This is a genomic window from Isoptericola sp. Y581 (assembly GCF_059445475.1).
In genome coordinates this window covers 115,344-172,678 of sequence record NZ_JCAIUK010000009.1, presented here as the reverse complement: position 1 = coordinate 172,678, position 57,335 = coordinate 115,344, and the positions used below count along the sequence as shown (strand labels likewise).

Here is a 57,335-nt window from a genome sequence, read left to right as displayed (position 1 = left end):
CGGGGTCCGTGGGCGAGCTGGCGACACAGCTCGCGGCGCGGCGCGGCGTCCGGGTGATCGGGACGGCGTCGCCGCGGAACCAGGACCGGGTCGCCGCCCTCGGCGCCACGCCGACGCCCTACGGCGAGGGCCTCGTGGAGCGGGTGCGCTCCCTCGCCCCCGACGGCGTGGACGCCGTCCTCGACACGACCGGCGCGGGCGTGCTGCCCGACTCGATCGAGCTGCGCGGCGGCACCGACCGGATCGTCACCATCGCGGACGACGGCGCGGCCGAGCTCGGCGTGGAGTTCAGCTCCCGGTCCGAGCGCGACGCCGGCGAGCTCGCCGAGGTCGTCGCGGCGCTCACCCGCGGGGAGCTCACCACGACGGTCGCCGCGGTGCTGCCACTCGCCGACGCGCCCCGCGCCCACGCGCTCGTCGAGAGCGGACACGCGGGCGGCAAAGTCGTGCTGGTGCCCTGACCTGGGCGGCGACGACCGGCCGATCTCACCCAGCGGTCTCATCCTCGCCCGCATCGCGGATGGTGCGTACGATCGAGGTCCAGCCATCCAGAGCGGCCGAGAGTCCTGGCTCGACGACGCCGCAGCAACCCGTTCTCCGACGGAAGCCTCCCGAGGACGAAGGTGCTCACGCCAGGATCGATGGAGTGACGCATGGTCGCAGAGGCATCTCTTCCGCCCACCCCGGCGCTGCCCGCACGCCCGACGATCTCGTTCGAGCTGATGCCGCCGCGTCGGCCCCACGCCGCCCCGAAGTTCTGGGAGACGGCGCGCCGGCTCGTGGCCACGCACCCGGACTTCGTCTCCGTGACGTACGGCGCGGGCGGGGGTGACCGGGCGACCGCCCGGCAGGTGGTGTCCACCCTGCTCGAGGGCACGCCCGTCCTGCCCGTCGCGCACCTGACATGCGTGGGCGCCTCCCGCGAGGACGTCTCCGCCGTCATCGACGACTTCCTCGCCGCCGGCACGCGGGCCTTCCTCGCCCTGCGCGGCGACCCCCCGAAGGACCAGCCGGACTGGCGCCCGCCCGCGGACGGCGTCGAGTCGTCGATCGATCTGGTGCACCTGCTGCGCGAGATCGAAGCCCGGCGGTGCGCCGCCGACCCGGGGGCCGCCCTGCGGGGCGCCGCCCGGCCGCTGACCATCGCCGTCGCGACGTTCGTCGACGGCAACGTGCAGGCCGGCACCACCCGGACCCAGGAGGTGCAGCGCCTGCTGGAGAAGCAGCAGGCGGGCGCCGGGTTCGCCATCACCCAGATCTTCTACGAGGCCGACTCGTACACCGACTTCGTCGCCGAGGCCCGCGCAGCCGGCGTGACGATCCCGATCCTCGCCGGGCAGCTGCCCACGACCGAGCCGCGCCGGCTCCGTCGCGTCGAGGAGCTCACCGGCGTCCGCGCGCCCCAGCACCTGCTGGACGCGCTCGACGCCCTACCGGACCCGGAGGCGCAGCACGCCTACGGCACCGCGCGCGCCGTCGAGCTCGCCCAGCACGTACTCGACGCCGGCGCACCCGGCATCCACGTGTACACGTTCAACAAGTACCGTCCCGCTCTGGACCTGCTCGAGGGTGTGCACCTCGGCGGACCGGCGTCGCCCGACGAGCCGTCGGACGACGCGGACCTGGCCAGAAGGCCGTGGGTACCGGGCATCCCGACACAGGCTCCCGCCGTCTGACCCCGTCGGCGGTCGAGCCCGTCGAGACCCGGCTCCGGGTTTCGACAGGCTCAACCAGCGACGTCAGACGATCCCGGAGCCCACCCGTGAGGAGTGCTCATGTCCACATCCCCGTCCACCCCCGCCTTCCCCGGCGGCACCGTCCTCGGCTACCCGCGCATCGGGCGCCGGCGTGAGCTCAAGCGCGCCGTCGAGTCGTTCTGGGCGCTGCCGGCCGACGAGCGCACCGACGCCGTCGACCTGGAGATCGCGGCCGGCGCGCTGCGCAACGACACCGTCCGCCGCCTCGCGGCACTCGGGCTGAACCCCGACGACGGGTCCGTGCCCGGCTCGTTCTCGTACTACGACCAGGTGCTCGACGTCGTCGCCCTCCTGGGCGCGGTGCCCGAGCGGTTCCGCGACCTGCTCGACCCGGATGACGGGTCCCTCGAGCTCGACGGCTACTTCACGGTGGCCCGCGGCCGCGGCGAGGACGCGCCGCTCGAGATGACCAAGTGGTTCGACACGAACTACCACTACCTGGTGCCCGAGATCAGCGAGACCACGCCGATCTCGTTCGCCGACCACCGGATCGTGCGCGAGTACGCCGAGGCCAAGGAGGCCGGCGTCACGACGCGCCCGGTGCTCGTGGGCCCGGTGACGTTCCTCGCGTTGTCGAAGAAGGCGGACGAGGCGGGCGCCGGGTTCCGCCCGCTCGACCGGCTCGACGACGTCGTCGCCGCGTACGCGGAGCTGCTGCGGGCGCTCGCCGCCGTCGGCGCCCCGTGGGTGCAGCTCGACGAGCCGGCGCTCGTCACCGACTCCGTCGACGCGACCTTCGAGGAGCTCTCCGACGCCGTGACCCGCGCGTACGCAGCGCTCGCCACAGACCTCTCGGTCGACGCCGACGACCCCGCCGCCGCGCGGCCCGCGATCCTCGTGTCCGCGCCGTTCGGCGGGCTGGGCGACGACGGGCTCGCGCTGCTCGCGGGCACCGACGTGGACGCGATCGCGATCGACCTCGTCAAGGGCGCCGTGCCCGCCGCGCCCGAGGGCGGGGTGCCCGGGCTCGCCGGCAAGACGCTCGTCGCGGGCGTCGTGGACGGCCACAACATCTGGCGCGCCGACCTGGCCGCCAAGCTCGACGTCGCCGAGTCGCTGCGCCCGCTGGGCGCCGGGGCCCTCGCCGTCGGCACGTCGACGTCGCTGCTGCACGTGCCGCACGACGTCGAGGACGAGGTCTTCGGCGCGGGCACCGGCACCGTGCTCGACCCCCGCCTGCGCGACTGGCTGGCGTTCGCCGACCAGAAGGTCGGCGAGGTCGCGATCCTGGCCCGCGGGCTCGCCGAGGGCCGGGACGCCGTGGCCGACCACCTGGCCGCGTCGTCCGCGGCCGCGGACTCCCGCGCGACCGCGGCGGGCGTCGTCGTGCCCGCGGTGCGCGACCGCGCCGCCGCGCTCACCGACGCCGACTTCGCCCGCGGCCCATACGCGGAGCGCGCGGCGGCGCAGGCCGCCCGGCTGAACCTGCCGGCGCTGCCGACCACCACCATCGGGTCGTTCCCGCAGACCCCCGAGATCCGCAAGGCCCGCGCCGCGTGGACCAAGGGCGAGCTGCCCGACGCGGACTACACGGTCGCGATGCGCGCGGAGATCGACCGCGTCGTGGCGCTGCAGACCGAGCTCGGCCTGGACGTGCTGGTGCACGGCGAGCCGGAGCGCAACGACATGGTGCAGTACTTCGCGGAGCACCTCGACGGGTTCGCGGTGACGGCGAACGGCTGGGTCCAGTCGTACGGCTCGCGCTGCGTGCGCCCGCCGATCCTGTGGGGGGATGTCGAGCGGCCCGCGCCGATCACCGTCGAGTGGTCGGCCTACACGGCGTCGCTCACGGACAAGCCGGTCAAGGGCATGCTCACGGGCCCGGTCACGATCCTCGCGTGGTCGTTCGTCCGCGACGACCAGCCGCTCGGCGACACCGCGAACCAGGTGGGCCTCGCGCTGCGCGACGAGATCGCCGACCTCCAGGCCGCGGGCATCGGCATCGTGCAGGTGGACGAGCCCGCGCTGCGCGAGCTGCTGCCGCTACGCCGCGCCGACCACGAGGCGTACCTGCGCTGGTCGGTCGGGTCGTTCAAGCTCGCGACGTCAGGCGTCCAGGCGGCGACGCAGATCCACACGCACCTGTGCTACTCGGAGTTCGGCGAGGTCATCGGCGCGATCGACGGCCTCGACGCCGACGTGACGTCCGTCGAGGCGGCGCGCTCGCGGATGGAGATCGTGCCGGAGCTGCGCGACGCCGGGTACGCGCGCGGCATCGGGCCCGGGGTGTACGACATCCACTCCCCCCGCGTGCCGTCCACCGAGGAGATCACCGAGCTGCTCGAGCTGGCCGTGAAGTCGATCGACCCCGCCGTGGTGTGGGTCAACCCCGACTGCGGGCTCAAGACGCGTCGTTACGCGGAGGTCGAGCCGGCCCTGGCCCACCTCGTCGCCGCCGCCCACGAGGTCCGCGCCACCCTCTGACCCCCACGCCGGTTGAGCCTGTCGAAACCGCCTGTCGAAACCGCCTATCGAAACCGCCTGTCGAAACCGCCTGTCGAAACCCGTGCGGTGGTTTCGACAGGCTCAACCAACACCCGGTCCGGCGTCGAGGTGACGGAATTCGCGTCGACCCGGGCGACGGTCCGTGCCACCATGGACGGGCCGGTCGCGCCTCGGGCGCGAGCGGACCAAGATCTTCACGAGCGAGGAGCGAGCGATGCAGGGCGTCGCAGGGAGCGGGGTGGGCCACCAGGCCTGCTCGGGCAGTCCCGCCTGCCCCGTCGTCGCCACGCGCTGACACCAGTCGGCTGCCGGGCGGCGCGGGGCTTCGTCATGCCCACCGTCACCCGGCCACCTTCTTCGACGACGCCGTCTCGCGACGTCGTGCGCCGGTGACGCCCCCGCTCACCGAAAGCCGAACCGCATGAACCCCCTCACCGAGAAGCAGCTCCACGACAGCCTCGTCAACGCCACCCGCAGCGAACGGCAGCGCATGATCGTCCCCGATCTCGCCACGCTCGACTGGGAACGCCTCGACTACCTCGGCTGGCGCGACCGCAAGCAGCCGCTGTCCGCCTACGCCGTCACCTGGATCGACGACGAGCCCGTCGGTGTCCTGCTGCGGGCCGCCGAGCGCACCGGCCCGCGCCGCGCGGTCATGTGCGCGTGGTGCGAGGACGTCGTCGAGACGCGCGACGTGCAGCTCTACGTCGCCAAGCGCGGCGGAGCCGCCGGCCGCAAGGGCGACACGATCGGCACGCTGATCTGCTCCGACTTCCGGTGCTCGCGCAACGCCCGCCGTCGGCCCACTCTCGCCGAGGCCGGGTCCGACGACGACGGCGTGCGCGCCGCGATCGTCGAGCGCCGCGTCGAGAGCCTGCGCGCGCGCACCCGCCGGTTCCTCGACGAGGTGCGCAGCACCGTCTGACACACCCGCACCCACACCCACACCCACACCGCTGACGCCGAAAAGGCGGTTGACGCCGCTATCCGGCGCGATCTCGCGCCTGCACGGTGTCAACCGCCTGTTCGGCACTGGGTCAGCGGTAGAAGCCCTCGCGGAGGTTGATGCCGTGCTCGACCCACGCCTTGAGCGCGGCAAGCATGCCGGTCCAGCCCTCGCAGTTGCCGAAGGCGTGCTTCGCGCCGTCGGGCGTGACGGTCCACGACGACTCGGTGATCGTGACAAGGGTGCGGGCGTCGTCGTCGACGGGCTCGAACTCGAAGGTCACGGTGGTCGCCGTGCCCTCGGTCGTGGCCTCGCCGTCCCAGCGGATGACGAGGCGCCGCGCCGGGTCGGCCTCGACGACGGTCACGGGGAACCGGCCGGGGAAGTCGGCGAAGTCCCAGGACACGTCGGCCCCGGGCTCGAGGCGCCCGCGCGCGCCGCCCGTCGTGAAGTAGCGGGAGAGCTGGTCGGGGTCGGCGACGGCCTCGTAGACGTCCCGGGTCGGGCGCGAGACGCGGCCCGAGACCGTGAAGGTGAGCTCGGTGAGTGCCTGCTTCTCATTCATGTTGTAGTTTTATCACATGAATGACGCCGCGCCCAGGGTCACTGCCGACGACCTCGTGTTCAAGGCCCTGGCCTCGCCGGTCCGGCGCCGCATGCTCGACGCCCTCAAGGAGTCGTCCCTCACGACCGGCGACCTGTGCGCCCGCTTCCCCGAGCTCGACCGCACCACCGTGCTCCAGCACCTCCGGGTGCTCGAGCGCGCTGAGCTGGTGACCGGGCGCAAGCTCGGGCGCGAGCGGCACCTGGCCCTCGCCCCCCTGCCGATCAAGCGGATCCACGACCGGTGGATCGACGCCTACGCCCGCGCGGCCGTCGAGCTGCTCGACAGCCTCGACAGCCTCGACGACGTGCCGTCCTGACCGCCGGCAGCTGTCGACCGGCACGCCCGCACCACGGGCAACGACCCCGGGTAGGCGAGCATCCTCGGCAGCGGGCCGCACGCCCCCACCCCGCGCCGGGTGCGCTGCGACGGGTCGGTGCTGCCCGACTGCACGACCTCGTGGAGAAGTCCCACCGGGCCGGGATGGCGCAGGTGCGGCCCGGCGTGAACTACCTCGACTTCCACTTCGCCGCCATGGGCGTCGAGGCCTGGACCTCAGCGCGGTTCTCCGCCTGACCCGACCCCGGTGCAGGGCTGGTTCAGCGCTCGTGTGCGCCGATCATCGGCAGACCGAAGGCGAGCGCGACCACCAGGATGCCGCCGACGACGAGGTACGGGTCCAGGGGCGGGTTGCCGCCGGACGCGCCGGAACCGAACAGCACAAGACCGCCCAGGAAGAGCACGAACATGCCGAGGAAGCGGACGACGACGGCGCCGGTGGGCTCGGACTTGGTGCGCGGGTTGACCTGGTAGTCGCTCATGAGCAGAGCGTACGACGGCGCCGCGCGGCTCGGCCAACGAGGGGCTCTGAGCGCCGGCCGTGCCAGCACCGGCGGTGAACGCCGTGGCTCGAACCATGTCTCATGGCTCTATCAGACGTTTCCTTGGACGAGGTGAGAGAAGCCGAGACAGCTCAGGCCGACACCCTCTGATTCAATGCGGCGACTCACCCGCGCACCCGTACCGTCAGCTCCTTGCTGCGGGTCTCGCCCGCGTCGTTGGTGAGCACGGCGACGTACCGGTAGGTGCCGGGCTCACGGCCGGTGACGGCCGTGGTGGCGGACTGCGCAGCTCCCCCGGCGCCCGGGGTGAGCTCCTGCCGGTCGATCTCGACGCCGTCCTCGTACAGCACGTAGCCGCCTGCCTGGGTGCCCCACCACTTGTTCATGGTGACGGCGTAGTCGCCGTCGCCGACGGTCCCGTCGGAGGTGTCGTCGTGGGAGAGCACCGGCGTGCCGGGGTTCGCGTCCGTGACCCGCACGGTGTGCGGGCCGGCGCACGGGGTGGTGCCGGCCGCGTTGACCAGCTCGCACGTGTACACGTACTCGCCGTTCGGCTTGCCCGTCACCGGGACGGCGACGCGCTGGGCGTCGGTGCCGTCGTGGGTGAGCTTCTCGGTGTGGATCAGGTCGCCGTCCTCGTAGAGCTTGAGGCTGGTGGCGTTCTCACCCCACCACAGGTCCACGAGCATCCGGTAGTCGCCGTCGCGCAGGCCGGTGTCCCAGCCGTTGTCGTCGCTGATCCGGGCCGTGCCCGGGGCGCCGGCGGGCACGAGCACGCCCAGAGTGCCGACGGTCCCGTTCACCTCGACCTCGACGGTCGCGCGGCCGGGGGCGACGGCGGTGGCCTCGTGCGTCTCCGGGTCGAGGGCGAGCACGGCGCCCGACGGCGCGTCCTCGGCCGCGCCGACGAACACGCGCTCGCCGCCCCAGCGGGACGAGACGGGCCAGTCGACCGGCACCTCGCGGGTGTCGTCCTGCGTCAGCAGGGCGCTGACCTCGCCCGACGTGCCCACGGCGAGTTCCTCCGGGCCGGACACCGCCACACTCTCGGCGCGGGCGTTGACCTCCCAGGAGAACCACCCTTCCTCCCCTGTGCCACCGTCCGCAGCCGGGTCGAGGCCGATCATCGACCAGCCGGTGAACCCGCCGTCGGCCGGCGTGCTCGCGGGGCTCTTGCCGGAGTTGCCGTTGATGACGTACGGGATGCCGTCAGCCGTGGAGGCGTGGAACGCACCGACGTGCGACCCCACAGACGCGATCGGCTTGCCCGACGTCTCGCGGAAGTCCTCGAACCAGTCGCGCAGCGTCTCGGCCTCCACCCGGTCGGTGAGCTGGCTGGCCTTGGTGGGCAGCGGGTCGTCCAGCGGGTGGTGGAAGACGGTGACGACGCCGGTCACGGCGTCGTCGGTGGCCGCGCCGTCCAGCGCCTCGCGCAGCGCGCGGAGCTGGTCGAAGTCGCTGCCGAGCCGGCCGCTGGACGAGTCGAGCAGCACCAGTCGGGTGGTGCCACCCTCGCCGCGCGGGTCGGGCACGTCGAGCACGTGCGTGCGCTCGCCGAACTCGGCCTCGAAGTTCTCGATCGACCCGCCCATGACCTCGTGGTTGCCGGGCACGTAGTACCAGGGGAAGTCGGCGTCGGCGAGGCCCTGGTCGAGCACCTCGCGGGCCAGGTCGAAGTCCTCCGGCGACGCCTCGTCCACCAGGTCGCCGTTGATCACCAACAGGTCCGGGTGGTCCGCGACGATCTCGGCCAGCGCCTTCTTGGCGCCCTGCACGGCACCGGACTCCGGGTCGCGGGCGACGAACTGCGCGTCCGACAACACCGCGACCCGCAGCGGCGCGTCGTCGGTGGCGCCCTCCGCCACGACCGCCGGGTCCTCGACCCGCTCCGCGTGCGGCGCCTCGACGTCCGGCGGCACCTGGGCGCGGACGTCGGAGATGACGAGCTCGCCCGCATACTGCGCCGCGGCGCCGGTCTCCAGGGTGCGCACGCGCTGCAGCGTGAGCGGGTACGCGACCCCCTCGGGCACGGTGAACTCCACCTGGCGCCAGCCCTCCCACGACACCGTCGGGCCGTCGAGGTTGGTGACGACGCCGTCGCCCTGGCGCAGCTGCAGCCGCAGCCACGCGCCCTGCTCGTCGCCGTCCACCCACATCGTCACCGTGCGCGGCTGGCCCGGGATCGCGACGCCGCCGTCCGGCGCGACGGCGTACTGGCCGCGCGTGGCGGTGGACTGCGTGAAGTCGTACGTCATCCGCAGCCCGGCCGTGCCGTCGTGGCCCTCGGCCGGGGCGACGGACCCGCCGGGGGCACGGTCGTGGGCCGACGTCCAGCGGCCGGCGTCAGCGAGGTCGGCCACGACGACGTCCTGCAGCGTCACCGCGACGGCTACCTCGACCTTGAGGCCCCCGACCGTGAGCGTGAAGCTCGCCGCGCCGGCGTCCGCCAGGGCGCGCACCGTGAACGACCCGTCGTCAGCGGGCTCGAGCGCGGCGACGCCGTCGCCCCCGGAGACCTCGACGTCGCGCGCCTCGACCGGCGCGGACCAGCCGTCCGCGTCGTGCCCGACGACGGTGAGCGACGCGGTCGCGTCGGCGTCCGCCAGCGTGACGACCGGCTCCGGAACGGTCACCCGCACGGGCTCGCCGAGCACGGTGACGTCGGCGGCGCCGGTCGCGACGCCTCCGTCCGTCGGGGTCGCGGCGCGCACGGTGACGGTGCCAGGGTCGTGCCCCGTGACGACCCCGGCTCCGCCAGCGTGCGTGCCGGCGGGCTCGACGGACGCGACCGCCTCGTCGGTGGACGTCCACGCGTCGGGCGCAGTGTCGACGGCGGCGCGGGACTCGTCGTACCCGGCCGCGGTGAACGTGCGGTGCAGGCCGGGGAAGACGCGCAGCGCGTCGGAGGCGGGGGCGTCGCCGGTGGGCACCGCAGCGCGCACGTCGAAGGCGTGGACCCGGCCAGAGCCCTCGGCGGTGAAGAGCCCCAGGCCGTTGGCATCGAGGCGCTCGGCGCCGTCGGACGGACTGTTGAGCACGCTGGTCCCGGCGTCGCCGGGCAGGCGAGCGGCCATCGTGGTGGAGCCACCGCCGTCGAGGTTGATCGCGTCGTCGGAGCCGAGCTGGGAGAGGAACCGGCCCAGCTCCGGCAGCGACGCCCCGACGCTGTGCGCCTGGCGCCCGTCGACCACCACGAGGTACGCCGACGTGCCGTCCTCGCTGAGGCCCACCGCGGTGCGCGGGTGGAGGGCCAGGGCGAACTCGCTGGTGGACGACGTGACCTCCCCGTCCTCGAGCAGCCAGTCGTCGGGGTCGCCGCCGATGGCGGTGGTGATGTCGCCGAGGTCGTCGCGCAGGCCGTACTCGAGCGACACCTCGTCGCCCGGCGCGAGGGCGCCGAGCGCGTCCGCCGCGGCGCCCGGGCGCGCGACGACGGCGCGGACGTCGGCCGGCAGGCGGCCCGCGCCGGGCGCGCCGACCGCGACGACGGTGCCGGCCGTGCCGCCGGCACCGTCACCACCGGCCCGGACCTGCACCTCCAGGCCCTGCTCCCCCGCCCCGAGCGGGCGGGTGCGCGTGAAGTCGCCCCACGCGGAGTCGAAGACGGCGACGCCGCCCGCGGGCACGGCCGTGACGTTGAGGCCCGCGACCGGGAGCTCCTGTGTCCCGTCGGCGGCCGGGAGCGTGACGCTCCCCTGAAGGAAGAGCTCGGCCAGGCCGGCCGCCCCGGTGGAGTCGACCGTGAGGGCCTTCTCGCGCCCGGGCGTCGCGGACTTCAGCAGCGTGCCGTCCTGGACCGCGGCGCCGAGGGCCGCGCCGGAGTTGTTGATGTCGAAGAAGTCGCCGTTCACGGCCGCGATCGCGCCGCGGTCGGCGGCCAACTCGCTCACCGTGGCGTTGCCGGCGACGGCGTCCGGGCCGAGGTAGCCGAGCCGGGGGCCGCCGTCGGCGCCCAGCTGCGCGACGAGCACCTCGCCGCTGAGCCAACCCTCCGCCGAGACACGCGCGAACTCCGTGAGCTCCAGGCCCGGGGCGATCAGGCGCTCCGCGCGCTCGGTGACGATCGCGGCGCCGTCGTCGTCCAGGGGCAGGTCGGCAACGTCGTCGGTCAGCGTCGTGGCCGCCGTCGCGGCGGTGGTGGCCCTCGCGACGGGCAGGTCCGGGTCGGGAGTCGCGGCCGCAGCGGCGCCGGCCGGGACGGCGAGCGCCGCGCCGAGCAGGAGGCCGATCGCCGCAGGGGCAGAACGGCGTGTCGAGGTGCGTCGGGCAGGGGGCAGAGCTCGGCTCATCGGATCCTCCGCTGGTCGGCCGGGACGTGCGCCGTCGCAGCGTCCCGCGTCCAGGTTGCCATCAACTTTCACGATGTCAACCAGGAGGGAAACTTCTCGTCACGCAGGGGCGGCGCCTCCCGGTATCTCACGGCCGCGATGGCCATGCCGATCGACGCGGCGACCGTCCTGGCGCGACCCTTCATCAGTCCTCCAGCAGGAATCAGTCCTGAACCCGCTGCACCCGTGCACCAGCGCCATCGGCGAACGCGGCAACGCGCTCATCAGGAGGTCCAAGGCCGCCCGCCGATGGTGCGACGCCGAAGAGTCATACCCAGTCATGCGGCCGACTCACCGTCAGATCCGACTCGGAGTCCATGTTCCACTGCGGGCACCCCATCCGGCCGAAACGCAGGCTCGAGTGCATTTCCACGACGGCTTGACCCGCTGCCCGATATTCGTCCGCCTTGTGAGATGCGCTCGATCGGGGTAGGTCACGGGTCGCTCCTCGGGGCCGGCTGTCTTTGGTCGGTGTCCTGCGGGGCGGTGCGGAGGATTTCGATTCCGACGGCACGGCCGCCGTGCTTGCGTAGCCGTCCTATGAACGTCACGATCATGAATAGGCGGAACCGGTCGCCGTATTTCGCTGTCAGTACACGTTTGGCCACGCGTAGCTGCGAGGGCGGAAGTACCCTGGCGCGGCCAGCGTGCCAGTCTCCGGTGGGCTCGCCCTGGAAGGTAGATTGTGCGATCTGTACGTAGTCGTTGCGGCCTATGCGCCTGATCTTCCACGATCTGCTCGGTGTGTAGCCGTACCAGTGTCCGTCGGATGGTGCGAGCCAGATTGGGGTCGTGACGGCCGATCCGTCCTCACGGAAGGTTCTCAGCGCGAAGAACTGATCACCGCGCGGATCGTGTTGAAACTTCAATGCGATCGACACCTCTCCTGTGGAGTGTAGATGTGTGGTGCTCGTGCAGCTGCTGCCAAAAGTCACAGCGATGTTCCGCGTGGCAATCAGCTGTGTGTATGGCGTGCAGCCACCCCATCACCGGAAGCGGTTCGCGGGCGCGTCTTTTCGGGGTGGTCACGTGGAGGAACAGGCAGCCCTCCGAAGACATGCTCGCGACGGGGCTGGAGTCGAGCCGCACCGCCGGGTCTTCGGGCGGTACCGCGGAGATGCTGGTCATCGCGGCCAGAAGCGCTTTCGCTGCCCAACGCCCGCGAGGTAGCGGTTGTCTCATGTGGGTGTCTTCGGTTCGGTGGCGTTGCTTGCGGGGTCGGCCGCTCGGGCACTCAGCCCGCTCCACAGGCCGACACGAGTGAAGTAGAGGTGCTGAATGATCTGCAGGATGACGAACGTGCCAGCCCACAGCGCTCCGCCAAGCCCTGGGACGATATCGACCGGCAACGTGTAGGCCATGATTACACGCACGGCCGCGTCGGCGATGAGCCCGACTCCCCAGAAGACGGTGGCCACCCGCCACGTATGACGAAATCGAGGATCGCTCTGCCAGTACTCGCCCCAGGTGTCCACGGCCAGCGTGGCGCCCATCGTGGAGTTCCGCAGCATCGCCCAGGCAATAGTGAAGGCCATTGGTCGCGCAAACCGCAAGCTCACCAGAAACGCCGCGCCGATCGCCGCGGTGAACCAGGCCTCTTTCGCCAGCAAGAAGCGTGCGCTTCCAGTGACGAAGGTCAGGACGACGCTGCCGGCCAGGACCGTCAGCACGAAGATGCCGATTGCGTCCACCTTGCGCTGTCGGATCGCGCGGTAACCTATGGCCAGGGTCGTGGGCACGCCTGCGATAATCAAGGCCGGTACCGGGTCGAGCCCCGCAGCGCGCAGCAGATAGAACCCCGCGACGGGGACCACGAGGTCCATGAGCAGGGTGCTGAGCATGCCGCCCATACCGGTTGGCCGGCCCCGCGCGGAGTCAGTCATTCCGGTCGCCAACGTTCCGGGTTGCGAGGTCGAACAGCGTCACCAGCTCGTGGATATAGCCATCTAGATCCAGCTCGGGTTGATGGGCGAACAGGAAGACGGGGCCCTCGACCGAGCGTTGGAGGCTGGTAGCCATCACCCGGATATTGAACTCGCGGAACTCCCCGGTCTTCTGCCCCCAGCCCAGGATGTGCTCGATCGCCGAGGCCGCCTCCCGTTCGGCGTCCTCGTCATAGTCGAGGCCGCCGCTCACGAAGATATTCATCAACGCCTGCATCTGCGTACGGTGCGTCGCGGAGAACCGAACGTTGCTCTCGATATAGGTGCGCAGTGCGGCTGCCGCGGTCGGCTGCCCCTCGAGCCGCGCGGTCATAAACCCCTGCAGGTGCGAGTACACCGTGACCACGACCTGCTCGACGAGTTCGCGCTTGCTCGCGAAGTGGTACGAGATCAACCCGGTGCTGGACAGACCGGCGCGCGCTGCGATCTTCGCGAAGGACGCGCCCGCATACCCTTCGGCCGCGATGGCCTCGATCGCCGCACTGACGATCTGCGTCCTTCGTGAGACTCCCGTCGAACCTGTTGCTTGCATGAGCAAAACCATAGCTTGCTCGACCAAGCAACCCACCACGGCACGTCGGTAGGCGGGCGGCGAACGACGAACGCAGGCGGGCCCCAGCACCACCGACGCTGGTCACCGTACGGTTCGCGCGAAGCTGGCTTCGTCGCGCACCCGGCGGTGACGATCGAGTTCCCGGCTCTTCGCCGATCCGGCGGGGGATCAGGTCGTGAGCCCTCCGGCAGCGAGGAGCATCCGTAGCCGGCAATTGTCTCGGTTGCGATAGCCGCGGGCACTCGCGCCCGGCGGCGATGGGCTCCGGGATGATGTACGAACCGGAACGGCCGGTCCCGCCAGCGACGAAGACGCGCACGCTGCTGCATCAGCTACGTGCCCGTCCCGGACCTGGCGCCCGACCAGGTGCACCTCGCGATGGCGGCAGCGCGCACCTCGCCGATGGCCGGCGGCTTCTTCACCGCGGCTCGGGAGACGGCAGAGATCACGGCGGAATGCGGGAACGATGAGATGTGGCAGCTGGGAACCGAAGGGCATGCGGCTGATCGGCTGACCCCCGAGCCACACGCCATCTGAAGTGAGCCACTCGGCGAGCTGCCGCCATAAGGTGACCTCATGACTTCTCCGGACGAATCGCAGGGCGCCGGGGTGTCCCGATCGAACCCGACCATCAGCGACGTCGCGCGCCATGCCGGGGTGAGTCCGATGACGGTGTCGCGGGCCCTTTCCGGGACGGAGAACGTCAGCCCGGGGATGCGTCGCAAGGTGGAGGCAGCTGCCAAAGCCCTGGGATATCGGCGGAACGAGAATGCGCGCAGCCTGCGGCCCGGGCACAAGAGCGGGTTGGTGGGGGTCGTGATCACGAACCTGTCGAACCCCTACTACGCAGGGGTCCTGGACGGAATCGGCGAGATCTTCGCCGAGGAGAACCGCCAGGTGGTCGTCGGCGCCTCCCACGAGGACGTGGAGCAGGAGGCGAAGCTGGTGGCCGACTTCGTGGGGCGGCAGGCAGAGGGCCTCATCGTGGTCCCGGCCGGCGGAGGCACCGACCATCTGCGGTCCGAGCAACGACAGGGGGTTCCGCTGGTCTTTGCCTCCCGCCGACTGGAGGGGGTGGACGTCGACTCCGTCCTCGTCGACGACGTCCGGGGTGCGGAGGAGGTGACGGCGCAGCTGCTGGCCGAGGGGCACCGCCGCATCGCCTTCATCGGCAACGCCCTGTCGGTGTTCACCGGTCACCGACGGTTCGAGGGTTTCGAGCGCGCCCACCGCCTCGCCGGCGTCCCGGTGCTGCCGGAGCTGGTGCGACGCGCCCAGCAGGACGTGCGCTCCGCCGAGATCGCCGCCCAGGACCTGCTCGCGCTCGACGAGCCCCCGACGGCGTTCTTCAGCGCCAACAACCGCAACATGGTCGGGGTGGTGAAGGCGGTGCACGCCGCGGGCATCGAGCGTGGCGTCGACCTCTTCGCCGCGGTGCGGCTCGCCGGTTTCGACGACTTCGACCTCGAGGAGCTCGTGCCGGGCGACATCTCGATCGTCACGCACGACGCCCGCGAGCTCGGCCGCACCGCGGCCGAGCTGCTGCTCATGCGGCTGCAGGGCAAGCGGACCGACCGCCCGACCCGCACCATCGAGCTCCCCACGAGGATCCGCACCCGCCGTCGTCGGCAACCGTTGCGCGGATAGGCGACGCCGGACCCGCGGTGCCCGCGGGTCCGGCGAGGGCCATTTCTATCGATCGTTCCCGAAGAGCAGGACCGCGGCCGTCTCCAGCGGTGCCAGCTCCACGGCGACCTGGTCGTCCGTCACCGGCAGGTCTGCGACCCGGTCGCCCAGATAGGTCGCCCGGGCGGCGGCAGCGACCGCGAACCGCGGCCGCACGCGGACGACGACCGGCTCCTCGGCGTACGACTGCAGCTTGACCAGGCGCGCGCCGGCCGGCCCGTCGTCCGGCACCGTGACGGCGACCAGGCGGACCCGGTCGTCGTCCAGGTCCAGCAGCTGCCACTGCGCCGGCGTCGGCCCGTGCCCGGCACCCGAACCACTCGTGCCACCCGTGGCGAGGACGCCGACCAGCGGGTGGGTGATCTCCGCGGCCGTCCGGTTCGCCAGGGCGGGCGTGGACACCTCCTCGCCCGCGCGGCGCACGCCGATGGCGTAGCGGAAGGTGGTCTCGAAGGCCTGCTCGGCCGGGAAGTTCGTGTCCCACACGTTGTTGTGCACCCAGGAGTAGACGGTGCCGGGCTGTCTGGGCGACATGCTCTCGGGGAACGGCGCGTAGGGCAGCGCGACCACCTCGGGGTGGATCAGCGGGGCGTCCGCCGTCGCCCAGGCGATGGCCTGCTCCGTGTCCTCGACGGTGACCCAGTGGCGGATCGCCTTCATGTGCTGCGGCGCCCCCGGCAGCTCGGCCATGTCCGGGCCCGTGAGCCCGCCGGTGATCTCGTAGCGCGTCCGCGGCTCGTGCACGTCGAACGGGAAGGCGAAGAAGGCGCTCTCCTTCGCCATCGTCGCGGGCTTCGCCAGCCGGTTCTCGATCTCCAGGTGTGCGGCGTCGTGCGGCAGGCGCAGCGTGACGCGTGCCCAGTCCACGCCGTCGGCCGGGAACTCGTACGTCACGCGCTGCTCGAGCGGGGTGCTGGTGTGCTCCAGCAGCACCGCGGGCTTGGCGAGCGAACGGTGGCCGAGCAGCTCGAGCTCCTCGGACACGGACGTCTTGTTCGACTGGTGGTTGAACCCGGGGGCCGACGTGTACGTGTCATAGAGGTAGGCGTTCATGCCGACCACGGCGTCCTGGTCGACGATCTCGCGGCCGGTCGCCTTGTCGTGGATCGAGGCGATGCAGCTGCGGCGCAGGTCGACCTCGACCCGCAGGTGCGCATTCTCGAGGATCACCGGGCCGGACGCCGACGCGCTCTCGGGCCGCAGCTCCCCACGGGGCTCCCCGCCCTCCGTCGCCGGGTGGACGGTGAGCCGGACCGCCCCGGCGGCCGGCACGCCCGGCACGCGCAGGCGCAGGAACTGGCCGGCGGCCCGGTGCACGGGGTTCGACTGCGGGACCTGCTCGCTCGGCAGCACCTCCCCGGTGCGGCCGTCGCGGACCTCCAGCGCCGCGTCGAGGGCGGCCCGGCTTTCGCGGACGAACAGGGTGACCGTGCTCGTGCGTTCGAGTCCGGTGGGGTTGACCACCTGATAGGTGGCGAGGGCGTCGGGCTCCTCGGTCAGGCCCGCCCCGGCATAGGCCACGGCGGTGTCCAGCAGCAGCTCGGCGCCGTCGTAGGCCTCGAGCGACCGGGCGTACTTCCAGTGCCACTGCTCCTGGCCGGCCCTGCCTCCCGAGTCCGAGGCCTGCCACGGGTCCATGGCGCCCCAGGTGTGCTCGTTGAACATCGAGATCGCGCCGTACACCTCGCGGGACCGCGCGGCCTCGTCCGGGATGGAGCTGCCGGCGAGCTCGCGGCCGACGGCGTTGACCATCTGGGCGTCGGTCACCAGCGACTGCGCCCGACGGACCAGGGCCTGGGGGTGGGCCGCGCTCCCGACGCCCTCGACCCACCAGTCCCCCCAGTCGCCGGTGAGGGTCGGGATCTCCTCCCCTACGCGCTGCTCGGCCTCGCGGAAGAACTCGGTGTTCGTGGACGTCCGCAGCCGCGGGAACTCCCAGGTCTCGTTCCACTGCCGCGCGATGTCCGCGTGCAGCAGCGTGGGCGGCGCGTTATCGCCGGAGCGGCCCAGCACCCGCAGGTGCAGCACGTCGTGCGGGTACGGCTCGCGGTCCGTGACGGCGGGGCCGTGCCACCCGAACGCCCCGGGCCCGTAGGGATAGGAGTTGGCGACCAAGGAGGTCAGGTAGGCGGGCAGCAGGTCGTCGACCGTCTGGTAGTCCGTGGTGAACCCGACCGTCGCCCCCTCGTTGTACGCCAGGCCGTGCGGGGAGTCGGTCATCCACACCAGCACGCTCTCCCCCGACGGCGCGCGCCACCGGAACAGCCGCGGCAGGTGCTGGCCGCCGATCAGGTGCGGCACCGAACGCCCGGCCCAGTTGTGCGCCACGGAGAGGTAGGAGACGCCCTGCTGCGCGAGCGCGGCGGGCAGGCCCACCGGTTGGCCGGGGACGTCGGTCTGCATGGCGGCGGCGATCTCGACGCCGTGCTGCTGGCGCAGCTCACGCGAGAAGCGCAGGAGCTCGTGCAGCTCGTCGGTAGAGCACGTGTCCAGGTGCAGGTTGTACGGCAGGGCGGTCAGCTCGATCTCCCCGGCCCGGACCAGGTCGAAGAACTCCTCGACCTGGGCGCGCGGACGCGCGTCGATCCACGCCGCGAGCGGGTAGAGCGCCTCCAGCGACCACCGGAACCTCGCGTCCTCGGGCCGGTCCCGGGAGGCACGCGCGAGGTCGAGACAGGAGTCGAGGAAGGCGAGCTGCTCGCGCAGCACCCGGCCCTGCGGGTCGGTGTACCCGATGTCGTAGTGCGAGTGCTGGACGAGGTGGATGGACCACTCCCGGACCGGCTCCTGGGCGAAGGTGAGCGCGGCGTCCGTGCCCAGCCCCGGCAGCTCGAGCGTGACCTTGGTGGTCTCGTCGACGGCCGGCAGCAGCGCGCGGGCGCTGCCGCCCGGGCCGGGCAGCGTCGACGCGGGGCCCGACGTCCCCGCGCTGCTGCGCACCAGGATCTGGCCGAGGTCGACGGGCGCGTCGACCTCGAGGCGGATCGACTGGAGCAGGCCGTCGTCGCCCCGGCGCAACAGCGGTTCGGGGATCACGCGGAGGCGCCGGCCGCCGAACACGCCTTCGGCGGCGACGGCGCGGTCGACGAGCCCGGAACGAGCTCGCTCGAGGGACCAGGGTCGGTTCTTGACCAGTGCGGTTGTCATCCAGGAATCCCCATCAAGGTGAAGGTGCGGGTCGAGGTCGGTCAGGGTCGGTCGAGTCGGTCGTCGGGGTCAGGGCGCGAGGCGCAGGGCGCTCACGAAGAACCTCTGGAAGGTGAGGAAGAGGAGCGCCGTCGGCACGGAGGCGACGATGCCGGCGGCCAGGATGACGGGCGGGCCCAGGCCCGCGTACTGGCCGTTGAGCTCGGCCAGCGCGGCCATCAGCGGGCGCACGTTCGGGCTGGTCGACAGGGTGATGCCGAACAGCAGGTCGTTCCAGGTGGCGAGGAACTGGAAGAGGAAGGCGGCCAGCAGGGCGCCTCGTGCCAGCGGCAGGTGGATGCGGAAGAACATCATGATCCAGCTCGCGCCGTCGAGCTGGGCGGCCTCCATCATCTCCTTCGGCGCCGTCGTCATGTAGTTGCGAATGACGAAGAAGGCGAACGGAATGGCGACGGCCGTGTAGATCAGCAGCATGCCGTACTGCGTGTCGTAGAGGGACGACGCGGCATAGCCGTTGAACAGCGGCGAGAGGAAGACCTGCAGCGGCAGGAGTGTCCCGACGTAGACGATCCAGAACCACAGCGCGGGCCGCTTCACCGGCATGATCACCACGGCGAAAGATGCCAGCGCGGCGATACCGACGGAAAGCACCCCCGCGCCCGTGGCGTACAGCAAGGTGTTCCACATCGCCTGGCCGATGGCGGAGGCCTCGAAAGCGACGCGGAGGTTGTCCAAGAACGAGAAGGACGTGAACCACCATCGCGGCCCCGCATAGTCGGCGGGGGAGGTGAAGGCGTTCACCACCGCCAGATAGGAGGGGATCAGCCAGACAAAAGCTACGACTGCGAGCAAGGCACCGTGCAGTCCTCGTCTCATCGCTACGCCCCTTTCCTCAACGGTTGGTCCGCAGCTGGCGGCTCAGGTAGACCCAGGAGGCGGCGAGCACGATCACCGTGAGCACCACGGCGACCGCGGCCCCGTAGCCGTACCGGCTGAGCGTGAACGTCTGCCGGAACATCGTCAGAGCGAGCGTCTCCGAGGCCGTCCCCGGCCCGCCCTTGGTCAGCAGCCAGACGATGTCGAAGGTCTTGAGGCTCGCGACCAGGGACATCCCGATCACGACGATGGTGATGGGCTTCAGCTGCGGCAGGATCACGCTGCCCAGCAGCCGCAGTCCGCTGGCCCCGTCCAGCCGGCCGGCCTCGATCGTCTCCGTGGGGATGGACTGGAGCCCGACCAGGAAGAGGATCATGTTCGCCCCGGTGGCCTGCCAGGTGGTCGCGATGATCATGACGATGGTGTTCATCGGCCAGTCGAGCAGCCACTCCTGCTGCAAGCCCGAGAGCCCGAGCAGGGCGAGCATGTCGTTGACGGCACCGTCCGACTGGAGCATGAAGTTCCACAGGATGGCCGTCGTCGCGCCGGACAGCGCGTACGGCAGCACGACCGCGAAGCGTGCGATGCGCCCCCAGCTCATGTTGTTGGTGCCGACGGCGATCAGCAGTCCCAGCAGCACCGGCAGCAGCAGCGTGCCGACCGTCCAGATCGCGGTGTTCAGCAGGGCACGCGTGAACGACTCGTCGGTGATCAGGGAGATGTAGTTCTCGAGCCCGACCCAGCTGCGTTGCAGGCCGTCGTCGTTGAAGAAGCTCCGGTACGCGGTGAACGCGAACGGCAGGAAGAGCAGCACGGTCACCAGGAGGACCGCCGGGGCGAGGAACAGCGCGAGCTGCACGCGGGTGGCGGTTCCGGGTCTCGCGGGGGCAGCCGCGCCGGGGCGGCCGCGGACGCCCTTGCGGTACCGGGTCACAGCTCCCACCTCTTCCACTCGGCCTCGGCGCGGTCCTGCATGCGCCGCAACGCGGAGCGGGCCATGCCCGACGTCGGCTCGGCCATGAATGCTCCGAGCTCCTGGACGTTGCCCTCGACCATCACCGGAGGGGACGCCTCCCAGTAGCGGGTGGCCAGGAGGGGCTCGGCGTCGGCGACGGTCGCGCCGAACTCGCGCACCGCCGGGATCGACGGCAGCGCCGCGGGGTTCGCCGACAGGTCGCCCAGGAAATCGACCCAGGCGTGCTGCACGTCGGTGTCCAACCACGATCCCGCCACCGCGAGCGCCTCGTCCCGCTTGTGCGCGTTCTCCGCGACGGCGAGGGCGCCGCTCTCGGTGAGGAGGGTGAGCGGCGCCGACGGGTTCTTCGGCGGCACCATGAACAGGCCGAAGACGTCACCGAGGCCTGCCCGGACGTAGGAGTTGGCGTCCCAGGTGCCGTACAGGTGCATCCCGGCAGACGCCTCCTGGAAGCGCCCGGGGTTCTCCGTCCCTCCGGTGTCGGGGGACGAGAACAGGCCGCGGTCGTACATCTCGACCCACGTCTCCATCGCCTCCACGGCGACGTCGTCCAGGTACGACGCGCGGCCCTCGGTCAGCTCCGTGTAGAACTCGGGATCGATGCCGTTGACCAGCTGCTGGAACCAGATGAGCGATTCCCAGGTGTTGATCCCGCCGCTGATGATCGGGGTGATCCCCGCGTCCCGGAGCTCCTCGGCGACGGCGATGAGCTCGTCCCAGGTCTGCGGCTCCCGCAGGCCGAGCTTCTCGAACGCGGGCCTGCTGTAGTACATCGCGTAGTAGGACTGGTAGAGCGGGACCGCATAGGGCCTGCCCTCGTGGCTGAAGCTCTCGCGCATGCTCGGGCTGACCCAACCGTGCGACTCCGCCTTGTCCCAGGCTTGAGACAGGTCGACGAAGACCCCGCTGCGTGCCACGTCGCGCAGCCGATACCCGTTCCACCACTTCACGAGGTCCGTGGTGGAGTCCGTGCGCGCAGCCGTCCGCACGATCTGCTGGTAGCTGCTGGTGTCGGGATTGGCGCGCACGGCGATCCCGTGGCCGACCTTGGCGCTCAGCACCTCGGCCGCGCTCGTGAAGCCGGGGGTCCAGCTGGGGTTGTCGCTCGTCAACGTCACGTCGGGGCCCGGCGCGGCCCGGGTGAGGGACCCGCGTGCGCACCCCTGCAGCAGCGCGAGTGCGCCCGCGACTCCCGTGGTGCGAAGAAGTGCACGCCTGCTGATCGCGTTCGGAATCCGTGTCGTCTCTGACACCAGGTCTCCTCTCGGGGTGGTGGCACCCCCGGCAGCAGGACAAGGAGGCGCCACGCGGAGCGGGTCGGCGTCACGGTAACGTTACCAACGCGAGCGGCGCAAGGACCGCGCAGACGCACCGAGCGCTCGCTACGGGCTCGACGTCCCGACCACCGCGCCGATCATGCTGGCCCGTTCTGCCGGCAGGACGCCTCGCCGGATGCGGGCCGCGGTGCCCGTCGACGCCGTGAGCTGGCTGCGCAGCGGCGGGAACAGCAGATCGGCGGACTCCGCCATGGAGCCGCCGACGACCAGCCGGTCCACCCCGAAGCGCACGAGCCACGGGGCGAGGGCCCGGCCGAGCGTCCGCATGCCGGACGCGAGGACGTCGGAGGCGTGCCGGTCGCCCACCCGAGCGCGCCCGGCGATGTCCGCCACGTCCGCGTCACGACCGGTGCGGTCCCGGTAGGACTGCATCAGCGCGCGGCGGGAGACGCGCTCCTCCAGCGGTACGCCGTCGACCTCGACCGTGTGGAGATTCCCGTCGGTCGGCACCTCCGACCCGGAGCTCACGCACCGCCCGTGGTCGATGAAGGCGCTGCCGACACCCGTGCCGAGGGTCAGCGCGACGCAGCGCCCCGCGCGCTCACCGGCTCCGGCCACCCACTCCCCCAGGCCGAACGCCTCGGCGTCGTTGAGGAAGCGCAGCTTGTCCGGGGGGCGGCCCCAGCGCTCCGCGAGCGCGGCGCGGACGTCGACGCCGCTGAGCAGGCCGAACTTCGCGACTCCCCGGAAGTCGCCGACGCCACGGGCGTAGTCGAACGGCCCCGGGATAGCCACGGCGACGCCGTCGGTCCCTCGGCTGTGGTCGCTCGCGCACTCCGCGATGCGGTCCAGGAGGTCGTCCACGCCGCCGTCGGCGTCGAGCGGCACCCGCCGCTCCTCGTGGATGCCGAGCGCCGGGTCGACGATCGCGGACGACACGTGCGTCCCGCCGATGTCGACCGCGGTGACCGTCCCTGGTAGCGTTACCAACGCCGTGCCCCCCTACGCGCCTGGCCTCGTTCGCTCGCGCACCTGCGAGCTGCAGGGGCAACGGTAGCGAGCGGGAGTGCGGTGGCGGCCCCGCCGGCGGCCTCGCGCGCCCTTGTAGGGTCGGGCGATGGGCGTGCGGAACTACCTGGTCGAGGGCGTTTCCGGCACCGGCAAGACGTCGGTCGCCACCGAGCTGCAGCGGCGCGGGTTCCGCGCCGTCCACGGTGACCGAGAGCTGGCCTATCAGGGCGACCCGGAGACCGGCGAACCCACGGGCGGCTTCGCGCACGAGCACCACGTGTGGCGCGTCGACGCGGTGCGGGCCCTGGTCGCCGACCAGGAGGACGAGGTGACGTTCTTCTGCGGCGGCTCCCGGAACTCCTCCCGGTTCATCGACCTGTTCGACGGTGTCTTCGTCCTCGAGGTCGACCTCGAGACGCTGCTCCGACGCCTCGAGCGGCGGCCGGAGGACGAGTGGGGCGGGAAGCAGGCGGAACGGGACGTGGCGGTGCGCCTGCACCGGACGAAGGAAGACATCCCGCCGGACGGCATCGTCGTCGACGCCACCCGGCCCCAGGATCGGGTCGTCGACGAGATCCTCCGCCGAGCGGGTGCGTCGACCGTTCCCGTTCCCGAGCCCGAGACCGTGCTCGAGACCGAACGGCTGCTGCTCCGGCCCTGGCACGTGTCCGAGGCCGCGATCCAGCGCGAGATGTGGGCCGAGCGCGACCCGCGCGTCCCCGCGCACCGCCGGATCGACGCCGCGGGGCGCCCGTCCCTCGCGGACGTCGAGGGCTGGATCCGCCAGGGCTCGCCCTCCCGGTCGCTCGAGCTGCTGGCGGCGGAACGGAAGGGCTCCGGCGACGCCATCGGCTACTGCGGGCTGATCGCCAACACCCACGGCCCGGCCGACGAGCCGGAGCTGGCGTTCGAGTTCCTGCAGAGGGCCTGGGGTCAGGGGTACGCGACCGAGGCGGCCCGGGCGGTGCTCGACCGGGCGCGGGAGTCGGGGTACCGGCGTCTGTGGGCCACGGTCCGTGACTGGAACGCCGCGTCCCGCCGGGTGCTGACCAAGGTGGGGTTCGTCGAGACCGGCCGCGTGGAGCGGGACGAGGCGCACGGGGACTCGCTGTTCCTGGCGAAACGGCTGTGACCAAGCCGGACCACGGTCCTCCGCCGCTCCCGACCCAGCGCCTCGGCGCCCGCGGCCAGCTCGTGCTGTTCGTCACGGTGCTCGTTCGCGAACCATGCCACCGTCACGTCCGGTCCCGCCGAGCAGGCTCTGCACCTGCCGGTGGTGCCCGGCCCGCGGTAGCGCGGATGTCACACCACGATGACCCGCCCCGGGGGAAGATGGCCCCATGACGCTCACGGAGTTCCTGCTCGCTCGGATCGCTGACGACGAGGCCGCGGCTGCGGACGTCGACGACCGGTGGTCCACTCGGGCGGCGGCCGAGTGCGAGTCGAAGCGGCGCGTCGTGGAGCTGGCCTACGAGGCCACCGGGCTCGACATGACCGTGGACCTCGACCGGGCCGTGACGGCCCGCACGGAAAGCGGGATCGCCTTCGTCGGCGACCGCATCCTCCGGTCGCTCGCGCTCCCGTACGCGCGACACCCGGAGTACCGCACGGAGTGGCGCCTCTGACCGAGGGGCGCTCCGTCCCGGCCGACCTCACGCCCCCGCGCGCGAGTTGGGCCGGGACGCGGCACGGTGGTCCGGAGGCCCCTACCCACCCCTGCCAGGAGGCGTCATGGACCACCGTCGTTCCGCTCGCCCGCTCCGGCCAGGGCGGTCGGGCCTGTCGAGACCCGCCGCCGGCCTCGCCGCCCTCACCCTGGCGGCCACCACCGCCCTCGTCGGGTCCACCGCGGCGGGCGCCCACCCCCGCGACGACGAGAAGGTGCCCACCGCCGTCGGGTACGGGGGCGCGATCAGCACCGTGGACCCGGAGGCAAGCCGCGTCGGGCTGGACGTGCTGCGCAAGGGCGGCAACGCCGTCGACGCGGCAGTGGCCGCCGCGGCCGCGCTCGGCGTGACGGAGCCGTACAGCGCGGGCGTCGGCGGCGGCGGGTACTTCGTCTACTACGACGCCCGCAGCGGCGAGGTGCACACCATCGACGGCCGCGAGACCGCCCCGGCTGACATGCCGAACGACGCGTTCATCGACCCGGCCACAGGCGAGCCGTACCCGTTCACGCCGGAGCTCGTCACCAGCGGAGTGTCGGTCGGCACACCGGGCACGCCCGCCACGTGGGATGCGGCGCTCGACGAGTGGGGCACGTACTCGCTGCGGAAGGCGCTCAAGCCCGCCACCCAGCTCGCGCGGCGCGGGTTCGTCGTCGACCAGACGTTCCACGACCAGACGGCGGACAACGCCGAGCGCTTCGCCGCCTTCCCCGCCACGGCCGAGCTGTTCCTGCCGGGCGGCGAGCCGCCCGCGGTCGGGAGCACGTTCCGCAACCGGGACCTCGCGCACACGTACGACCTGCTCGCCAGGCGCGGCACGGGCGCCTTCTACGGCGGCCGGCTCGCCGCCGAGATGGTCGGCGTCGTCCAGCACCCGCGGACCACCCCGGGCACCGACCTGCCGGTCCCGCCCGGCCATCTCGACCTCGACGACCTCGCCGGGTACGAGGCGCTGCTCCAGGACCCGACCCGCTCCGACTACCGCGACTACGACGTCTACGGCATGGCCCCGTCGTCCAGCGGCGGCTCGACCGTCGGCGAGTCGCTGAACCTCCTCGAGACCTTCGACCTGGCCGCCATGGACGACGCCGCGTACCTGCACCACTACCTGGAGGCCAGCGCGATCGCGTTCGCCGACCGCGGCAAGTACGTGGGTGACCCCGCCTTCGTCGACGTCCCGCTGGACACCCTGCTGTCGGACGACTTCGCGGCCGAGCGGGCCTGCCTCCTCGACCCGGAGACGGCGGCGATGAAGCCGGTCGCGCCGGGCGACGTCGACGCCGACGACGCCGAGTGCGGCGAGACCGTCGCCCCCGTCGAGACCGACACGGAGAACGTCTCGACGACCAACCTCACCGTCGTGGACAAGCGCGGCAACGTCGTCGAGTACACCCTGACGATCGAGCAGACAGGCGGGTCAGGCATGGTGGTGCCGGGCCGCGGCTTCCTGCTCAACAACGAGCTCACCGACTTCTCCCCCGTGTGGGACGCCGCCGACCCGAACCGCATCCAGCCCAGCAAGCGGCCCCGGTCGTCCATGGCGCCCACGATCGTGCTGCGCGACGGCGAGCCCGTGCTCGCGCTCGGCTCCCCCGGCGGCTCCACCATCATCACGACGGTGCTGCAGACGCTCACCAACCACCTCGACCGCGGCATGCCGATCGGCGAAGCCCTCGCCGCCCCGCGCGCCGCGCAGCGCAACACCGCGTCGGTCACCGCCGAGCCCGAGTTCATCGAGGCGTACGGCCCCGCGCTCGAGGCGTACGGGCACACGCTCGTGGCGGCGGGCGACCAGTTCACGTCGGCCGCCGAGATCGGCGCCGCCACCGCCGTGCAGATCGGGGACGACGGCCTGCTGACCGCCGTGTCCGAGCCGCGCCGCCGCGGCGGCGGCGCGGCCATGGTGGTGCGCCCCGTCCGCTGAGCCCGTCATCGTCGGTCGAGCCTGTCGAGACCACGACGGGCTCGACCGCCGACTCCGACGCGGTCGCGCCCCGGCTTGGCGCCGTCCTCGACATCGGCGGCCTGCAGCCAGCTACGCCAGCACGACTCGCTGATGCCGAAGCCCTTCGCGACCTGCGCGACCCGGGTATCGCCCTGCCGAGCGATCGCGACGACGTCGTCGCGGAACTCGTTGGGACGGGGTCTGTCTGGGCACGGGACACATCCCTCCAGCAGCGCCTCACGGCACCACACGTGGGGCGTCACCTCTCCGTGCACCAGTCCCGTCGAAGCGCGGAGCACGTCGTGCGGCATAGTTCGCCTCTGACCGAAGTGTCCAGCATTTACGCTGGACGGCATGAGTAGTGCTGTTGACGTCGAATCACAGGTTGGTGCTGACGGCTTTGTCGTGATCGAGCCGAACATTCTGTATTTCGGAACCCCGGTGGTGTTGGTCACGACCGAGAACTCCGACGGGACGTTCAACCTCGCGCCGATCTCCTCGGCATGGGCGCTGGGCCACACCCTGGTTCTCGGGATCGGCTCAGCCGGTCAGACCGTCGCGAATCTTCTCGAACGACCTGAGCTGGTCGTAAGTGTGCCGTCCGCGGGGTCGTGGGCGAACATTGAACGGCTGGCGTCGTTGACGGGGCGGTTCCCGGTCCCGGCGAGCAAACCCGCTGGAATGAGGTTCGAACCGGACAAATTCGGTGCCGCGGGGTTGACCCCCGCCCCGTCCGCGACGGTCCGGCCACCGCGGGTGGCGGAGTGCCCGTTCCAGCTCGAAGGTGAAGCCGTGAACGTGATCCCTGGGGCAGCGGGCGGGTTCATGATCATCGAGGTGGCCGTGAGCCGGGTCCACGCCGCTGAGCAGATCGTGGTGCCGGGCACCGGCCATGTGGATCCCGGGGTATGGGAGCCGCTGATCTACAGCTTCCGTCACTACTTCGGACTCAGCACCCAACTCGGGCACTCCTACCGCTCCGACACCCCCACCACGTCCACGGCTGCGTGATCGCAGCGCCGGGCTCGCCACCGGATACCGCGGACGACTCGCCGAACCACCCCGCGCGATCCGCATCGTCACGAACCTCGAGCTCGACCGCCTGGGACGGTCACCGTGAATAGTCCTCTTAGCGTGGAAGTCATGACGAATTTCCTTGCCACGACACAAGTCGCATCCAGTGCTGAGGTCGAACTCAACGGGATCTCCGCGTGAGCGCCGCCGGCTGATTGCGGCACACCAGCATCGCCCGCGGCATGGGTGACCTCTCACTCTGGCCCGACCCTTGGTGTGTCGTCGAGGGACGTCGCTGCAGGGTGGTCGCCGCAGGATCGGCGCATGTCGTGGACGTCGTGGACATCGGCGCGGAGGGCAGCCGCGCAGATGAGGAGAGCACAGCCTTCCGGTGGGTCCGGGTAGTCCTCTCTACCGAACGGCTGCGCTACCAGGCCTGCCCGACGACGCGCGCGCCGCGCTCCCGAGCGTGGCCGAACTGGAGGCCGTGCTCGACCTCGAGGGTTGAGACTCCTCGACGGGTGGGTCTCAGCGCGTCGCCGCCTCCAGCAGCTCCAGCACGTGCACGTAGTCCCTGCCCGTGGCGCGCGACATGCCCATCTCGCAGGTGCGGTTGGAGGAGACGTAGGCGTCGTACCGGCCGCCCGGCAGCCCGCGCTCGCCCGCCGCGACGTCCGCCGCCTCGGCGTGTGTCGCCGCCGCGGTGAGCTCCGGGTGCAGCATGCCGCGGTCGCCGGCGAAGCCGCAGCAGCCCCAGGCGGCGGGTACCACGGCGTCGTCTGCGACGGCGGCCGCGACGGCGCGCAGGTCGTCCACCGCGCCCAGGTGCACGGTGGCGCACGTGGGATGCACGACGACGCTCGGCAGCCGGTCGACGTCGACGCCCTTGGCCGCGAGCGCCGGCAGCACGTCCGTGCGCGCGAACGTCACGGCGTCGACGATGCGCAGCTTCGCGAACCGCTCGGCGTCCTCGGGCGACAGGTGGTGCGGCGTCTCGACCAGCCCGTGCGTGCAGCTCGACGCGTCGCACACCACGGGCAGCTCGCCCCCGCGCGTGGACGTCCACAGGGCGTCGAGCACCTGGCGCGCCATCCTCGCCGCGCCGTCGGGCAGGCCTTTGCTCACCCACGGGGTGCCGCAGCACAGGCCACCGATGCCCTCCGGGACGACGAGGCCGACGCCGGCCCGCTCGCACAGCGCGCGCAGCGCCGCCTCGGCACCCAGCCCCGGCCGTCGGGTTTCGACAGGCTCAACCGGCGGGGTTTCGACAGGCTCAACCAGCGGGGTGTCGACAGGCTCAACCGGCGAGGCCGGGGCGAACAGCTCGCCCATGCACGACGCGAACAGGACGGCCCGGGGTGCACCGCCGTCAGCGGCCACCAGGTCGCGCTCGTCGCGCTGCGGGCCCGGGCCGGGCAGGTCGTCGTCCACCCGCGGCACGACGTCGGTGCCCACGACACCCCGCGCGACCTCCGACACCACCCGCACCACCGGCGTCGGTACCGCCTGCACCACGCCGAGCGCGCCGCGCAGCACGTCCACGACGGGCCCCCAGCTGCCTGCCAGCGCCTCGCCGCCCTTGCGCACGAGCGCGGGCTGGGACCGCGCGCGGTGCCCCTTCATCACGATGCCCGTGTCGATGCCCACCGGGCACGCCTCCACGCACATGGAGTCCGCCGCGCAGGTCTCCACGCCCCAGTACTGGTAGGCGCGCTGCAGCTCCTCACGCTCGGCCTCGGGCGCCACCGCCAGCTCCTTGAGCAGCGCGATGCGCTGCCGCGGCGTGGTGGTCACCGTCCGCGACGGGCAGCCGGGCTCGCAGTACCCGCACTCCACGCAGCGGTCCACCAACGGCGCGTCCTCGCCGCCGGCGGACGCCTCGATCTTGAGGTCGCGCAGGTGCTCGCGCGGGTCGTCGGTGATGATCACGCCCGGGCTGAGGCGACCGCGGGGGTCGAGCAGGCGTTTGATCTCGCGCATCACGGCGTACAGGTCGTCGCCGTACTGGCGGCGCACGAACGGCGCCATGATGCGGCCGGTGCCGTGCTCCGCCTTGAGCGAACCCCGGTGCCCGAGGACCAGGTCGACAAGGTCGTCGCTGAACGCCGCGTACCGGTCCAGCTCGGCCGCGTCGCCCAGCCGCGGCGTGATCATGAAGTGCAGGTTGCCGTCCTTGGCGTGCCCGAACGTCACGGCCTCGTCGTTGAGGGTCCCGTCGTACCCGTGCCGGGCGAACAGGCCGCCCAGGTCGCGCACGGTCGCGGTGAGGTCCGGCACCGGCACGACGACGTCCTCCAGCAGCGCCGTCGCCCCCGCCGGGCGCGCGCCCGCGACCGCCGTGTACAGGCCCTTGCGCACGCGCCACAGGCGCGCGCGGGTGTCCGGGTCGGTCGTGAGGGTGGCGGGCACCTCGAGCGCGAGGCTGTCGACGACGGCGCGGGCGGCGTCCTGCAGCGGGGCGAGCGCGTCGTCGGTCGCGGCCCGGTACTCCACGAGCAGCGCCGTCTGGCCGGTGATGCCCGCGCCCCGGGCGAGGGCCCGCATCGACGCGTCCGCCTTCGGGTCGGGCGCCGCCACGCGCAGCGACGCGGCGTCCATGAGCTCGATCGCCTCCGGCCCGGAGGCTCCCAGCGGCACCAGCGCGTCGGTGGCCCGCTCGAGAGAGTCGAAGACGAGCAACGTGGTCGCGACCTTCGTCAGCAGCGGGACGGTGCGGAAGGTGACCTCCGCGACCCAGCCCAGAGTGCCCTCCGACCCGACCATGAGGTGCTCGAGGATCTTCGCCGGCGTGTCGTGGTCGAGCAGCGCGTTGACCGAGTAGCCCATCGTGTTCTTCATCGCGAACTGGCGCTCCACCTCGGCGCGCATCGTCGCGCTGCTGCGCACGCGGTCGCGCAGCTCGGACAGGCCGCGGTAGAGGGCGGGCTCGACGGCGGAGAGGCGCGCGTCGGCGTCCGGGGTGCCGGTGTCCACGACCGTGCCGCTGGGCAGCACCACCGTCATCGACTCCACGGTCCGATAGGCGGTACGCGTGATGCCCGACGACATGCCGCTGGAGTTGTTCGCGACCACTCCCCCGACGGTGCACGCGATCTCGCTCGCCGGGTCGGGGCCCAGGCGCCGGCCGTGCCGGGCCAGGTGGGCGTTCACCAGCCGCAGCGTGGCGCCGGGCTCGCAGCGCACGCGCTCCCCGCCGTCCAGCACCCGCACCCGCGTGAACCGGGTGCGCGTGTCGATCAGCATGCCCGCGCCCGACGCCTGGCCCGACAGGCTCGTGCCGCCCGAGCGGAACGTCACCGGCAGGCCGCGCCGGTCGGCCTCGCGCATCGCCGCGACCACGCCGTCGCGGTCGTGCGCGCGCACCACCGCCTCCGGGCGCAGCAGGTAGTGGGAGGCGTCGTGGGCGTGCGCCACCCGGCTCAGCAGGTCCGTGCGCAGCTCGAAGCCGTGCCCGTCGCCGGTCGTGGTCCGCCCCGTCATCCCCGCACCTCCGTGTTCCTGTCCGGCAGCGATGCCCCGCGAGCGACGACGGCCGCCAGCCGCCGACGGCGCCGCTGCACGCTCGCCCCTCGGCCGGCGTGCACCCGGTTCGTCAGCAGCACGGCGGACGCGCCCGTCGCGAGGTCGACGACGAACGACGTCCCCGTGAACCCCGTGTGGCCCACCTGGTCCTCTGTCACCATGAACCCCGGGTCGCCCCGCCGCAGCCCGAGCGCCTGACCCCAGGGTGCCCCCGCACGTCGCGCGCCGGCGTCCGGCTCGACCAGCGCGCGCCACGACTCCTCGCTCACGACGCGGCGGCCGCCCGCGACGCCGCGCGACGCGACCAGGCCCGCGAGCCGGGCGACGTCGTCCAGCGTGCCGAACAGCCCTGCGTTGCCCACGGGGCGGCCGATCGCCGCGGCCAGCTCGTCGTGCACCCGCCCGGTCGGCGTCCCCGGCTCGGTCGGGACGAGGTCAGTGGGGTCGGCGGGGCCGCCGTCGCCTCCCACGGGCGACCACCGGAGCCCCGTGGCACCGATCGGCTCCGCGACCCTTCCGGCGACCAGGCGGTCGAGCCGCTCGCCCGTGAGCTCCTCCAGGAGCCGGCCGAGGACGATGAAGCTGAGGCACGAGTACCGGTGTACGGACCCGGGCGCCTCGACGGGCGGGCCGAGGGCGTCGTCCAGCACGGCGGCGGGGTCGGACGACGTGCGCCAGACGAGCGAGCTGTCGCGCAGGCCGGCGCAGTGCGTGAGCAGCTGGCGCGCCGTCGCGCCGCTCGCCGTCGCGGGGACGTCCAGCATCTCGCGGGCTGGCGCGTCGAGGTCGAGCAGCCCGTCGTCGACGGCGGTCGCCGCGGCGACGGCGACGAACGCCTTGGTCACGGACGCGAGGTCGAACAGGCTCGCGGCGCCCGTCCGGCCGGCGGCATCTGGCCCGTCGGCGAACTCGCGCACCGACCCCGGCGTGGTGAGGAGGGCCGCGGCGGACGACCAGCCCTCGTCGTCGGCGCGCCCCTCGAGCAGCCCTGCCTCCGCCGGCTCCGGCGGCCGGGCGTGCGGCGGGTGCGAGGAGGTCGGCATGAGCTCTCCGTCCGTCCGGGTCGACGACGACCCTAGGTTGGCAGATCGGTTGGCAGATTTCTCCATACCGTACTAGCAGCATGGCAAGAGTCTTCACGATGACGCCGGCGGCCCGCGGCTGGCCGCCCGGATCACGTAGGCTCCCGCGGATGCCCCACCACGCCCCGGTTCCCCAGCCAGTCCGGAACCCCCGGCGGATCCTCGTTGCCGGCACGTCGGGCGCGGGCAAGACGACGCTGGCCGGGCGGATCTCCACGGCCCTCGGCGTGCCGCACACCGAGCTCGACGCTTTGCATCACGGCCCCGCGTGGACGCCACGGCCGGAGTTCGAGGCCGACGCGCGGGCGCTCGCCGCCGGCGACGCGTGGGTGACGGAGTGGCAGTACCGCCAGGTGCGACCCCTGCTGCTGGAGCGCGCCGAGATGCTGGTGTGGCTCGACCTGCCCGTGCGCGTCGTCATGACGCAGGTGGTGCGGCGCACGCTGCACCGGCGCCGGCACCGCGTCGAGCTGTGGAACGGCAACGTCGAGCCGCCGCTGGCCACGTTCTTCACGAGCCGGGACCACATCGTGCGCTGGGCGTGGGACACCCGGCACAAGCTGCGGGGACTCGACCAGCGGCTGGCCGTCGACGCCCCGCACCTGCAGGTCGTGCGGCTGCACAGCCACGCCGACGCCGACCGCTGGCTGAGCTCGTCGCAACCCGCTGGTTGAGCCTGTCGAAACCCAGGAGCTCGCCCTGCTTACGACATCGCGGCGCCGGCACGAGCGGCGGACGCCACGGGGCGGGCGCGCGCCCACCGGCGCAGGAGCAGTACCCCGACGACCGAGATCACGGCCAGCCCGAGGACGTAGAAGATCGTCGAGTACGTCGAGGCCGCGTCGGCGGTGGCCGGCAACAGCTGGCCGTAGTCGAGGGCCTGGTGCAGCCCGCCCGTGACCTCGAGTGCGAGGAACGCGGCCAGGAAGCCCATCGAGTCCCACAGCGAGTGCAGGAGCACCACCGCGACGTACGCGAGGACCACCTTGCCGGTGAGGCGGTACCGGCCCGCGGCGGACGCCGCGCCGAAGATCGCGGCGCCGAGGACGGCCGTCCACAGCACGTGTCCCACGGGCGTCAGCAGTCCGCGCACCGCCTCGGTCTGCAGCATCGAGTCGAGGTCGATCCTGCCGAGCGTGGTCAGCCCGGCGTTGAAGGCGTACCCGGCGGACTCGAAGGCGGCGAAGCCGGCGCCGACGGTCGCGCCGAGCCACGCGCCCGTGAGGCCAGTCTTCTGCGCGACGCGCGCACCCACGACGAGGAACACGACCGCCTTGACCAGCTCCTCGATCGCCCCGACGCCCAGGTACATCCACCACGCCGGCGACAGGTGCGACTCGAGGAGCGAGGCGCCCAGCACGCCGAAGATCCCGCCCACGAAGAACGCCATGAGCAGCAGCACGGGGTCGAGCATCCCGCGGGACCGCTCGGCGACGAACAACACCACGGCCAACGGCACGAGGAAGCTGCCCAGCAGGATGACCGTCGGCACCAGGTTCGTGTTCTGCGTCGAGTACGTGACCCCCGCGGTGACGATCCACAGGAGGATCCCCCCGAGCAGGGTCTTCCACCACCATCCGCGGGACCTCACGAGGGCTGCGTTCCGGGGCGTGGGACCGGGGCGCATCGGTACTCCCTCTCGGTCGTCTCGGGGGTGCGGCACCGTTGCCGCACCCTCCCGGTCAGGAGCCGAACGTCTCCAGCAGCACGGCGCGCTCCGCGTCCGTGAGGTTGGTGGCGATCAGGGTGCCGTGCAGGCCGTGAAACCGCTCGCCGACGCGGTCGGTGTCCCCGTCCTGCGTGACGGCGAACAGCGCCGACGTGCCCGTGGTGACCTGCTCGCGGATGGTCTCGAGCTGGGTCCGGTCGATCCCCACGGCCTCGGTGTGCTTCGCGAGGGCGCCGAGCGCCGCGCCCGCCGCGGCGCCGATGAGCGGCATGAAGAACAGCACGCCCAGCAGCAGCCCCCAGAAGGCTCCCCAGCCGGTGCCGCGCCGCTCGTCGTCGTGGCTGTGCTTCGTCGTCGGCGTGGCCTGGCCGACGGGCCACGACACCACCGCGTGGTCGACCACGGTGATCAGTCCCTCGGACTCCGCATGCTTGAGGATCGACGCGGCTTCTCCTGCGGCCTCGGGGGTGTCGAACTTCCAGACGGTGAACGTGGCCATCGTGGGCCCTCTCCGATCCTTCGGGCGACCCGTGCTCAGGCCTCGTTGAAGACCTCGCGGAGCTTGGCCTCCTCGTCGGCCGAGAGGTTGGTCTCGATGAGCTGGCCCCTGATCCCCTGGGACTCGAGCGCGGACTTCACCCGGTCGACGACGACGCCCTGCGTCATCACGAACAGGGCCGAGGTGCCCTCGGTGACCTGGCCGCGCACCGTGTCGATGAAGTCGTCGTCGATGCCGACGTCGGTCAGCGAGCCCGCGAGCGCGCCCGCCGCTGCGCCGACGGCCACGCCAAGGAGCGGCACGAAGAAGATCAGGCCGAAGAGCAGGCCCCAGAAGCCACCACCCAGGGCGCCGAAGCCGGTCGTGTGATGCAGCTGGCGGGTCTTGGGCTTCTTTGCGCCCGGCTCCCAGGAGACGACGGCGGCATCCAGGACCTGGGCGAGCTCCTGCTTCTGCAGGGCCATCAGAGCTTCCTCGGCCTGCTGCGCACCGGTCGGGGAGTCGAACTTCCAGACGGTCAGAGTCGCCATGTCATGCTCCTTCTTCTCGGACTGCGGTACTTGAGCAGGCAGGCCCGCGCCATGCCGTTCTGCGCGTGCCACGACCTATGTCGAAGGTAGGTGCAGCGCCAAGATCCTGCCCGGTGAGGAGCTCCCGGGCCGCTCGCGGATCCATGCATCCGACGGCGCCTGTCAGGGCTGGTGACGCCGTCGGACCGACACGAGCACCACGCCCGCAGCCGTGACGAACAACGCGATCCCGATGAGCCACATGACGTCGGCACCGGTGCGCGGCAGCCAGCCCGGCGACCAGCCGTCGTCCCCGCCCTGGCCACCACCCGGGTCGCCGCCGGCGTTCGGCGGCGGCGGGTCGAAGGTGTTGGTCACCGTGATCTGCACGGCGTCGCCCGCCGCGACGGTCACCGCACCCGGGTCGCCGCCTGACTCCCCTGAGCCTGTCGAAGGGTCGACGCTCGAGACGGTCGAAGAGGCCGCACCGCCGTCATCGGTCTCCGTCACGACGCACTCCGCGCCGACCGGGAGGCCGTCGTAGCCGACCGGGTCGCCCGGGTGGAGCTCGCGCGCCGCGCCGTCGGGGATGTCGATGTCCTGCCCCTCGAACGTGCAGGCCAGGGAGACCTCGAACGGTGCGGTGACGAACTCCGCGCCGTCGCCGTCCACGACCTTCTCCACCTGGATCGCGCCGGCGTCGAAGGTGTTCGTGGCCGTGACCACCTGGGGGTCGGCCGGCAGCACACGCTCATCGATCTGCACCGGGTCCGGCTGCACGGTCGTCGAGGTGGCGCCGCCGGCCTCGGTCTCCGTCACGGAGCACACGGCCCCGACCGGCAGGCCGAAGTACACGCCCGGAAGGCCCGGCCCGAAGGGCCGCGTCGGACCGCCCGGGATCGGGACGTCTCCGCCTTGGACGGTGCACTCGAGGGAGGCCTGGTACGGGATGCCCCCGAGCGGGAACTGCGCGTAGAAGTCGTCGACCTGCGCGATCAGGTCGGCGAGCTCCTCCGGCGTCACCGGCTCGTCGGGCATCTCCGGGAGTGGCGGGATGTCCGGCATCCCTGGTGCGAAGTCCGCGGCGTCGCCGTCCACCACCTTCGCCAGCAGCAGGGGCGCGGTGAGGAACGTGTTGGTCACCGTCACCCTCGCGGTGGCCGGCGAGCCGTCCTCGTTCGCGGGCGGCACGACGACATCCACCGAAGTGCCGGCCACCGGGTCGCCACCGTCCACGCTCATGGTGACTTCGGTGGCGCCGAAGTCCTCCGTCTCGGTGACGGTGCACTCGGACCCGACCGGAAGGCCCTGGTACACGGCCGGCTGGCCGGGCACGAAGGTCCGCACGGCGCCGCCCGGGATGGCGATCGTCACCGGGTCTCCCTCGGCGTCCTCCCCGTAGGTGCACGCGAGGGTCACCTCGAACGGTCCGGGTCCGTAGAGCGCGCCGAGGCCGTCGAGGTTCTTGTCCACCTCGATCGTCCCGACGTCGAACGTGTTGGTGATGACCACCTGGGCGACCTCGTCGGCGTCGACCGTCACCGTGTCCGGCACGACGACGGACCCTGTGGCGCCGCCACCGTCGGTCTCCGTGACGGAGCACTCCGCGCCCACCGGCAGGTTCGAGATCTGCATCTCGAGCGGACCGGCGCCGCCGAGCACCACCTCGCCGTCGTACACGGTGCCCGGCTCCCCCGGCCCGTCGCCGTCGGCGTCGTAGGTGCAGACCACCTGCAGGTGGAACGGGCCGGATCCGTAGGCCTCCCCGCCTTCGCCCTCGACCACCTTCTGGAGGTTGATCGCACCGACGGCGAAGATGTTCGTGATGGCGTCCTCGTTGGTGATCGCGCCGGTCACCGGGGTGTCCGGCAAGAGGGTCACGGTCGTCGACGTCCCGTCCGTGGTGACCGGGTCGTCGTCTCCCTGCGTCACGGCCATCGACGTGCCGGGCGCGCCCGCAGTGCCGGTCTCGGTGATCGTGCACTCGGCGTTCGCGGGCAGGCCGGTCAGCTCGACCGGAGTGCCGTCGCCGGCCAGCTCCACGACCATCGGCGTGTCGGGCCCGTACCCCTCCGCGTACACCTCCTCGCCGAGGAACGTGCACTCCACGGTGGCCTCGAACGGCCCGTAGGCGATCGGGTTGCCATCCTGGTCGACCGCGTCGCTCTCCACCGTCTTGGACAGCTCGAGGCCGGCGAGCTCGTAGACGTTGACCGCGACGATGGTCGTGAGGTCGGGCTCCTCACCGATCGTCACCATGCCGACGATGAGGTCCGTCTGGCCGTTGTCACCTTCGGTGATCGTGCACTCGGCGCCGTACGGCAGGTTCGGCACCGTGACCGGTTCGCCAGGGACGACGGTGATGGGGATCGGGTCGAGCTCGCGTTCCACCCACGTACCCGGGGCGGACGTGCACCGCACCTCGAGGTCGAACGAGTCCGGCGCGTACTCCCGCCCCGCACCGATCGCCATCTTGTCCACCTGCAACGGGCCGGACGCCGTGGCGACGCCGACCTTCTGCCCCTCGGTGGGCAGGAGGTTGCGCACCGACCCGTCCCGGCGGATGTACGCCGCCGCCGCCGCCGCCGAGTCGTACGCGATCGACCGGTCCCCCGCCGCCGGAACGCGCGCCGGCGTGGTCGTCGTCTTGTCCAGCGTGACGAACTCACCGGGCGCCATCGGGTGGTCGTCGGAGAAGGTCACCACGATCTTCAGCGCCCGGATCGCGGCGAACTCTTCGTCCGACATGTCGTTCCTCAGCGGCACCCAGCCCGTGGCCGGGTCGTCGGTCGGGCAGACCGGCTCGCCCAGCGGGTCCTCGATGTCGTCCATGCAGTAGTCGGTCGCCGCCGAGTAGTAGACGGTGCCGCGAGCGCCGGCCGGCAGGTCCTGGAATACCGGGGGCCTTTCGTTGGAGAGGAACGGCCGCCACTGCGAGCCGCGCGGCGTCGTGTCGTAGGAGCCCGTGTCGCCCGGCGCGGGGATGCGGTCGTACGCGACGAGCTTGGTGATCGGGTCGTTGCCGACGTTGTCGATCCGGATGCGCCACGTCTCGTCGTGGCCCGGGGCCACGATCGGCGTGCACGGGTACCCGTAGAAGCCGGCCGCGTCGGGGACGCACGTGGTGTCGGGGTCGGCGGCAGGGTCGACGAAGACGCCCAGCTCGTCGTTCTCCGTCGCCTTGACGCGCTTCGACTGCGCGAGGGCCGCCGTCTCCGTGGGGTGGACGTCGGCGTCCGCCTCGCAGGCGCCGGTCTCCGTGTCCAACCGGGTGACGCACTCGTCCCAGGGCCGGTCGCCGGTGACGCCGGCGGTGTTCTGCACCGTGGCCTGCGGCTCCAGCCCGACCCGGAACCTCACCGTCACCGTGACGGTGTACGTCTGGTTCGGCTCGAGCACCGAGCCCTCGGGGAACGTGAACCGCAGCCTGTCGATGTCGCCCGCCTGCGCCACCGTCACCTGCGTCGCGCTCGTGGGGAGATCAGGCGTCGCGGGGTCGGGGTCCGTGCCGCTCAGCGCATAGGAGAAGGGCTCGGCCACATTGGCCAGCCGCAGCTGCGGCCCCCGGTCGTCCGACGGCATCGGGTCGTCGAGGATCACCGGGTCGGTGACCGCGCGGTCGCCGGTGTTGGTCACCCTGATGTTCATCGGGAAGACGGCGTTGGGCGACTTCGCCCCGCCGGAGACCACGCCGTCGAAGTCCTTGACGATCTTCACGCCGTTGGTCGAGTGCTCGTACAGGATCGGCGCCTCGGCCTCGTCGTCCGCGCTCACCGGAACGGTGTCGCCGGTGTCCGGGTCGACGACGAGGTCGGCGCCGGTGACGCTGCCCTGCACCGAGTTGCTCGCGACGCCCGGGGCAGCCTCGCCCGGCGCGGGCGGGTTCGCCGCGAGGTCCGGCAGGACCGGACCGCCCGACCGCATCTCGTCGCGCCGCTCCACGGAGATCGGCACGCGCTGCGAGGGCGTGGCCGGGTTCTCCCAGACGGACCCGTCGGTGCGGGTGAACGTGAACCTCAGGCCCTGGACGTCGCCGGGGGCCACGCCGTCGGGCAGCGCGAACGTGGACGCCGCCTCGCCCTCGACCCAGCCCCCGCCGGTCACGGTGACCGGGTCCGACGATCCCGGGTCGCCGGAGAAGCTGGCGCCCACGAAGGCGTCCACCTGCACCCGCTGGATCGGGGCCGTCAACCTGGCGCCGTCGAAGCCGACGAAGCCGTACTGGTTCCAGAACTGCGGGTCGTCGTCCGTGAGCACCATCTCCACGGTGCGCGACGGTCCCACCGGCTTCCCCGTGAGCACCATCGTGACGGGGCCCGTGCGGGGCTCGACGATCGTGTCGGGGCTGAACGACTTGCCCACCTCGAGGTCGATGGCGGCGTCCTGGAGCTGGATCGACGCGTCGTCGTCGGCCTCGCGGACGTCGCCGCCGGCGACGCCGCCCGGGTCGTCGATCGTCGCGGCCGCGCGGTTGGGAACCGGGTCGTACCCCGCCACGTCGACCGGGCCGCCGGTGTACCGGTCGGTCTTGCGCAGCTGGAGCGTGAGGTCCATCGTGCCCGCCGCGCCCGGCTCCACCAGCCCGTCGTACGCGGCCTCGACGCCCACCACGTCCGCGAGGTCGGCGGCCGTGAGAGCCTCCGCTGCCGCCTCGTCGAACGTCGCGGTGGTGTCGTCGTCGTGGTGCACCGTCACGGTGGTGCTCGTGGCGCCCCGGGGCGGGGTGAGGTCGATCGCCCGCAGGGTGAAGGCGTCGAACGGCTTCGTGCCGTCCGCCGTCACCACGTCGCCCGAGCCCTGCGCCACCGGGTCGGCCAGGCGCAGCTGCTCCACCTTGGCCGCCGACTCGTTGGTGCCTTCGATGACCACGTGGGTGCTGGGGTAGTACGCGTCCGGCGTCGCGGCCGGCGGCACCGAGATCGGGCCGCCCGTCCAGTCCTTGGTCACGGACACGTTGAGCGGCTGGTCGATGATCAGCACGTCGTCGGCGTCGGTGTCGGTGTGCTCCCGGCCGTCGTAGGTGGCCGTGCCCGCGGCGGTGTCGCGGACCATGCCCGCGTCGTCGGGGAGGTTGTAGATCGTCTCGTTCGTGGAGCCGAGCACCGGGTCGCCGTTGCTGCGCCGGTCGTCCCGCACCTGGAAGGTGAGGTTCAGGTGCCGGCCGCTCTCGAGCGTCGACCGGGCCACCCCGTCACCGGTCTGGGGCGCGGTCGGGTCGGCGTCGTCGCGGGACGGCGACTCCGTGTACGTGAGCCGCACCGACGTGGCCGACGCCCGCTCCGCGGCGGTCAGCGTGTAGCCGGGGAAGGTCCCGTCGCAGGCCTGCGGGCACGGGTCGCCCGACGCCTCCACCCAGGTGCCGTCGACGAAGAGCTCCACGGACTCGACCTGGTCGTACCTCATGAACGGGTCCATGCGGGCGTCGATCGCCTCGACGCGGACCAGGTCGAACGCCTCGTAGAACGAGTCCGCGACCGCCGTGCCCTCGGGGTCGGCGATGTCCGACAGGACCAGGGGGCCGACGCCGGAGAAGCCTCCGGTGGACCAGGTGATCTGCGCGGTCACCCGGTCGTCGGAGCGGGCCAGCACGTCGGGCGGGTCCCCGCCCAGGAAGTCCTTGGCGATGAAGTCGCCCGGCCCGTCGCCGTCCACGGGGAACGGGTCGACGGTGTCGCAGCCCTCCGCCGGCTCCGTCGGCTCCACCGTGTCCGCGGAGGCGGTGGAGGCGCCGCAGTTCGTCAGCGGGTCGTCCCATCCGTCCGGGCCGGTGAACTCGGCGCCGAAGTTGGGCTGGAACTGGGTGCCCGGCGGGAACCCGTCGCCGGTGGAGTCGTAGACGAACTGCACCCCCTGGGCACCCTCGGGCAGGTCGCAGCTCACGGTGGCCGGCCCCGTGGTGGGGCCGCAGCCGGGGGCGGCCACCCACTGCGCACCGTCCCAGTAGTTGACCGTCAGGGTCGAGCTCGCGGGCACGTCGGTGGAGCGCACGGACGTGGCGGCGAAGTGGTCCCAGAAGTCCGTCGGGGCGGCGGTGTCGGCCGGGTCCTGGATCACCATCTGGTCGGCGTTCGTCGTCGAGCCGTCCGGCCCGAACGGGAGCAGCCGCGTCGGGAGCTGCACGACGACGCCCTGCCCCGACACCGCGGGGATCGTGGACGGGGAGACGTTCTTGCTCGTCTCGGTCGCGAGCCGGTCCACCAGCGTCACGAGGTCGGCCGAGGCGTCGGCGGGCTCGCCGTTCGGCACCGCCGCCCGGACCGTGTTGGAGTGCGTGACGTCATCGGCGTCCTGGTCGGGGTCGGTGTCCGCCGTGAACGGGACCGACGCCTCCGCCCCCGTCGCCAGGTCGCCCGTGAACGTCACCGTGAACCCGTGGACCACGCAGCCCTCGGGCGGGTTCGGCAACGAGCCCGGCGCCGTCGCGTCGAGCGCCGGGGCGGACCCGTCGGCGCAGGTGAACGTCACGCTCGCCCCGCTGGCACCGTCGGGCCACTGCACGCCCGTGCCGTCGCCCTCCGGGCCGAATCCGGTGAACGTGAGCGGGTCGTCGCCCGTGAACGGGTTGGCCGTGTCCGGCGCCGGCTCCGTGATCGTCATCTCGGCCACGGACGTGCCGGTGTTGGTGGCACCGATGGTCACCGTGGTCGGGTCGCCCGCGCTCACGGTCGCCGGGTCGAAGCTCTTGCTCGCCGTGACGCTGTTGTTGGGAGGAGTGACGACGTACGTGTCGTCCGCCGTCGTCGGCTCCGACTCCTGGTCGCCGTCCGTCACGGACGACGACGCCACGTTGGTGACGGTGAGGGGGTCGGTGAGCTCACTGACAGCCTCGCTCTGCCGGACCTCGACGGGCACGGCCGCCGTCGCCCCGGGCTGGATGTCGCCGCTGAACGTGTACCGCACGCCCTGCACGGTGGTGGGGTCCACGGAGTCGTCGAGGGGCTCCCACGAGGCGCTGTCCCAGTACTCCTGGGTCACCTCGGTCGCGTTCGGCGGCATCGTGATGTCGCCAGTGCCGGCGTACTCGAGGTACGTGAAGGGGTTGGGGTCGGCGGTCGGGTCCACCGGGTCCTGGATCACCAGGGTGTCCACCGGGTCGTTCGTCGTGTTCGTCGACCCGAGGGTCATGGTCGCGGCCGCGCCAGGGGCCGCGAGGGCGCCCTCCGGGGCGATCGACTTCGTCGTCTCCGAGTCGAGGAGCAGCTCGACCACCGGCGTGATGGGCGCGTCCGCCGAGTTCTCCGGCGCGTTGTCCGCGACGACGGTCGCCGCGTTGACGATCGGGACGCCGCTCCCGCTGTACGGCAGGTCCGGGTCGATTCGCACGGTGATCTCGATCGCCGCCTGCTCGCCGTTCGTGAAGGAGGGCCACGTCACGGTGACGACGTCGCCGTCGGTATCGACCGTCAGATCGCCGTTCATCCCGGACGGCTCACCCGCGATGGCCGCCGAGACCAGCTCGAGCCCCTCGGGCAGCTCGTCGGTGAGCACGGCATTCCGACACGGGCTGGATGGGTCGGAGCAGGAGATCTGCACCTCGTACGTCACCTGCTGGCCCGGTACGTACGGTCCCGGGGTCTCCACCTCCTTGCCGATGGACCATGTCGCCGCAGACGCCGACGTCGCAGGAATGATGGCGCCAGCCAGCCCGAGTGCGACCACAGCGAGCACGGACCACCCCCGCCGGACCCGCCCGCCCCCCGGACGACGCGCGCTCCGACCTGCCGAGCTGTGACTCACAACCACCGATGCCCCCACTCCGGAATATGGCACGCCCGCGCAGGTCATCGCGCGGGCTTGGGTCCGAAGGTGCCAGACTTCCTCGACGTTGGCGCGGCGAACGAGGACGTCGAGTCGGGGAAGGTGAAGATCTTCGCCCTGAGGGCTTCGTGGACAGCGCCGTCTCCGAGAACGTGTTCGCGTACGTCACGATGAACCGCCGTGCGGCCTATATGCACGGCGCAGCACTGGCGCGCGGCCCCAGGGCGGGGTCGTCGACGTCCGCAGCCCCGGACGTTCAGTAGGCGGCGTCCACCGGGTCGGCGAGGACCGGCTCCAGCGCCTCGACGATCCGGACGTCGCCGTCCAGCCAGTCGACGGTGAGCAGGGCGTCGCGGTCCAGCCAGCGCAGCTCGTCGTGCTCCACCAGGGGCTGCGGGGTGCCGTCGGCCACGACCGCGAGCCACAGCCGCATCACGTGCCGGTCGGTGATGATCCAGGCGCCGTCGTCGGGCCCGGCGAACTCCTCCCCGAGGTCCACGCGCACGCCGAGCTCCTCGTCGAGCTCGCGGTGCAGCGCCTCGACCGGCGACTCCCCCGGGTCGACCTTGCCGCCCGGGAACTCCCACCGCCCGGCCAGGTGCGCCGGCCGACTTCGCCGGGCAGCCAGGAGGCGGCCCGGGCGGTCGAGTTCGTCGACGATCGCGGCGGCGACGACGAGGCGGCGTGCGGTCATACCCGAAAGTCTGCCATCCGGCCCCGGACGTGCGAGAGCCCCGCCCCGGCGACCTCCCCTGCCGCCGTGCGGGGCCCGCAACAACCGGCCTTCAGATGACCCCGAAGCCGGACTGTCGCGCCCACGCGACGGCCTCGGCCCGGCTCGACACGCCCAGCTTCCTGTACACGCTGCGCACCTGCGACTTCACCGTGTTGCGGGTGACGAACAGCTTGGTCGCGATCTGCTCGAGGGTGACATCCTCGGACAGGTTGGACAGGATCACGCGCTCACGACGCGTCAGCAGGCGGCTCGTCGTCAGGGGGTAGGTCAGCTCGATCGTGCTCATCGTTCTTCCTCCTCAACGGCCGCCGACCGATGGGTCGACCTGGGGAAGCCGTCATGGATGAAGAGGCCGATCCAGGGGGGTCATGACGCGGAACACAGCGATCAGATGCTGCCCCCGCACACGAAACGGCCGGCCTCACCCACTTGCGGGGTGAAGCCGGCCGTGTTGACACTGGTCAGCGCGGTGATCTCAAGCAACCAACCGGATCCCGCGCCTTTATCACGATTCGGTCACGACCTGCGCGAGGCGCGTCAGCCCGCCTGGGCGGCATACTCCTCCGCGGTGAGCAGCTCCCCGCGGGAGGTCACGTCGACCTTGAAGAGCCACCCGGCGCCGAACGGGTCGGAGCTCACCACGGCCGGGTCGTCCACGGCGGCCTGGTTGACCTCCGCCACGGTGCCGCTCACCGGCGAGTAGAGCTCCGAGACGGACTTGGTGGACTCGATCTCGCCGACGACGGCGCCCGCCTCGATCGTGGCGCCCACCTCCGGCAGCTCGAGGTACACGACGTCGCCCAGCGCGTCGGCGGCGACGGACGTGATGCCCACCGTGGCGGGCGACGCGTCGTCCAGCCACTCGTGCTCGGCGGAGTACCGGAGGTTCTCGGGGAAGTCGGCCATGGGGACTGCTCCTTCGGGGTCGGCGATGCTGGTGATGCTGGTGATGAGGACGATCGTCCTACGGGCGCTTGTAAAACGGCAGGGGCACGACGACGAACGGCTCGGCGCGGCCGCGCACGTCGACCGCCAGCTCGGTGCCCTCCCCCGAGACCTCCGGCGTCACGTACGCCATCGCCACGGGGTAGCCGAGCGTGGGCGACGGCGCCCCGGACGTCACGCGTCCGACGACGGAGCCCACGGCCCCGTCGGGGCCACGCTGCACGACGTCGTAACCCTCCCGCGCCGGGCGCCGGCCCTCGCCGCGCAGGCCCACGAGCACCCGCGCCGGCGCGCTCTGCGCGCGCGCCGCCAGGGCCGCACGCCCGACGAACGGCAGCGGCTCGCCGTCGTCGCCCGTCTTCTCGAGCTTCACGACCCGGCCCATGCCGGCCTCGTACGGCGTGGTGGTCTCGTCGAGCTCGTGCCCGTAGAGCGGCATCCCGGCCTCGAGCCGGAGCGAGTCGCGCGCCGACAGGCCCGCGGGGACGAGGCCGCGGTCCCGGCCCGCGGCGAGCAGCGCACGCCAGAGCTCGACGGCGCGGTCCGCGGGCACGAACAGCTCGAAGCCGTCCTCCCCGGTGTATCCCGTGCGGGCCATCAGCACTTCGATGCCGGCCACCGTGGCGGGCGCCGACGCGTAGTACTTCATCGACCGGACGGCGTCCACGTGCTCCGGCGCCATGAGCGAGGCGACGATGTCCTCCGCCTGCGGTCCCTGCACCGCGACGAGCGCGGTCTCGGCGGAGCGATCGGTGACGACGGTGTCGAACCCGGCCGCGCGCGCCACGAGCTCGGCGAACACGCGCTGCGCGTTGCCGGCGTTGGCCACCACGAGGAAGTGCTGGTCGGCCAGCCGGTACACGATCAGGTCGTCGAGCACGGCGCCGTCCTCGGCGCAGATCATCGAATAGCGCGCGCGGCCGACGCCGATCGCGCTCGCGTTGCCGACCAGCGCCCGGTCGAGCGCGGCGCCCGCCTGCGGGCCCTCGAGGTGGATCTCCCCCATGTGCGACAGGTCGAACAGCCCGGCCGCCTCCCGCACCGCGCGGTGCTCGGCCAGGTCGGACGTGTAGCGCAGCGGCATCAGCCAGCCGCCGAAGCCGGTGAGGCTCGCGCCCAGCGCGACGTGCTCGTCGTGCAGGGGCGTGGTCTTGTCCTGCTTGTCCTCGGTCATCGAGGCTCCCTTCGATGGTTGAGCGTGTCGAAACCCGCCGGTCGAGCCTGTCGAAACCAGGTCTCGACAGGCTCGACCGGCGATCACTGGCGATCAGACGGCGTAGGACTCGATCGGGGGGCAGGCGCACACGAGGTTCCGGTCGCCCTTCGCCCCGTCGACGCGCCGCACCGGCGGCCAGTACTTCCCGGCCCGAAGGCTCGGCAGGGGGAACCCCGCCAGCTCGCGGGAGTAGGGGTGCGCCCACTCGTCGGTCATCACGCTCGCGGCGGTGTGCGGGGCGTGGCGCAGCGGGGAGTCGTCGGACGTCCACTCCCCCGCCGCCACCCGGTCGATCTCGCCCTTGATCGCGATCATCGCGTCGACGAAGCGGTCCAGCTCGGCCAGGTCCTCGCTCTCGGTGGGCTCCACCATCAGCGTGCCCGCCACCGGGAACGACATCGTGGGCGCGTGGAAGCCGTAGTCGATGAGGCGCTTGGCCACGTCCTCAGCCGTCACGCCGGTCTCTGCGGTCATCGGGCGCAGGTCGAGGATGCACTCGTGCGCCACCAGGCCGGTCGCGCCGGTATAGAGCACCGGGAAGTACGGGTCCAGGCGCGACGCCACGTAGTTCGCGGTGAGGACGGCAGCCTTCGACGCCTCCGTGAGCCCGTCCGGGCCCATCAGCGCGAGGTACGCGTACGAGATCGGCAGGATGCCCGCCGACCCGTGCGGGGCGGCGCTCACCGGGACGCCGCCGTTCGCTGAGCTCTTCGATACCCCGGTTTCGACAGGCTCGACCAGCGAGGCCAGCGGGTTCCCCGGCAGGAACGGCACCAGGTGCTCCGCCACCGCGACCGGGCCCACGCCCGGGCCGCCGCCACCGTGGGGGATGCAGAACGTCTTGTGCAGGTTGAGGTGCGACACGTCGCCGCCGAACTCCCCCGGCCGCGCCAGCCCGACCAGCGCGTTCAGGTTCGCACCGTCGATGTACACCTGCCCACCGGCTTCATGTACGAGATCGCAGACCTCGCGGACGTGCTCCTCGTACACCCCGTGCGTCGACGGGTACGTGATCATGATCCCGGCCACCTGTTCGCCGTGCTGGGCCAGCTTCGCGCGCAGGTCGTCCAGCAGGATCTCGCCGTCGTCCGCCGTCGCCACCACCGCCACGCGCAGCCCCGCGAGAGCCGCCGACGCCGCGTTCGTCCCGTGCGCCGACGCCGGGATCAGCACGATGTCGCGGTGCGACTCCCCCCGCGACCGGTGGTACCCCTGGATCGCCAGCAGGCCCGCGAACTCCCCCTGCGACCCCGCGTTCGGCTGCACCGACACCGCCGCGTACCCCGTGATCTCCGCGAGCTGCGCCTCCAGCAAGGAGATGAGCTCCGCATAGCCCCGTGCCTGGTCAGCCGGCACGTACGGGTGGATGTCGGCGAAGCCCGGCCAGCTGATGGCCTCCATCTCCGCCGTCGCGTTGAGCTTCATCGTGCACGAGCCCAGCGGGATCATCGTGCGGTCCAGCGCCAGGTCCTTGTCGCTCAGCGACCGCAGGTACCGGAGCATCGAGGTCTCGGAGCGGTGCATGTGGAAGATGGGGTGCTGGAGATAGGGCGTCGTTCGTGTCACCTCCGCGGGCAGGGCGGCGGCGCCCGACCCCTTGGCGTTCGGCTCACCGGCACCGCCGGCCACCGCAGTGGAGATGGCCGACAGGAGGGCCGCGACGTCGGAAGCCGTCGTCGTCTCGTCGCAGGCGATCTGTACATGGTCGGCGTCAGCCTTGTACAGGTTGTAGCCCGCTGCCGCTGCGGTCTCGACGACCTGCTGGGCGCGGCCCGGGAAGACGGCGCGGACGGTGTCGAAGAAGACGTCGTGCTCGACGTCGATGTTCGCGGCGCGCAGGCCGTCCGCGACGGCGACCGCGCGGGCGTGGGTGCGCTCGGCGATCGCGCGGAGGCCCTCGGGGCCGTGGTAGACCGCGTACATCGAGGCCACGATGGCCAGCAGGGCCTGGGCGGTGCAGATGTTGCTCGTGGCCTTCTCACGGCGGATGTGCTGCTCGCGGGTGGCGAGCGCCAGGCGCAGGCCCGTGGCGCCGTCGACGTCCGTCGAGACACCCACGAGCCGACCGGGGAGCTGACGCTCCAGGCCCTTGCGGACCGCCATGAACGCGGCGTGCGGGCCGCCGTAGAACAGCGGGACGCCGAAGCGCTGGGCCGAGCCGACCGAGACGTCCGCGCCGAGCTCGCCGGGGGAGACCAGCATCGTGAGCGCCAGGAGGTCCGTCGCCATCGTGACGAGCGCTCCGCGCTCCTTGGCCTCGGCGACCAGGTCGCGCGCGTCGAGCACGCGCCCCGACGCGCCCGCCTGCTGCACGACCACGCCGACCAGGTCGCCCTCGGGAAGGTCACCACCTGCGGCGACGTACCCGTCGAGGCCCGCGGCGAGGCCGCCGTCGAGCCCCGCCACCACGACCGGCAGGCCGATCGCCTCCGCACGCCCGCGCGTCACGGACAGGCTCTGCGGGAACAGGTCGGCGTCGAGCACCACGTAGCCGCTCTTCGCCCGCGACACCCGCCACATGAGTGCGACGGCCTCCGCGACCGCCGTCGCCTCGTCGAGCAGGGACGCGCCCGCGATGCCGAGCCCCGTGAGGTCCTCCACCGCCTGCTGGAAGTTCAGCAGCGCCTCCAGCCGGCCCTGCGAGATCTCCGGCTGGTACGGGGTGTAGGCCGTGTACCAGGCGGGGGACTCGAGCACGTTGCGGCGGATCACCGGGGGAGTGGCGGTGCCGTAGTAGCCCAGGCCGATCATCTGGCGCTTGACCTGGTTCTTCCCCGCGAGGTCGCGCAGGTGCGCGAGCACCTCGGCCTCGGAGCGGGCGGCGGGCAGGGCGAGCGGGCGGTCGGTGCGGATCGCCTTCGGGACGGCGGCGTCGACGAGCGCGTCCAGGCTGTCGTGGCCGAGCTGGTCCAGCATCGTCGCGACCTCCTGGCCGCGGGGGCCCAGGTGGCGGTCGGCGAAGACGTCGGGGTCGTACGCGGGGGAGCCGGGGGAGGTGGTCACGTCGAACGCTCCGGGAGGTCGGTCGGGCAGGCGGACGGGGACGGTCGAGTCCCTCCCCGCTCTGTCATCTGACCGCGCCGGGCTGCTGCCCGGTCGCACATCGACCTGAGAGTTTTGCCGGTCCACCTGGCATCGGCCCGGCCTGCGTCACAGCAGGCCAGGACGACGACGGGGCGCCGACTTGCACCGTCGGTGGGTCGTTCGTCGTCGCCGGCCGGGGCCGTCGGCGGCTGCGGACCGCTTTCCAGAGTTGCCTTACCGCGACGGTACGGGGTGCCTGAGAGATTCCCGGGGAGGGATTGCTCCTTCGGCGCCGGCCGCAGCGCGGACCGGTGGACCGGTCCGACGTCACGGCGCGAGCTCTCCCGACGCGGTTCGAACAGCGTGTTGCGTTGTGCGGCCGATCCTACCCGGGGAGCCGGTCGTCCCCGCCCGGCAGTCCCGTGCCGGGTCCCGCCTTCTTCGCGGCGCGACGGTCCGCCCGCGACGGCCGTTTCGCCGACGCCGACATCGAGGCCGGCGCTCCCGCCCCCTCGCGCGCCTTGCGAGCGTCACGGTGGCGGGTGCCCGTGGCGAGGCCGCCGACCAGCAGCACGGCCCCGGAGAACAGCAGGTACACGGCGAGGAGCAGGGCCATGGTCCGGGCGTCGTCGGTGCGGCGCACGAGCACGACGACCCCCAGCAGGATCCACAGGACCGCGTTCGCGAGCTGCCAGTCCCAGGCCACCGCCCGCACCGCCCGGCCCCGCAGCGCCCCGATGATCCCCGCGACGCCGGCCGCGCACGCCCAGATCCCGACGACCAGGTACATCACGGGCCCGCTCATGGACGGCCAGAGCACGATGACCAGGGCCGCCGCGATGCTCACGACGCCGGCGATGAGCCGCCAGCTCACCTCGTCGCCGTCGGACTGCTGCCCGCCCGCGCGCCGGGACGGCAGGCCCTCGACCGTCAGCAGGATCCCCTGCACCAGGATGACGATGCCGATCAGCCAGCGCAGCCAGGTCAGGCCCTCGTCCGGGTTGGCGAACAGGACGACGCCGGCCACGAGGTAGGCGAGGGCCCGCACGTACACGAGCCCCCACAACCGCCGGGCCGTGCCCAGCGCGCGTTCCGACAGCGGCGCGTCCCCGCTGGTCGTGCCGGACGTTGAGTCGCTCATGCTGGCGATGCTAGGAGCGCAGCCGCCGCGCCGCGCGCCAGGAAGCCGCGGCCGCGACGGGCCGCAACAGGCCGGGTCAGCCCAGCTCGAGGTCGCGGGTCACCTCGACCATCGCGTCCACCACGGCCCGCACGGCGGGGCCGGGCTCGTGCCGGGTGGCGCGGTGCCGGGCCACGATGCGCCGGGTGCCGAGCCCGGCGAGGCGCGCCACCTCGATGCCCTCCGGCACGTCCCCGCCCTCGAGCGCGAGCGCGGGGAGCATCGCCACGCCCTGGTTCGCGGCGACGAGGGAGAGCGCCGTGTCGAAGTCGAAGAAGGCGTGCCGGGTGGTGAACGACGTGCCCAGGGTGCGCGCCAGGCGCCGCAGCGCGCGGTCGGACGCGGTGCCGGGCTCGGCACCGATCCATTGGAAGTTGCCGAGGTCGTCGAGGCGCTCGGGCATCGGCATCGCGGCCGGGACGACGACGCACCACGGCTCGTCGAGCAGCGGCACGTCGTGCACGCCGCGGGGGGCGGGGGCGTCCATGTCCACGTCGCGTTCGAGCAGGATGACGTCGAGGTCGCCGGCGCGCAGCATCCGGACGGCCTCGGCGGGTTCCTGCTCGCGCACGTCGACCTCGACGCCCGGGTACTGCTCGGCGAGGTCGACCAGCATCGGTGCCACGACGGCACGGATGGCCGACTGGAATGCCCCGAGCACGACCTTGCCGCTCACGCCCTCGCCGAGGGCGGCGATCGCCTGGCGGGCCTCGAGCAGCTCGGCCTCGATGCGTTCCCCGGCCTCGGCCAGCACGCGGCCCGCCGGGGTGAGCGTGACGCCGCGCGGGCCGCGATCGAGCACGGCGATGCCCTCCTCGGACTCCAAACGGGCGATCTGCTGGGAGACGGCGGACGGGGTGACATGCAGAAGATCTGCTGCCGCGAGCACGCCCCCGGCGCGGTGCACGGCAAGGAGGAAGGCAAGTCTTCGTGGGTCGGTGGCCATGTAGCGATACTAACTGCCGGTAGCAGAAAGATTTGATTGCGCTGAAGGCCATTCGTGTCTCAGAATGGTCACAGCGCCGGCCGGCCCGGCCAGCTCCCCGGTTCTCGGGGAGGGCGCACACACCCTCAGATCAACCACTCGCCGTGGCACGCCTGTGCCGCGCCGGCCCCCGGAGGTGCCCGTCATGACGATCTCCCTTCTGACCGTGATTACCGCCTTCGGGTGGGTCGGCGCGATCGCCGTCGTCCTCGCCTACGGCATGGTGAGCAAGGGCCGCTGGACGGCCGACGGTCTCCCGTTCCAGCTGTCCAACGTCGCCGGCGCGTTCGTGATGCTCCTCATCGCGATCGTGAACGGCATCTGGCCGTCCGCGCTGGCGAACGTCGCCGCCGTCATCATCGGCGCCCTCGCGATGCGCACGATCGCCCGCGCCCGCCGGTCCGAGCGGGCCGCGCTCGCCCAGGTGTCCGGCGCCCCCGCCGTCGCGGCGGTCGTCGACGGGTCGCAGGACCCGACCACCGGCGGCATCGAGGCGACCGACACCGACGCGCCCTTCGTGCACAAGCTCGAGACCGCGGAGCGCGTCGACCTCGCCGCCTGACGCGCTCGCGCCGCCCGTGGCGCGGCGCGTTCAGGCCCGGCGGTGCACGACGGCGGGCACCACGGCCCACAGGCCGAGCAGCACCACCGCGGCGCTCGCCCCGACGACTATTCCCGTCGCCCGTCCCACGACGACGTCGAAGACCAGCAGCGCCGTCCCCGACAGCGCGATGGCGAGCAGCACCAGACCGGCCCGCGTCATCCGATCCCCGCCCGTGACCACCGAGTGCTTCATGCGCTTGCGGAACAGGGCGCGGTGCAGTGCGACCGGCGCCACGAGCAGGCCCGTCGTCGTGGTGCACACCAGCACCAGCGTGAGGTAGACCGTGCGCTGGTAGTCGTCCAGCTCGGAGAAGCGCGACTGGAACGGCAGGATCAGCAGGAACCCCGTGAGGATCTGCACGCCGGTCTGCATGACGCGCAGCTCCTGCAGCAGCTCGTTCCAGTTGCGGTCCGACCACTGTTCCGGGGTCTCCGGCCGGCCGCGCCTGCGGTCGGTCGCGCCTGCGGTCGGTCGCGCCACCCGTCAGCTCGTCGCTCACCTGTCGTCGCCCCCCGCGTCGCCCTCCGCGCCGTCCTCCGCGCCGTCCTCCGCGCCGAGCGCGAGGTCGACCACGACCGCGCGATGGTCGCTGAGTCCCAGGTCGACCGCACGCGCTGCCGTGACGGCGGCCACCGGGCCGTCGACCAGCACGTGATCGATCCGGAGCCACGGGCGCGCCCGCGGATACGTCGGCACCTGCACCAGCTCGCGCCAGCCCGTCCGTCTCGCCGGGAGGTCGTCGCGGGTGTTGAGGTCGCCCAGCAGCACGATCGGGCGCGGGGCGTGCCGGAGTCGTTGCCGCAGGCGCCGCAGCTGCACCCGCTTCCAGGGGTCTCCGGTGGAGAGGTGCGTCGTGACGACGGTCAGCGGGCCCGCCGGCGTGACGATCGCCGCGGCGAGCGCGACCCGCGGCTCATCCACCCCGAGCGGAGGCAGGCCGGGAACGTTGAGGCCCGGCAGCAGCATCGGGTGCCAGGCGCGCACCGGATGCCGGGAAAGGAGCGCGACGCCGTAGCCCGGGCGGTCGGACGGCGGGCCTGACACGCTCGCGGTGACCACACCGGTCCGGCGGCGGCCGAGCGTCCGCTCGAGCGGTCCGCTCAGCGCAGGCACGTACCGGTGCTCGGGCATCCCCAACGCGTGCGCGAGCGCGCGCGCCTGGTCGGCGTTGCCCGACCGCGCCTGGTCGCGATCCACCTCCTGCAGCGCAATCACGTCAGCGTCGAGGCTCCCGAGGGCCTCGCCCAGGCGGTCGAGATCCGCGCGCCCGTCGTCGTCGAGCGCGTGCTGGACGTTCGCCGTCACGAGCCGGATCATCCGCCCCCTCCCACATCCGCCTCCCACATCCGCCAGGTACCACGAAACCTGCCGAGGTAGCCCCGGATGCCGCGAGGTAGTGCGATTCTCGGCGAGGTAGTCCCGTTTTCGGCGAGGTAGTCCCGTTTTCGGCGAGGTAGTCCCGTTTTCGGTGGGGTAGTCCTTGTGCGACGCCCGGCCGCCGTCGGGCCCTCCGACGATCGTTGTCCCTCGCGCTGGATCCCGCGACCTCGACGCCCGAGGAGGAACTACCTCGGCGGATTTCGAACTACCTCGCCGAAACCGGGACTACCTCGTCGGATTTCGAACTACCTCGCCGAAACCGGGACTACCTCGCCGCTCGGGGGTACTACCTCGCGTGGTTTCGAACTACCTCGCGAGATGCGGGACTACCTCGGCGCTCGGGGGCACTACCTCGCGGGATTTCGGACTACCTCGCGGTCAGAGGGTGCGGTGCCAGGCGACGATGCGGTCGACGGCGCGGGAGACGACGTCGGGTGCGGCGGCGAAGGACAGGCGTACCCAGTCGCCGCCGTTCACGGCGTCGAAGTCGGCGCCGGGCGTGATCGCGACGTCGGCCTCGGCCAGGAGGCGGCGGCAGTAGGTCACGGAGTCGCCGCCGACGGCGTCACGGAAGCCCGCGATGTTTCCGTACAGGTAGAACGCCCCGTCCGCAGGGGCGACCGGGCGCCAACCGAGCTCGTCGATGCGGTCGAGCAGGGCGGCGCGGGACGCCGCGTACCGCGCGACGTTCTCGGCCGCGGCGGCGTAGCCGGCGGGGGAGAAGGCGGCGACGCCCGCGTGCTGCGCCAGCGCCGGGGGCGACAGGGCCACGTTGCCGGCGAGAGCGTCCACCGGGACCAGCAGCTCGTCGGGTAGCACGAGCCAGCCGAGCCGCCAGCCCGTCATCGCCCAATACTTGGAGAACGAGTTCACCACCACCGCGCCGGAGTTCGTGTACATCGCCGCGGTGGCCTGCTGTACGTCCTCGGTGTAGGCGATGCCGTGGTAGATCTCGTCGCTGATCAGGCGGACGTCGTGCTCCTCGCACCAGCGCGCGAGGGCGGCCAGCTCGGCCGGCGGGAGCATCGTCCCGGTCGGGTTGGCGGGGGAGGCGACGACGAGGCCGTCCAGACCGCCGCCGTAGTACGCCTCCATGAGCTGCGAGATCGTGGGCTGGTACCGGGTGGTCGGGCCGCAGTCGAGCTCGACCACCTCGCACCCGAGCGCAGCCAGGATGTTCTTGTACGCGGGGTACCCGGGCCGGGCGAGCGCCACCCGGTCCCCGACGTCGAACGCGGCCAGGAAGGCGAGCAGGAACCCGCCGCTCGACCCGGTCGTCACCGCGACCCGTGCCGGGTCCACCTCGACGTCGTACCAGCGCCGGTAGTGCGCGGCGATCTCCGCGCGCAGGGCGGGCACTCCCAGGGACTCGGTGTAGCCGAGGTCCGCGGTGCGCAACAGCTCCGCCGCCCGCTCGCGCACGACGTCGGACGCTCCGGTGGAGGGCTCGCCCGCGCACAGGTTGAGCACGTCGTGCCCGGCCGCGCGGCGCTCGTTCGCCGACGCCAGCACCTGCATGACGGCGAACGGGGGGACGTGGCTGCGGCGGGAGACCTTCATGCCGCCATCATGCCGCGTCGGCCCGCCGGCCCAGCGGTCTCAGATCGTCCGCACCTCGTGGGCACCGAAGGCCGGATCGACCGTCGCGACCACGAGATCCTCGACCTGCGCCTGCGCGACGATCATGCGGTCGAACGGGTCACGGTGGTGCCAGGGCAGACCGCGCAGCTGCTCGGCGTGCTCCGGCTCGAGGCTCAGCGCCGTGAGGCCTCCGTCGACGAGCGCGTCCGCAAAGCCCCCCGGGACTGGAGCTTGCCGGGCGAATCCTCGATCGCGACCTCGGTGTGTGCCTTGGCCTCGTAGATGCTCACGTGCGCGGTCACCTCCTCCTCCTCGATAGTCAGACCAGGTCAGACCAGATCTGACCAGATCGGTGGGGGCGGGACGCGAATACGCTGGGGCGAGTCGACCGAGGGGAATGCTGATGTTCCGACGCCGTCACGGCCACGAGAGCGACCCTGCACGCCGGGCCGCGCAGTACCAGGTGGAACGCGAGATCGCCGCCGACGAGCAAGAGAGTCCCGGCGGCGACGAGCCGCCCGGCGAGAGCCGCCCGGCGCGCCGCATGGACGACCGCGCCCTGTGGGTCGACACCGTCGTCGACCAGGCGATCCGGCGCGGCGAGTTCGACGACCTGCCGCTGGCGGGCAAGCCGATCCCGGGGCTGGGCGGCACGCACGACCCGGACTGGTGGCTCAAGAACCTCGTGGAGCGCGAGCAGATCACGGGCGTGCTCCCGGCCGCGCAGCTGCGCCGCGACGCCGCCGAGCTCGACGAGGCCCTCGACCGCGAGCCCGAGGAGGCCCGGGTGCGCACGATCGTCGAGGAGTTCAACGCACGCGTGATCGACGCCCGTCGCCAGCTCATGGGCGGCCCGCCGGTGGTGACCCCCACGCGCGACGTCGAGCGCGAGGTGCAGCGGTGGCGCGAACGCCGGCGCGCCCGCGGGATCCGCTGAGGCCAGGCGCCACCCGTACCGTGGTCCTGTGACGACGCTCAGCGACCCCACCCTGACCGCCGCCTGCCTGGTGTCGCGCGCGGCGACGGCGCTCGCCGTCGTGCCCCGGCCCACGACGGTGGACGGCATCGTCGCGGGCGACCCGGCCACCGTGGTGCGCGGGGTCGCCGTGACCACCCTGGCGACGCTCGAGGTGCTGGAGGCCGCGGTCGCGGCGGGCGTGAACGTCGTCGTCTCCCACGAGCCCATGGACTACGACCACACGGGCGCGGCGGTATCCGATCTGGAGGCCGAGGGCGACCCCGTCCTCGCCGCGAAGCGGGCGTTCGTCGCCGAGCACGAGCTCGTCGTCTGGCGCGCGCACGACGCCTGGCACGACCGGAGGCCCGACGGCGTGGACGAGGGCGCGGCACGCGCGCTGGGCTGGGCGCTCGACCCCGCGGCGGAGGACGCGTCGCTGTGCGACGTCGGCCCGACGACGCTGGGCGAGCTGGCCGCGCACGTCGCCGCGGCGCTCGGCGCCCGCACCGCGCGGTTCGTGGGCCACCCGGATCTGCCCGTGCGGCGCGTGGGCCTCAACCTGGGATTCCGCGGCTTCGCCGGCAACCGCGCGCTGCTGCGGCACGACGGCGTGGACGCCGTGCTGGTGGGGGAGGCGCACGAGTGGGAGACCGGCTCGTACGCCGTCGACGCCGCCCATCTCGGCACCCGCGAGGGAGCGCCGGGCGGCACTGGCCTCGTCGTGGTCGGGCACATCCCCTCCGAGCAGGCCGGCATGGCATTCTTCGCCGACTGGCTGCGCGACGTCGTCCCTGAGGTGCCGGTCACGTTCGTGCCGACCCAGGACCTCGCCCACCCGGCACGCACCACAGCGGGCACGGCAGGGTGAGCGGGGCCCGCTAGGCAGGAGGTGTCACTCGACGACGGCGAGCGCGTCGATCTCGACGAGCATCTCCTCGCGCGGCAGGCCGACCATGACGGTGGTGCGCGACGGCAGCACGGCGTCCGGGCCGAGGCGCTCGGCGAGGAAGGCGCCGTAGGCGTCGTTCATCGCGGCGAAGTCGTCGCGGGTGGTGAGGTACACGCGCAGCATGACGACGTCCGCGATGCTGCCGCCCCCGGCGGTGACGATCGCCTCGACGTTCTGCAGCGTGCGCGTGGTCTGCGCCGCGACGTCGCCCGGGTAGACGTACTCGTTGGTGGCCGGGTCCATGGGGCCCTGCCCGGAGACCTGCAGCAGGTTCCCGGCACGCACCCCCTGGGAGAAGGTGTGGGCCGGGGCCGGGGCCTGGTCGGTGCTGACGGCGGTCTTCGAGGTCATGTGCTCGTCCTTTCGTGGGGTGGTGCGTCGCGGGGTGGTGCGTCGCGGGGTGGTGCGTCGTGGGGTGGTGCGGCGCGCCCCGCCCAGTCGGCCTCGATCGCGGCGGCCGCCGCGCGCAGCTGCGGCACGAGGGCGCGCACGCCGCGGAGGTCGAGGATCACGTCCGGCACCGAGATCGACACCGCCGCCACGACCGTGCCGGACGCGTCGTGCACGGGCGCACCGACGCAGTTGACGAACGGTTCGTGCTCGGCGGCGTCCTCGGCCCATCCCTGCTCGCGCACGCGCGCCAGCTCGGCACGGTAGGCGTCGGGGTCGGTGAGGGTCCGGGGCGTGAAGGCGTGGAAGTCGGCGGCGGCCAGCACCTGGGCGAGCCGCCCCTCCGGCAGGCCGGCGGCGAGGACCTTGCCGACGGCGGTGGCGTGCAGGGGCGCTGGGAGGCCGAGCTCGGAGTACATGCGCACGGAGCTGGTGCTCTCCACCTTGGCCACGTAGACGGGTCGGGCGCCCTCCAGGACGGCGAGGTGCACGGCCTGCCCGCCGGTCTCGCGCCCGAGGCGCTCCAGGTGCGGCAGGGCGACGTCGCGGATGCCGTGACCTTCGAGGGCGCCGCGGCCCAGCTCGAAGAGCCGCGACCCCAGCGAGTAGCGGCGGCGGTCGTCGCGGCGCACGAACCGCTCGTTCTCCAACGCACGCAGCAGGCGCAGCACGGTGGTCTTGTGCACGCCGAGCTCCTGGGCGAGGTCGTCGAGGGTGCGCGGGCCTTGGCCCAGCAGCCCCACGATCCGCAGCGCGCGCCCCACGCTCTGGCTCACGACCCCTCCTGACCTGCCCGTTCTTCGCCGTCCGGCTCGCGCTGCGCGGTCCGCCGGGACATGCTCGGGACGCGCTCGATCGATGGCCGGATGGACGGTGGCCGGATTGACGGCGCGACCGCCGTGATGCTAGCAAGGTGCGTCATCCTGCGCAACGAACGTTGCGCTATGTGCAACGTGAGCAGGGAGCGAGGGTCTGACGATGGACCGCACCGGGGCAGAGGACGCCTGTCGGATCGACCGCGAGAAGATCGCCGCACGGGACGCCGAGCAGGTCGGCTGGCGCCACAAGGCCGTCCCGCCGGAGCTGTGGGGCCTCACCGTCGCCGAGGTCCGCGAGCGCCGTCCCCGGCTGTCCGAGCTCCCGACACCGTTGCTGACCCTGTCCCGCCCGGCCCTCGACACGAACCTGCGCGTGCTGGCCGACTGGTGCGCCGAGCGCGGCCTCGACCTCGCCCCGCACGGCAAGACGACGATGGCGCCGCAGCTGTGGGCCGAGCAGATCGACGCCGGCGCGTGGGCGATCACCGTGGCCAACCCGTTCCAGCTCGCGGT

The 57,335-nt window shown here is 72.4% G+C and carries 47 protein-coding genes, 1 pseudogene and 2 riboswitches (2 of these 50 cut by a window edge); of the genes and pseudogenes, 17 read left to right on the top strand and 31 right to left on the bottom strand.

Annotated features, from left to right (window positions below):
- The 4 genes from AC1C2W_RS17580 to AC1C2W_RS17565 form a co-directional block, all read left to right on the top strand.
- Window positions 1–461 carry the 3' portion of an NADP-dependent oxidoreductase gene (locus AC1C2W_RS17580; RefSeq protein ID WP_495413839.1) on the top strand. Its footprint begins 442 nt before the window's first position, so the window shows 461 of its 903 coding nt (coding positions 443–903); its start codon lies beyond the left edge, outside the window; its stop codon occupies window positions 459–461.
- Window positions 462–541: 80 nt separating this feature from the next.
- Window positions 542–648: riboswitch (SAM riboswitch) on the top strand.
- Between the two features lie 5 nt (window positions 649–653).
- On the top strand, window positions 654–1,676 hold the full coding sequence (locus tag AC1C2W_RS17575) for a methylenetetrahydrofolate reductase (RefSeq protein ID WP_495391292.1): 1,023 nt from the start codon (window positions 654–656) through the stop codon (window positions 1,674–1,676).
- A gap of 99 nt (window positions 1,677–1,775) precedes the next feature.
- A complete protein-coding gene (gene metE, locus AC1C2W_RS17570) occupies window positions 1,776–4,181 on the top strand; it encodes a 5-methyltetrahydropteroyltriglutamate--homocysteine S-methyltransferase (protein ID WP_495391293.1) in 2,406 nt (801 codons plus the stop codon).
- 442 nt (window positions 4,182–4,623) lie between these two features.
- Window positions 4,624–5,127 carry an FBP domain-containing protein gene (locus AC1C2W_RS17565; RefSeq protein WP_495391295.1) on the top strand — a complete coding sequence of 168 codons (504 nt, stop codon included), beginning with the start codon at window positions 4,624–4,626 and terminating at the stop codon, window positions 5,125–5,127.
- Window positions 5,128–5,239: 112 nt separating this feature from the next.
- On the opposite strand, the gene AC1C2W_RS17560 is transcribed toward AC1C2W_RS17565, so the two are convergent.
- Window positions 5,240–5,713 carry an SRPBCC domain-containing protein gene (locus tag AC1C2W_RS17560; RefSeq protein WP_495413838.1) on the bottom strand — a complete coding sequence of 158 codons (474 nt, stop codon included), beginning with the start codon at window positions 5,711–5,713 and terminating at the stop codon, window positions 5,240–5,242.
- Between the two features lie 16 nt (window positions 5,714–5,729).
- Between AC1C2W_RS17560 and AC1C2W_RS17555 the strand changes: the two genes are divergently transcribed.
- Entirely contained in the window at window positions 5,730–6,071 is a 342-nt protein-coding gene (locus AC1C2W_RS17555) for an ArsR/SmtB family transcription factor (protein WP_495413837.1), read from the top strand.
- Between the two features lie 280 nt (window positions 6,072–6,351).
- On the opposite strand, the gene AC1C2W_RS17550 is transcribed toward AC1C2W_RS17555, so the two are convergent.
- From AC1C2W_RS17550 to AC1C2W_RS17530, 5 genes are all read right to left on the bottom strand, one after another.
- Window positions 6,352–6,573, bottom strand: a complete 222-nt coding sequence (locus AC1C2W_RS17550) for a hypothetical protein (protein WP_495391298.1) — start codon at window positions 6,571–6,573, stop codon at window positions 6,352–6,354.
- 185 nt (window positions 6,574–6,758) lie between these two features.
- Entirely contained in the window at window positions 6,759–10,883 is a 4,125-nt protein-coding gene (locus tag AC1C2W_RS17545; protein ID WP_495413836.1) for a phosphodiester glycosidase family protein, read from the bottom strand.
- 473 nt (window positions 10,884–11,356) lie between these two features.
- Window positions 11,357–11,803, bottom strand: coding sequence for a PPOX class F420-dependent oxidoreductase (locus AC1C2W_RS17540; RefSeq protein WP_495413835.1), 447 nt, complete (start codon window positions 11,801–11,803; stop codon window positions 11,357–11,359).
- 297 nt (window positions 11,804–12,100) lie between these two features.
- Window positions 12,101–12,763, bottom strand: a complete 663-nt coding sequence (locus tag AC1C2W_RS17535; RefSeq protein ID WP_495413834.1) for a VC0807 family protein — start codon at window positions 12,761–12,763, stop codon at window positions 12,101–12,103.
- Window positions 12,764–12,797: 34 nt separating this feature from the next.
- Window positions 12,798–13,397: a TetR/AcrR family transcriptional regulator gene (locus AC1C2W_RS17530; RefSeq protein ID WP_495413833.1), complete on the bottom strand. Its 600-nt coding sequence runs from the start codon at window positions 13,395–13,397 to the stop codon at window positions 12,798–12,800.
- 357 nt (window positions 13,398–13,754) lie between these two features.
- On the opposite strand from AC1C2W_RS17530, the gene AC1C2W_RS17525 reads away from it, so the two are divergent.
- The 3 genes and pseudogenes from AC1C2W_RS17525 to AC1C2W_RS17515 all read left to right on the top strand — a co-directional run bounded on the left by AC1C2W_RS17525 (window position 13,755) and on the right by AC1C2W_RS17515 (window position 15,065).
- The gene (locus AC1C2W_RS17525) at window positions 13,755–13,955 is read left to right on the top strand and encodes a hypothetical protein (RefSeq protein WP_495390720.1); all 201 of its coding nucleotides are present in this window, start codon (window positions 13,755–13,757) and stop codon (window positions 13,953–13,955) included.
- Window positions 13,956–13,994: 39 nt separating this feature from the next.
- Window positions 13,995–14,171: pseudogene (locus AC1C2W_RS17520) on the top strand (LacI family DNA-binding transcriptional regulator); the annotation flags it as partial.
- A gap of 63 nt (window positions 14,172–14,234) precedes the next feature.
- On the top strand, window positions 14,235–15,065 hold the full coding sequence (locus tag AC1C2W_RS17515; RefSeq protein WP_495390875.1) for a substrate-binding domain-containing protein: 831 nt from the start codon (window positions 14,235–14,237) through the stop codon (window positions 15,063–15,065).
- A gap of 45 nt (window positions 15,066–15,110) precedes the next feature.
- On the opposite strand, the gene AC1C2W_RS17510 is transcribed toward AC1C2W_RS17515, so the two are convergent.
- The 5 genes from AC1C2W_RS17510 to AC1C2W_RS17490 all read right to left on the bottom strand — a co-directional run bounded on the left by AC1C2W_RS17510 (window position 15,111) and on the right by AC1C2W_RS17490 (window position 22,370).
- Entirely contained in the window at window positions 15,111–18,251 is a 3,141-nt protein-coding gene (locus AC1C2W_RS17510) for a glycoside hydrolase family 38 N-terminal domain-containing protein (RefSeq protein WP_495390721.1), read from the bottom strand.
- Between the two features lie 69 nt (window positions 18,252–18,320).
- Complete coding sequence (locus AC1C2W_RS17505; RefSeq protein WP_495390722.1) at window positions 18,321–19,055, bottom strand: carbohydrate ABC transporter permease; 735 nt, start codon at window positions 19,053–19,055, stop codon at window positions 18,321–18,323.
- A gap of 88 nt (window positions 19,056–19,143) precedes the next feature.
- Window positions 19,144–20,061 (bottom strand): carbohydrate ABC transporter permease, encoded by a 918-nt coding sequence (locus AC1C2W_RS17500; RefSeq protein ID WP_495390723.1) that lies wholly within the window; start codon window positions 20,059–20,061, stop codon window positions 19,144–19,146.
- Window positions 20,058–21,221, bottom strand: coding sequence for an ABC transporter substrate-binding protein (locus AC1C2W_RS17495; RefSeq protein ID WP_495413832.1), 1,164 nt, complete (start codon window positions 21,219–21,221; stop codon window positions 20,058–20,060). The genes AC1C2W_RS17500 and AC1C2W_RS17495 overlap by 4 nt, the downstream gene beginning before the upstream one ends.
- A 264-nt stretch (window positions 21,222–21,485) precedes the next feature.
- Complete coding sequence (locus tag AC1C2W_RS17490; RefSeq protein WP_495390725.1) at window positions 21,486–22,370, bottom strand: ROK family protein; 885 nt, start codon at window positions 22,368–22,370, stop codon at window positions 21,486–21,488.
- Between the two features lie 127 nt (window positions 22,371–22,497).
- On the opposite strand from AC1C2W_RS17490, the gene AC1C2W_RS17485 reads away from it, so the two are divergent.
- The 3 genes from AC1C2W_RS17485 (at window position 22,498) to ggt (ending at window position 25,982) form a co-directional block, all read left to right on the top strand.
- Window positions 22,498–23,523: a GNAT family N-acetyltransferase gene (locus AC1C2W_RS17485; RefSeq protein WP_495390726.1), complete on the top strand. Its 1,026-nt coding sequence runs from the start codon at window positions 22,498–22,500 to the stop codon at window positions 23,521–23,523.
- Between the two features lie 208 nt (window positions 23,524–23,731).
- Window positions 23,732–24,016, top strand: coding sequence for a DUF6221 family protein (locus AC1C2W_RS17480; RefSeq protein WP_495390727.1), 285 nt, complete (start codon window positions 23,732–23,734; stop codon window positions 24,014–24,016).
- Between the two features lie 106 nt (window positions 24,017–24,122).
- Entirely contained in the window at window positions 24,123–25,982 is a 1,860-nt protein-coding gene (gene ggt, locus AC1C2W_RS17475; RefSeq protein WP_495413831.1) for a gamma-glutamyltransferase, read from the top strand.
- Between the two features lie 5 nt (window positions 25,983–25,987).
- On the opposite strand, the gene AC1C2W_RS17470 is transcribed toward ggt, so the two are convergent.
- Entirely contained in the window at window positions 25,988–26,314 is a 327-nt protein-coding gene (locus AC1C2W_RS17470) for a transposase (RefSeq protein WP_495390729.1), read from the bottom strand.
- 43 nt (window positions 26,315–26,357) lie between these two features.
- On the opposite strand from AC1C2W_RS17470, the gene AC1C2W_RS17465 reads away from it, so the two are divergent.
- On the top strand, window positions 26,358–27,014 hold the full coding sequence (locus AC1C2W_RS17465; protein WP_495390730.1) for a flavin reductase family protein: 657 nt from the start codon (window positions 26,358–26,360) through the stop codon (window positions 27,012–27,014).
- A 531-nt stretch (window positions 27,015–27,545) separates the two neighbouring features.
- On the opposite strand, the gene AC1C2W_RS17460 is transcribed toward AC1C2W_RS17465, so the two are convergent.
- Window positions 27,546–30,497: an FAD-binding and (Fe-S)-binding domain-containing protein gene (locus AC1C2W_RS17460; RefSeq protein ID WP_495413830.1), complete on the bottom strand. Its 2,952-nt coding sequence runs from the start codon at window positions 30,495–30,497 to the stop codon at window positions 27,546–27,548.
- Window positions 30,494–31,582, bottom strand: a complete 1,089-nt coding sequence (locus AC1C2W_RS17455) for a serine hydrolase domain-containing protein (protein ID WP_495413829.1) — start codon at window positions 31,580–31,582, stop codon at window positions 30,494–30,496. The genes AC1C2W_RS17460 and AC1C2W_RS17455 overlap by 4 nt, the downstream gene beginning before the upstream one ends.
- A gap of 149 nt (window positions 31,583–31,731) precedes the next feature.
- On the opposite strand from AC1C2W_RS17455, the gene AC1C2W_RS17450 reads away from it, so the two are divergent.
- On the top strand, window positions 31,732–32,295 hold the full coding sequence (locus AC1C2W_RS17450) for a P-loop NTPase family protein (RefSeq protein ID WP_495413828.1): 564 nt from the start codon (window positions 31,732–31,734) through the stop codon (window positions 32,293–32,295).
- 29 nt (window positions 32,296–32,324) lie between these two features.
- Here the strand turns inward: AC1C2W_RS17450 and AC1C2W_RS17445 are convergent, their stop codons facing one another.
- The 11 genes from AC1C2W_RS17445 to AC1C2W_RS17395 all read right to left on the bottom strand — a co-directional run bounded on the left by AC1C2W_RS17445 (window position 32,325) and on the right by AC1C2W_RS17395 (window position 50,103).
- Window positions 32,325–33,212, bottom strand: a complete 888-nt coding sequence (locus tag AC1C2W_RS17445; RefSeq protein WP_495413827.1) for a PrsW family glutamic-type intramembrane protease — start codon at window positions 33,210–33,212, stop codon at window positions 32,325–32,327.
- Between the two features lie 91 nt (window positions 33,213–33,303).
- Window positions 33,304–33,789, bottom strand: a complete 486-nt coding sequence (locus tag AC1C2W_RS17440; RefSeq protein ID WP_495413826.1) for a DUF1269 domain-containing protein — start codon at window positions 33,787–33,789, stop codon at window positions 33,304–33,306.
- Window positions 33,790–33,824: 35 nt separating this feature from the next.
- A complete protein-coding gene (locus AC1C2W_RS17435) occupies window positions 33,825–34,319 on the bottom strand; it encodes a DUF1269 domain-containing protein (RefSeq protein ID WP_495390736.1) in 495 nt (164 codons plus the stop codon).
- Window positions 34,320–34,481: 162 nt separating this feature from the next.
- Complete coding sequence (locus AC1C2W_RS17430; RefSeq protein WP_495413825.1) at window positions 34,482–41,879, bottom strand: DUF5979 domain-containing protein; 7,398 nt, start codon at window positions 41,877–41,879, stop codon at window positions 34,482–34,484.
- A gap of 433 nt (window positions 41,880–42,312) precedes the next feature.
- Window positions 42,313–42,750 carry a (deoxy)nucleoside triphosphate pyrophosphohydrolase gene (locus tag AC1C2W_RS17425; protein WP_495390738.1) on the bottom strand — a complete coding sequence of 146 codons (438 nt, stop codon included), beginning with the start codon at window positions 42,748–42,750 and terminating at the stop codon, window positions 42,313–42,315.
- Window positions 42,751–42,841: 91 nt separating this feature from the next.
- On the bottom strand, window positions 42,842–43,078 hold the full coding sequence (locus AC1C2W_RS17420) for a helix-turn-helix domain-containing protein (RefSeq protein ID WP_495390739.1): 237 nt from the start codon (window positions 43,076–43,078) through the stop codon (window positions 42,842–42,844).
- 251 nt (window positions 43,079–43,329) lie between these two features.
- Window positions 43,330–43,698, bottom strand: coding sequence for a glycine cleavage system protein GcvH (gcvH, locus tag AC1C2W_RS17415; protein ID WP_495390740.1), 369 nt, complete (start codon window positions 43,696–43,698; stop codon window positions 43,330–43,332).
- Window positions 43,699–43,756: 58 nt separating this feature from the next.
- The gene (gene gcvT, locus AC1C2W_RS17410) at window positions 43,757–44,911 is read right to left on the bottom strand and encodes a glycine cleavage system aminomethyltransferase GcvT (protein WP_495413824.1); all 1,155 of its coding nucleotides are present in this window, start codon (window positions 44,909–44,911) and stop codon (window positions 43,757–43,759) included.
- A gap of 93 nt (window positions 44,912–45,004) precedes the next feature.
- Complete coding sequence (gene gcvP / locus AC1C2W_RS17405; protein ID WP_495390742.1) at window positions 45,005–47,956, bottom strand: aminomethyl-transferring glycine dehydrogenase; 2,952 nt, start codon at window positions 47,954–47,956, stop codon at window positions 45,005–45,007.
- 254 nt (window positions 47,957–48,210) lie between these two features.
- Window positions 48,211–48,334: riboswitch (glycine riboswitch) on the bottom strand.
- A 28-nt stretch (window positions 48,335–48,362) separates the two neighbouring features.
- On the bottom strand, window positions 48,363–49,118 hold the full coding sequence (locus AC1C2W_RS17400; protein ID WP_495390743.1) for an HdeD family acid-resistance protein: 756 nt from the start codon (window positions 49,116–49,118) through the stop codon (window positions 48,363–48,365).
- Between the two features lie 76 nt (window positions 49,119–49,194).
- Window positions 49,195–50,103, bottom strand: coding sequence for a LysR family transcriptional regulator (locus tag AC1C2W_RS17395; RefSeq protein ID WP_495390744.1), 909 nt, complete (start codon window positions 50,101–50,103; stop codon window positions 49,195–49,197).
- 184 nt (window positions 50,104–50,287) lie between these two features.
- Here AC1C2W_RS17395 and AC1C2W_RS17390 point away from each other — a divergent pair, with 184 nt between their 5' ends.
- Window positions 50,288–50,704: a CBU_0592 family membrane protein gene (locus AC1C2W_RS17390; RefSeq protein ID WP_495413823.1), complete on the top strand. Its 417-nt coding sequence runs from the start codon at window positions 50,288–50,290 to the stop codon at window positions 50,702–50,704.
- 30 nt (window positions 50,705–50,734) lie between these two features.
- Here AC1C2W_RS17390 and AC1C2W_RS17385 read toward each other — a convergent pair whose 3' ends face one another.
- The 4 genes from AC1C2W_RS17385 to AC1C2W_RS17370 form a co-directional block, all read right to left on the bottom strand.
- The gene (locus AC1C2W_RS17385; protein WP_495413822.1) at window positions 50,735–51,226 is read right to left on the bottom strand and encodes a DUF6328 family protein; all 492 of its coding nucleotides are present in this window, start codon (window positions 51,224–51,226) and stop codon (window positions 50,735–50,737) included.
- 15 nt (window positions 51,227–51,241) lie between these two features.
- A complete protein-coding gene (locus tag AC1C2W_RS17380) occupies window positions 51,242–52,063 on the bottom strand; it encodes an endonuclease/exonuclease/phosphatase family protein (protein WP_495413821.1) in 822 nt (273 codons plus the stop codon).
- 441 nt (window positions 52,064–52,504) lie between these two features.
- The gene (locus AC1C2W_RS17375; RefSeq protein ID WP_495390748.1) at window positions 52,505–53,686 is read right to left on the bottom strand and encodes an aminotransferase class I/II-fold pyridoxal phosphate-dependent enzyme; all 1,182 of its coding nucleotides are present in this window, start codon (window positions 53,684–53,686) and stop codon (window positions 52,505–52,507) included.
- A 39-nt stretch (window positions 53,687–53,725) separates the two neighbouring features.
- A complete protein-coding gene (locus AC1C2W_RS17370) occupies window positions 53,726–53,845 on the bottom strand; it encodes a type II toxin-antitoxin system VapC family toxin (RefSeq protein ID WP_495413862.1) in 120 nt (39 codons plus the stop codon).
- Window positions 53,846–54,110: 265 nt separating this feature from the next.
- Between AC1C2W_RS17370 and AC1C2W_RS17365 the strand changes: the two genes are divergently transcribed.
- Together AC1C2W_RS17365 and AC1C2W_RS17360 are read left to right on the top strand one after the other, a co-directional pair.
- Window positions 54,111–54,644, top strand: coding sequence for a DnaJ family domain-containing protein (locus AC1C2W_RS17365; protein ID WP_495390751.1), 534 nt, complete (start codon window positions 54,111–54,113; stop codon window positions 54,642–54,644).
- Window positions 54,645–54,672: 28 nt separating this feature from the next.
- On the top strand, window positions 54,673–55,533 hold the full coding sequence (locus tag AC1C2W_RS17360) for a Nif3-like dinuclear metal center hexameric protein (RefSeq protein WP_495413820.1): 861 nt from the start codon (window positions 54,673–54,675) through the stop codon (window positions 55,531–55,533).
- Between the two features lie 24 nt (window positions 55,534–55,557).
- Here AC1C2W_RS17360 and AC1C2W_RS17355 read toward each other — a convergent pair whose 3' ends face one another.
- Both AC1C2W_RS17355 and AC1C2W_RS17350 read right to left on the bottom strand, forming a co-directional pair.
- Window positions 55,558–55,965, bottom strand: a complete 408-nt coding sequence (locus AC1C2W_RS17355; protein ID WP_495390753.1) for a RidA family protein — start codon at window positions 55,963–55,965, stop codon at window positions 55,558–55,560.
- A complete protein-coding gene (locus AC1C2W_RS17350; protein ID WP_495413819.1) occupies window positions 55,962–56,780 on the bottom strand; it encodes an IclR family transcriptional regulator in 819 nt (272 codons plus the stop codon). The genes AC1C2W_RS17355 and AC1C2W_RS17350 overlap by 4 nt, the downstream gene beginning before the upstream one ends.
- A gap of 202 nt (window positions 56,781–56,982) precedes the next feature.
- Between AC1C2W_RS17350 and AC1C2W_RS17345 the strand changes: the two genes are divergently transcribed.
- On the top strand, window positions 56,983–57,335 hold the 5' portion of the coding sequence (locus AC1C2W_RS17345) for a type III PLP-dependent enzyme domain-containing protein (protein ID WP_495390755.1). The gene runs 994 nt beyond the window's last position; the window shows 353 of its 1,347 coding nt (coding positions 1–353); it begins with the start codon at window positions 56,983–56,985; the stop codon falls past the right edge of the window.

What these genes read in the sequence shown, in the direction of transcription:
- AC1C2W_RS17575 (WP_495391292.1), top strand. Translation starts at nt 654, where the DNA reads ATGGTCGCAGAGGCATCTCTTCCGCCCACCCCGGCGCTGCCCGCACGC.
- metE (WP_495391293.1), top strand. Translation starts at nt 1,776, where the DNA reads ATGTCCACATCCCCGTCCACCCCCGCCTTCCCCGGCGGCACCGTCCTC.
- AC1C2W_RS17565 (WP_495391295.1), top strand. Translation starts at nt 4,624, where the DNA reads ATGAACCCCCTCACCGAGAAGCAGCTCCACGACAGCCTCGTCAACGCC.
- AC1C2W_RS17560 (WP_495413838.1), bottom strand. Translation starts at nt 5,713, where the DNA reads ATGAATGAGAAGCAGGCACTCACCGAGCTCACCTTCACGGTCTCGGGC.
- AC1C2W_RS17555 (WP_495413837.1), top strand. Translation starts at nt 5,730, where the DNA reads ATGAATGACGCCGCGCCCAGGGTCACTGCCGACGACCTCGTGTTCAAG.
- AC1C2W_RS17550 (WP_495391298.1), bottom strand. Translation starts at nt 6,573, where the DNA reads ATGAGCGACTACCAGGTCAACCCGCGCACCAAGTCCGAGCCCACCGGC.
- AC1C2W_RS17545 (WP_495413836.1), bottom strand. Translation starts at nt 10,883, where the DNA reads ATGAGCCGAGCTCTGCCCCCTGCCCGACGCACCTCGACACGCCGTTCT.
- AC1C2W_RS17535 (WP_495413834.1), bottom strand. Translation starts at nt 12,763, where the DNA reads ATGCTCAGCACCCTGCTCATGGACCTCGTGGTCCCCGTCGCGGGGTTC.
- AC1C2W_RS17530 (WP_495413833.1), bottom strand. Translation starts at nt 13,397, where the DNA reads ATGCAAGCAACAGGTTCGACGGGAGTCTCACGAAGGACGCAGATCGTC.
- AC1C2W_RS17510 (WP_495390721.1), bottom strand. Translation starts at nt 18,251, where the DNA reads ATGACAACCGCACTGGTCAAGAACCGACCCTGGTCCCTCGAGCGAGCT.
- AC1C2W_RS17485 (WP_495390726.1), top strand. Translation starts at nt 22,498, where the DNA reads ATGGGCGTGCGGAACTACCTGGTCGAGGGCGTTTCCGGCACCGGCAAG.
- AC1C2W_RS17480 (WP_495390727.1), top strand. Translation starts at nt 23,732, where the DNA reads ATGACGCTCACGGAGTTCCTGCTCGCTCGGATCGCTGACGACGAGGCC.
- ggt (WP_495413831.1), top strand. Translation starts at nt 24,123, where the DNA reads ATGGACCACCGTCGTTCCGCTCGCCCGCTCCGGCCAGGGCGGTCGGGC.
- AC1C2W_RS17470 (WP_495390729.1), bottom strand. Translation starts at nt 26,314, where the DNA reads ATGCCGCACGACGTGCTCCGCGCTTCGACGGGACTGGTGCACGGAGAG.
- AC1C2W_RS17465 (WP_495390730.1), top strand. Translation starts at nt 26,358, where the DNA reads ATGAGTAGTGCTGTTGACGTCGAATCACAGGTTGGTGCTGACGGCTTT.
- AC1C2W_RS17460 (WP_495413830.1), bottom strand. Translation starts at nt 30,497, where the DNA reads ATGACGGGGCGGACCACGACCGGCGACGGGCACGGCTTCGAGCTGCGC.
- AC1C2W_RS17455 (WP_495413829.1), bottom strand. Translation starts at nt 31,582, where the DNA reads ATGCCGACCTCCTCGCACCCGCCGCACGCCCGGCCGCCGGAGCCGGCG.
- AC1C2W_RS17450 (WP_495413828.1), top strand. Translation starts at nt 31,732, where the DNA reads ATGCCCCACCACGCCCCGGTTCCCCAGCCAGTCCGGAACCCCCGGCGG.
- AC1C2W_RS17440 (WP_495413826.1), bottom strand. Translation starts at nt 33,789, where the DNA reads ATGGCCACGTTCACCGTCTGGAAGTTCGACACCCCCGAGGCCGCAGGA.
- AC1C2W_RS17435 (WP_495390736.1), bottom strand. Translation starts at nt 34,319, where the DNA reads ATGGCGACTCTGACCGTCTGGAAGTTCGACTCCCCGACCGGTGCGCAG.
- AC1C2W_RS17425 (WP_495390738.1), bottom strand. Translation starts at nt 42,750, where the DNA reads ATGACCGCACGCCGCCTCGTCGTCGCCGCCGCGATCGTCGACGAACTC.
- AC1C2W_RS17420 (WP_495390739.1), bottom strand. Translation starts at nt 43,078, where the DNA reads ATGAGCACGATCGAGCTGACCTACCCCCTGACGACGAGCCGCCTGCTG.
- gcvH (WP_495390740.1), bottom strand. Translation starts at nt 43,698, where the DNA reads ATGGCCGACTTCCCCGAGAACCTCCGGTACTCCGCCGAGCACGAGTGG.
- gcvT (WP_495413824.1), bottom strand. Translation starts at nt 44,911, where the DNA reads ATGACCGAGGACAAGCAGGACAAGACCACGCCCCTGCACGACGAGCAC.
- AC1C2W_RS17400 (WP_495390743.1), bottom strand. Translation starts at nt 49,118, where the DNA reads ATGAGCGACTCAACGTCCGGCACGACCAGCGGGGACGCGCCGCTGTCG.
- AC1C2W_RS17395 (WP_495390744.1), bottom strand. Translation starts at nt 50,103, where the DNA reads ATGGCCACCGACCCACGAAGACTTGCCTTCCTCCTTGCCGTGCACCGC.
- AC1C2W_RS17390 (WP_495413823.1), top strand. Translation starts at nt 50,288, where the DNA reads ATGACGATCTCCCTTCTGACCGTGATTACCGCCTTCGGGTGGGTCGGC.
- AC1C2W_RS17380 (WP_495413821.1), bottom strand. Translation starts at nt 52,063, where the DNA reads ATGATCCGGCTCGTGACGGCGAACGTCCAGCACGCGCTCGACGACGAC.
- AC1C2W_RS17375 (WP_495390748.1), bottom strand. Translation starts at nt 53,686, where the DNA reads ATGAAGGTCTCCCGCCGCAGCCACGTCCCCCCGTTCGCCGTCATGCAG.
- AC1C2W_RS17365 (WP_495390751.1), top strand. Translation starts at nt 54,111, where the DNA reads ATGTTCCGACGCCGTCACGGCCACGAGAGCGACCCTGCACGCCGGGCC.
- AC1C2W_RS17355 (WP_495390753.1), bottom strand. Translation starts at nt 55,965, where the DNA reads ATGACCTCGAAGACCGCCGTCAGCACCGACCAGGCCCCGGCCCCGGCC.